Source organism: Streptomyces sp. NPDC046215 (genome assembly GCF_040646215.1).
Taxonomy (GTDB): domain Bacteria; phylum Actinomycetota; class Actinomycetes; order Streptomycetales; family Streptomycetaceae; genus Streptomyces; species Streptomyces stramineus.
In genome coordinates this window covers 1-56724 of sequence record NZ_JBEYZW010000033.1, presented here as the reverse complement: position 1 = coordinate 56724, position 56724 = coordinate 1, and the positions used below count along the sequence as shown (strand labels likewise).

53 protein-coding genes, 1 tRNA gene and 1 pseudogene (1 of these 55 only partly in view) are annotated in these 56724 nt (G+C 72.7%); 26 read left to right on the top strand and 29 right to left on the bottom strand.

What is annotated here, in order from left to right:
• From ABZ951_RS16800 to ABZ951_RS16780, 5 genes and pseudogenes are all read left to right on the top strand, one after another.
• Nucleotides 1–1185, top strand: partial view of a prenyltransferase/squalene oxidase repeat-containing protein gene (locus tag ABZ951_RS16800; RefSeq protein ID WP_361280109.1) — the 3' portion only. The gene continues 153 nt to the left of window position 1, outside the view; only the last 1185 of its 1338 coding nucleotides appear in the window; its start codon lies beyond the left edge, outside the window; the stop codon is at nt 1183–1185.
• On the top strand, nt 1182–1856 hold the full coding sequence (locus ABZ951_RS16795; protein WP_344098132.1) for an SCO2322 family protein: 675 nt from the start codon (nt 1182–1184) through the stop codon (nt 1854–1856). Before ABZ951_RS16800 ends, ABZ951_RS16795 begins: the two co-directional genes overlap by 4 nt.
• Nucleotides 1853–2971: pseudogene (locus ABZ951_RS16790) on the top strand (CbiQ family ECF transporter T component); the annotation flags it as partial. The gene ABZ951_RS16795 and the pseudogene ABZ951_RS16790, both read left to right, overlap by 4 nt.
• Before the next feature lie 653 nt (nt 2972–3624).
• Nucleotides 3625–5340, top strand: a complete 1716-nt coding sequence (locus ABZ951_RS16785; RefSeq protein WP_361280107.1) for an ATP-binding cassette domain-containing protein — start codon at nt 3625–3627, stop codon at nt 5338–5340.
• The gene (locus tag ABZ951_RS16780; protein ID WP_344089402.1) at nt 5337–6308 is read left to right on the top strand and encodes an ECF transporter S component; all 972 of its coding nucleotides are present in this window, start codon (nt 5337–5339) and stop codon (nt 6306–6308) included. The genes ABZ951_RS16785 and ABZ951_RS16780 overlap by 4 nt, the downstream gene beginning before the upstream one ends.
• On the opposite strand, the gene ABZ951_RS16775 is transcribed toward ABZ951_RS16780, so the two are convergent.
• A complete protein-coding gene (locus ABZ951_RS16775; RefSeq protein ID WP_344089401.1) occupies nt 6292–7461 on the bottom strand; it encodes a steroid 3-ketoacyl-CoA thiolase in 1170 nt (389 codons plus the stop codon). The two genes, ABZ951_RS16780 and ABZ951_RS16775, sit on opposite strands and share 17 nt — an antisense overlap.
• Before the next feature lie 320 nt (nt 7462–7781).
• On the opposite strand from ABZ951_RS16775, the gene ABZ951_RS16770 reads away from it, so the two are divergent.
• From ABZ951_RS16770 to ABZ951_RS16755, 4 genes are all read left to right on the top strand, one after another.
• Nucleotides 7782–9014, top strand: a complete 1233-nt coding sequence (locus ABZ951_RS16770) for a cytochrome P450 (RefSeq protein WP_344089400.1) — start codon at nt 7782–7784, stop codon at nt 9012–9014.
• 236 nt (nt 9015–9250) lie between these two features.
• Nucleotides 9251–9871 (top strand): DUF6230 family protein, encoded by a 621-nt coding sequence (locus ABZ951_RS16765; protein WP_344089399.1) that lies wholly within the window; start codon nt 9251–9253, stop codon nt 9869–9871.
• A gap of 1 nt (nt 9872) precedes the next feature.
• Nucleotides 9873–10445 (top strand): DUF6114 domain-containing protein, encoded by a 573-nt coding sequence (locus ABZ951_RS16760; protein WP_344089398.1) that lies wholly within the window; start codon nt 9873–9875, stop codon nt 10443–10445.
• A 732-nt stretch (nt 10446–11177) separates the two neighbouring features.
• On the top strand, nt 11178–11873 hold the full coding sequence (locus ABZ951_RS16755; RefSeq protein WP_344089397.1) for a hypothetical protein: 696 nt from the start codon (nt 11178–11180) through the stop codon (nt 11871–11873).
• 34 nt (nt 11874–11907) lie between these two features.
• Here the strand turns inward: ABZ951_RS16755 and ABZ951_RS16750 are convergent, their stop codons facing one another.
• The gene (locus ABZ951_RS16750; RefSeq protein WP_344089396.1) at nt 11908–13962 is read right to left on the bottom strand and encodes a bifunctional glycosyltransferase 87/phosphatase PAP2 family protein; all 2055 of its coding nucleotides are present in this window, start codon (nt 13960–13962) and stop codon (nt 11908–11910) included.
• A gap of 156 nt (nt 13963–14118) precedes the next feature.
• The gene (locus ABZ951_RS16745) at nt 14119–14805 is read right to left on the bottom strand and encodes an HAD-IA family hydrolase (protein ID WP_344089395.1); all 687 of its coding nucleotides are present in this window, start codon (nt 14803–14805) and stop codon (nt 14119–14121) included.
• Nucleotides 14806–15165: 360 nt separating this feature from the next.
• Between ABZ951_RS16745 and ABZ951_RS16740 the strand changes: the two genes are divergently transcribed.
• The gene (locus ABZ951_RS16740; RefSeq protein ID WP_344089394.1) at nt 15166–17235 is read left to right on the top strand and encodes an MFS transporter; all 2070 of its coding nucleotides are present in this window, start codon (nt 15166–15168) and stop codon (nt 17233–17235) included.
• Here the strand turns inward: ABZ951_RS16740 and ABZ951_RS16735 are convergent, their stop codons facing one another.
• The 6 genes from ABZ951_RS16735 to ABZ951_RS16710 form a co-directional block, all read right to left on the bottom strand.
• Nucleotides 17236–17760 carry a GNAT family N-acetyltransferase gene (locus tag ABZ951_RS16735; RefSeq protein ID WP_344089393.1) on the bottom strand — a complete coding sequence of 175 codons (525 nt, stop codon included), beginning with the start codon at nt 17758–17760 and terminating at the stop codon, nt 17236–17238.
• Nucleotides 17761–17844: 84 nt separating this feature from the next.
• On the bottom strand, nt 17845–18354 hold the full coding sequence (locus ABZ951_RS16730; RefSeq protein WP_344089392.1) for a DUF3995 domain-containing protein: 510 nt from the start codon (nt 18352–18354) through the stop codon (nt 17845–17847).
• Nucleotides 18351–18680, bottom strand: a complete 330-nt coding sequence (locus ABZ951_RS16725) for a DUF6191 domain-containing protein (protein WP_344089391.1) — start codon at nt 18678–18680, stop codon at nt 18351–18353. The genes ABZ951_RS16730 and ABZ951_RS16725 overlap by 4 nt, the downstream gene beginning before the upstream one ends.
• A gap of 189 nt (nt 18681–18869) precedes the next feature.
• The gene (locus ABZ951_RS16720; RefSeq protein ID WP_344089390.1) at nt 18870–19055 is read right to left on the bottom strand and encodes a hypothetical protein; all 186 of its coding nucleotides are present in this window, start codon (nt 19053–19055) and stop codon (nt 18870–18872) included.
• Entirely contained in the window at nt 19055–19198 is a 144-nt protein-coding gene (locus ABZ951_RS16715) for a hypothetical protein (RefSeq protein WP_344089389.1), read from the bottom strand. The genes ABZ951_RS16720 and ABZ951_RS16715 overlap by 1 nt, the downstream gene beginning before the upstream one ends.
• Before the next feature lie 373 nt (nt 19199–19571).
• The gene (locus ABZ951_RS16710) at nt 19572–19784 is read right to left on the bottom strand and encodes a hypothetical protein (RefSeq protein ID WP_344089387.1); all 213 of its coding nucleotides are present in this window, start codon (nt 19782–19784) and stop codon (nt 19572–19574) included.
• A 259-nt stretch (nt 19785–20043) separates the two neighbouring features.
• On the opposite strand from ABZ951_RS16710, the gene ABZ951_RS16705 reads away from it, so the two are divergent.
• Complete coding sequence (locus tag ABZ951_RS16705) at nt 20044–21057, top strand: helix-turn-helix transcriptional regulator (RefSeq protein WP_344089386.1); 1014 nt, start codon at nt 20044–20046, stop codon at nt 21055–21057.
• Between the two features lie 310 nt (nt 21058–21367).
• Here the strand turns inward: ABZ951_RS16705 and ABZ951_RS16700 are convergent, their stop codons facing one another.
• Both ABZ951_RS16700 and ABZ951_RS16695 read right to left on the bottom strand, forming a co-directional pair.
• Complete coding sequence (locus tag ABZ951_RS16700; RefSeq protein ID WP_344089385.1) at nt 21368–21949, bottom strand: TMEM165/GDT1 family protein; 582 nt, start codon at nt 21947–21949, stop codon at nt 21368–21370.
• A 183-nt stretch (nt 21950–22132) separates the two neighbouring features.
• Nucleotides 22133–22978 carry an ABC transporter permease gene (locus tag ABZ951_RS16695; RefSeq protein ID WP_344089384.1) on the bottom strand — a complete coding sequence of 282 codons (846 nt, stop codon included), beginning with the start codon at nt 22976–22978 and terminating at the stop codon, nt 22133–22135.
• 229 nt (nt 22979–23207) lie between these two features.
• Between ABZ951_RS16695 and ABZ951_RS16690 the strand changes: the two genes are divergently transcribed.
• The 4 genes from ABZ951_RS16690 (at nt 23208) to ABZ951_RS16675 (ending at nt 27406) form a co-directional block, all read left to right on the top strand.
• Entirely contained in the window at nt 23208–23849 is a 642-nt protein-coding gene (locus tag ABZ951_RS16690; protein ID WP_344089406.1) for an HNH endonuclease family protein, read from the top strand.
• A 165-nt stretch (nt 23850–24014) separates the two neighbouring features.
• Nucleotides 24015–25673, top strand: coding sequence for an alkaline phosphatase D family protein (locus ABZ951_RS16685; RefSeq protein ID WP_344089383.1), 1659 nt, complete (start codon nt 24015–24017; stop codon nt 25671–25673).
• Between the two features lie 428 nt (nt 25674–26101).
• Nucleotides 26102–26590: a DoxX family protein gene (locus tag ABZ951_RS16680; protein WP_344089382.1), complete on the top strand. Its 489-nt coding sequence runs from the start codon at nt 26102–26104 to the stop codon at nt 26588–26590.
• Between the two features lie 177 nt (nt 26591–26767).
• Nucleotides 26768–27406: a VTT domain-containing protein gene (locus tag ABZ951_RS16675; RefSeq protein WP_344089381.1), complete on the top strand. Its 639-nt coding sequence runs from the start codon at nt 26768–26770 to the stop codon at nt 27404–27406.
• A 242-nt stretch (nt 27407–27648) separates the two neighbouring features.
• On the opposite strand, the gene ABZ951_RS16670 is transcribed toward ABZ951_RS16675, so the two are convergent.
• Nucleotides 27649–27873 (bottom strand): hypothetical protein, encoded by a 225-nt coding sequence (locus tag ABZ951_RS16670; RefSeq protein WP_344089380.1) that lies wholly within the window; start codon nt 27871–27873, stop codon nt 27649–27651.
• 113 nt (nt 27874–27986) lie between these two features.
• A complete protein-coding gene (gene snpA / locus ABZ951_RS16665; protein ID WP_344089379.1) occupies nt 27987–28652 on the bottom strand; it encodes a snapalysin in 666 nt (221 codons plus the stop codon).
• A gap of 204 nt (nt 28653–28856) precedes the next feature.
• Between snpA and ABZ951_RS16660 the strand changes: the two genes are divergently transcribed.
• The gene (locus ABZ951_RS16660) at nt 28857–29813 is read left to right on the top strand and encodes a LysR family transcriptional regulator (protein WP_344089378.1); all 957 of its coding nucleotides are present in this window, start codon (nt 28857–28859) and stop codon (nt 29811–29813) included.
• On the opposite strand, the gene ABZ951_RS16655 is transcribed toward ABZ951_RS16660, so the two are convergent.
• Both ABZ951_RS16655 and ABZ951_RS16650 read right to left on the bottom strand, forming a co-directional pair.
• Complete coding sequence (locus ABZ951_RS16655) at nt 29768–29980, bottom strand: hypothetical protein (RefSeq protein WP_344089377.1); 213 nt, start codon at nt 29978–29980, stop codon at nt 29768–29770. The two genes, ABZ951_RS16660 and ABZ951_RS16655, sit on opposite strands and share 46 nt — an antisense overlap.
• A 157-nt stretch (nt 29981–30137) precedes the next feature.
• A tRNA-Val gene (locus ABZ951_RS16650) sits at nt 30138–30212 on the bottom strand.
• A 178-nt stretch (nt 30213–30390) separates the two neighbouring features.
• On the opposite strand from ABZ951_RS16650, the gene ABZ951_RS16645 reads away from it, so the two are divergent.
• The 3 genes from ABZ951_RS16645 (at nt 30391) to ABZ951_RS16635 (ending at nt 32887) form a co-directional block, all read left to right on the top strand.
• Nucleotides 30391–31164 carry a DUF4097 family beta strand repeat-containing protein gene (locus ABZ951_RS16645; RefSeq protein ID WP_344089376.1) on the top strand — a complete coding sequence of 258 codons (774 nt, stop codon included), beginning with the start codon at nt 30391–30393 and terminating at the stop codon, nt 31162–31164.
• Nucleotides 31165–31291: 127 nt separating this feature from the next.
• On the top strand, nt 31292–32632 hold the full coding sequence (locus ABZ951_RS16640; protein WP_344089405.1) for a hypothetical protein: 1341 nt from the start codon (nt 31292–31294) through the stop codon (nt 32630–32632).
• Between the two features lie 36 nt (nt 32633–32668).
• Nucleotides 32669–32887 carry a zinc ribbon domain-containing protein gene (locus tag ABZ951_RS16635; RefSeq protein WP_344089375.1) on the top strand — a complete coding sequence of 73 codons (219 nt, stop codon included), beginning with the start codon at nt 32669–32671 and terminating at the stop codon, nt 32885–32887.
• A gap of 70 nt (nt 32888–32957) precedes the next feature.
• Here the strand turns inward: ABZ951_RS16635 and ABZ951_RS16630 are convergent, their stop codons facing one another.
• Genes ABZ951_RS16630 through ABZ951_RS16615 form a run of 4 tightly spaced genes read right to left on the bottom strand, consistent with a single transcriptional unit; the run spans nt 32958 to nt 38288 of the window.
• Nucleotides 32958–33617, bottom strand: a complete 660-nt coding sequence (locus tag ABZ951_RS16630) for an O-methyltransferase (protein WP_344089374.1) — start codon at nt 33615–33617, stop codon at nt 32958–32960.
• Between the two features lie 47 nt (nt 33618–33664).
• The gene (locus ABZ951_RS16625) at nt 33665–34465 is read right to left on the bottom strand and encodes an HAD family hydrolase (protein WP_344089373.1); all 801 of its coding nucleotides are present in this window, start codon (nt 34463–34465) and stop codon (nt 33665–33667) included.
• Nucleotides 34462–37119 (bottom strand): phosphoribosyltransferase, encoded by a 2658-nt coding sequence (locus ABZ951_RS16620; RefSeq protein ID WP_344089372.1) that lies wholly within the window; start codon nt 37117–37119, stop codon nt 34462–34464. Before ABZ951_RS16620 ends, ABZ951_RS16625 begins: the two co-directional genes overlap by 4 nt.
• The gene (locus tag ABZ951_RS16615) at nt 37116–38288 is read right to left on the bottom strand and encodes an HpcH/HpaI aldolase/citrate lyase family protein (RefSeq protein ID WP_344089371.1); all 1173 of its coding nucleotides are present in this window, start codon (nt 38286–38288) and stop codon (nt 37116–37118) included. The genes ABZ951_RS16620 and ABZ951_RS16615 overlap by 4 nt, the downstream gene beginning before the upstream one ends.
• A 194-nt stretch (nt 38289–38482) precedes the next feature.
• On the opposite strand from ABZ951_RS16615, the gene ABZ951_RS16610 reads away from it, so the two are divergent.
• Nucleotides 38483–39415, top strand: coding sequence for a TerD family protein (locus ABZ951_RS16610; protein ID WP_344089370.1), 933 nt, complete (start codon nt 38483–38485; stop codon nt 39413–39415).
• 43 nt (nt 39416–39458) lie between these two features.
• On the opposite strand, the gene ABZ951_RS16605 is transcribed toward ABZ951_RS16610, so the two are convergent.
• The 6 genes from ABZ951_RS16605 to ABZ951_RS16580 all read right to left on the bottom strand — a co-directional run bounded on the left by ABZ951_RS16605 (nt 39459) and on the right by ABZ951_RS16580 (nt 44046).
• Complete coding sequence (locus ABZ951_RS16605) at nt 39459–40205, bottom strand: Tellurium resistance (RefSeq protein WP_344089369.1); 747 nt, start codon at nt 40203–40205, stop codon at nt 39459–39461.
• A 101-nt stretch (nt 40206–40306) separates the two neighbouring features.
• Nucleotides 40307–41437: a DUF475 domain-containing protein gene (locus ABZ951_RS16600; protein ID WP_344089368.1), complete on the bottom strand. Its 1131-nt coding sequence runs from the start codon at nt 41435–41437 to the stop codon at nt 40307–40309.
• 48 nt (nt 41438–41485) lie between these two features.
• A complete protein-coding gene (locus tag ABZ951_RS16595; RefSeq protein ID WP_344089367.1) occupies nt 41486–42061 on the bottom strand; it encodes a TerD family protein in 576 nt (191 codons plus the stop codon).
• A gap of 125 nt (nt 42062–42186) precedes the next feature.
• Nucleotides 42187–42762: a TerD family protein gene (locus tag ABZ951_RS16590; RefSeq protein WP_087928280.1), complete on the bottom strand. Its 576-nt coding sequence runs from the start codon at nt 42760–42762 to the stop codon at nt 42187–42189.
• Nucleotides 42763–42963: 201 nt separating this feature from the next.
• On the bottom strand, nt 42964–43422 hold the full coding sequence (locus ABZ951_RS16585) for a peroxiredoxin (RefSeq protein WP_344089366.1): 459 nt from the start codon (nt 43420–43422) through the stop codon (nt 42964–42966).
• A 195-nt stretch (nt 43423–43617) separates the two neighbouring features.
• Nucleotides 43618–44046: a DUF3052 domain-containing protein gene (locus ABZ951_RS16580; RefSeq protein WP_344089365.1), complete on the bottom strand. Its 429-nt coding sequence runs from the start codon at nt 44044–44046 to the stop codon at nt 43618–43620.
• Between the two features lie 471 nt (nt 44047–44517).
• Between ABZ951_RS16580 and aceE the strand changes: the two genes are divergently transcribed.
• Nucleotides 44518–47250, top strand: coding sequence for a pyruvate dehydrogenase (acetyl-transferring), homodimeric type (aceE, locus tag ABZ951_RS16575; protein WP_344089364.1), 2733 nt, complete (start codon nt 44518–44520; stop codon nt 47248–47250).
• A gap of 188 nt (nt 47251–47438) precedes the next feature.
• Here the strand turns inward: aceE and ABZ951_RS16570 are convergent, their stop codons facing one another.
• Entirely contained in the window at nt 47439–47822 is a 384-nt protein-coding gene (locus tag ABZ951_RS16570) for a peptidase inhibitor family I36 protein (RefSeq protein ID WP_344089363.1), read from the bottom strand.
• A gap of 137 nt (nt 47823–47959) precedes the next feature.
• Nucleotides 47960–49552: an MFS transporter gene (locus ABZ951_RS16565; RefSeq protein WP_344089362.1), complete on the bottom strand. Its 1593-nt coding sequence runs from the start codon at nt 49550–49552 to the stop codon at nt 47960–47962.
• Between the two features lie 115 nt (nt 49553–49667).
• Between ABZ951_RS16565 and ABZ951_RS16560 the strand changes: the two genes are divergently transcribed.
• The 5 genes from ABZ951_RS16560 to ABZ951_RS16540 all read left to right on the top strand — a co-directional run bounded on the left by ABZ951_RS16560 (nt 49668) and on the right by ABZ951_RS16540 (nt 54787).
• Complete coding sequence (locus ABZ951_RS16560) at nt 49668–50327, top strand: TetR family transcriptional regulator (RefSeq protein ID WP_344089361.1); 660 nt, start codon at nt 49668–49670, stop codon at nt 50325–50327.
• Between the two features lie 98 nt (nt 50328–50425).
• A complete protein-coding gene (locus tag ABZ951_RS16555; RefSeq protein WP_344089360.1) occupies nt 50426–51652 on the top strand; it encodes an alpha/beta hydrolase in 1227 nt (408 codons plus the stop codon).
• Between the two features lie 98 nt (nt 51653–51750).
• Nucleotides 51751–52620 (top strand): DUF4429 domain-containing protein, encoded by an 870-nt coding sequence (locus ABZ951_RS16550; protein WP_344089359.1) that lies wholly within the window; start codon nt 51751–51753, stop codon nt 52618–52620.
• 106 nt (nt 52621–52726) lie between these two features.
• The gene (locus tag ABZ951_RS16545) at nt 52727–54004 is read left to right on the top strand and encodes a sensor histidine kinase (protein ID WP_344089358.1); all 1278 of its coding nucleotides are present in this window, start codon (nt 52727–52729) and stop codon (nt 54002–54004) included.
• A gap of 105 nt (nt 54005–54109) precedes the next feature.
• Complete coding sequence (locus ABZ951_RS16540; RefSeq protein ID WP_344089357.1) at nt 54110–54787, top strand: response regulator transcription factor; 678 nt, start codon at nt 54110–54112, stop codon at nt 54785–54787.
• 223 nt (nt 54788–55010) lie between these two features.
• Here the strand turns inward: ABZ951_RS16540 and ABZ951_RS16535 are convergent, their stop codons facing one another.
• Together ABZ951_RS16535 and ABZ951_RS16530 are read right to left on the bottom strand one after the other, a co-directional pair.
• Complete coding sequence (locus ABZ951_RS16535) at nt 55011–56021, bottom strand: aldo/keto reductase (protein WP_344089356.1); 1011 nt, start codon at nt 56019–56021, stop codon at nt 55011–55013.
• A 6-nt stretch (nt 56022–56027) separates the two neighbouring features.
• Nucleotides 56028–56492: a MerR family transcriptional regulator gene (locus ABZ951_RS16530; protein WP_344089355.1), complete on the bottom strand. Its 465-nt coding sequence runs from the start codon at nt 56490–56492 to the stop codon at nt 56028–56030.
• Nucleotides 56493–56724: the final 232 nt, after the last annotated feature.

Genomic DNA, 56724 nt, shown 5'->3' with positions numbered 1-56724 from the left:
CCCGCCGCGTTCGCCGACGCCTCCCCGTCGCCGGCCGCCCCCGGCCTGTACGGCACCGAGGACCCCAAGTTCGACGGCGTCTTCCGGCAGTCCCTGACCTTCGTGGCGCAGAGCGCCGTCGGCGTCTCCCCCGCCAAGGAGGCCGTCGACTGGCTCACCGGCCAGCAGTGCGCGGACGGCGGTTTCCCCGGCTTCCGGGCCGACCCCGCCAAGGCGTGCGACACCCAGAAGGAGTTCACCGACCAGACCGCCGCGGCCGTCCAGGGCCTCGCGGCGGCCGGCGGCCGGTCCGAGCAGGTGACGAAGGGCCTCGACTGGCTCAAGGCGCACCAGAACGACGACGGCGGCTGGGGCTACCAGCCCGGCAGCCCCAGCGACGCGAACTCCACCTCCATCGCCCTCGGCGCGTTCGCCGCCACCGGGCAGGACCCGGCCAAGGTCGCCGCGAAGGGCGGCAAGGACCCGGTGGCCACGCTGCTGACGTTCCAGCTCGGCTGCGACGCGAAGGAAGGGGAGCGCGGCGGTTTCTCCTTCCTGAAGGACGACAAGAGCGGGCTGCGCGCCGACAACCTCGCCAGCGCCGCCGCGGGCCTGGCCACGCGCGGCAAGGGCTTCCTCGTCGAGCCGCCGAAGAAGGGCGCGGACCAGCCCCTGAAGCCGCTGGACTGCGCTGCCGACGACAAGGCGAAGCCGAAGGACGCCGCCGCGGCGGCCGAGGCCGTCGACGGGTACCTCTCCGAGGCGCTCGCCAAGAACGGCGGCTACCTCGTGCCGTCCATGCCCGGCGCCCCGGCCAAGCCCGACCAGGGCAACACCGCCGACGCCGTCGTCGCCCTCGCCGCGGGCGGCCACCGCGAGGCCGCCGAGAAGCCGCTGACGTGGCTGCGGTCCAAGGAGAGCGGCACCGCCGACTGGGCGAAGAACCACCCCGGCCGCGTCGCCAAGCTCATCCTCGCCGCCCACGCCACCGGCGCCGACCCGCGCGACTTCGCCGGCACCGACCTGGTCGCCCAGCTGAACGCGATGGGCCCGAAGCCGGAGTCCGCCTCCTCGGCGGAGCAGAAGGACGAGGAGAAGAAGGACGACGACAAGGGCGTCAGCGTCTGGTGGATCGTCGGCGTCTTCTTCGTCGCCAGCATCGGCGCCGGCTTCCTGATCAGCGGCCGGAAGAAGAAGCAGCTGTGACGGTCCGCCGCGGCGCGCGCGCCCTCGGGGCGCTGCTCCTCGCCGGGGTCCTCGCCGGGCTGGGCGCGGCCCCCGCGCAGGCGGCCGGGTACCGGTACTGGTCGTTCTGGGACGCCACCGGCAGCGGCTGGGCGTACGCCACGCAGGGCCCGTCCACGGCGCGGCCCGGCGACGGGGACACCGTCGGCTTCCGGTTCGCCGTCAGCGAGGACTCCCGGGACGCCGCGAAGCCGCGCGCCGCGGCGGACTTCGGCGCGGTGTGCGCCGGCACCCCCGCCGAGGACGGCCGCAAGCGGATCGCGGTCGTCCTGGACTTCGGCACGGCCGCCGACGCCCCCGAGGGTGAGACCCCGCCCGCGCCCCGCACGGCATGCGCGCGGGTCGGCGGCGACGCGAGCGCAGCGGAGGCGCTCGCGGCCGTCGCGAAGCCCCTGCGGTACGACTCCGCCGCGCTGCTGTGCGCCATCGCCGGCTACCCGAAGTCGGGCTGCGGCGAGCAGGTCGCCGGGAAGAAGAGCGGGCAGACCGCCTCCGCCGGGGACGGCGGCAAGGACGAACGGAAGGACGACGGCGGTGACGGCGTGCCCTCGGCCGGTCTGATCGGCGGTGTCGCCGCCGTGGTCGCCCTCGGTGCCGCCGCCGCGTGGCAGGCGCGCCGCCGCCGCGGATGAGCGACAGGAACCCGCCGCCGCGCCCCGGCGGCCCGAGCACCGCGCCCGTCACCGCGCGGGCGTCCGCGCTGCACGCGGGCGCCTGGTGGGTGTGGGCGCTGGGGCTGGCCACCGCCGCGTCGCGCACCACCAACCCGCTGCTGCTGGGGCTGCTGGTCGGCGTGGCCGGATACGTCGTGGCGGCCCGGCGCACGGACGCGCCGTGGGCGCGCTCCTACGGGGCGTTCCTCAAGCTCGGACTGGCCGTGATCACCATCAGGCTCGTCTTCGCGGTCGTGCTCGGGTCGCCGATCCCGGGCACCCACACCCTGGTCACCCTGCCGGAGGTGCCGCTGCCCGACTGGGCGAAGGGGGTGCGCCTGGGCGGCCGGGTGACGGCCGAGGGGCTGCTCTTCGCCCTGTACGACGGGCTGAAGCTGGCCGCGCTGCTGATCTGCGTCGGCGCGGCGAACGCCCTCGCCAACCCGGCCCGGCTGCTGAAGTCCCTGCCGGGCGCCCTGTACGAGGCGGGCGTGGCGATCGTCGTCGCGATGACGTTCGCGCCGAACCTCGTCGCGGACGTCCAGCGGCTGCGCGCCGCGCGGCGGCTGCGCGGCCGCTCCGACCGGGGCCTGAAGGCCCTGCTCCAGGTGGGGCTGCCGGTCCTGGAGGGGGCGCTGGAGCGGTCCGTGGCGCTGGCGGCGGCCATGGACGCGCGCGGGTACGGCCGGACCGCGCAGGTGCCGCCCGCCGTGCGGCACACCACGACGGCGCTGACGCTCGGCGGGCTGCTGGGCGTCTGCGCGGGAACGTACGGCCTGCTGGCCGACGAGGGCGCGGGCTACGGCCTGACGGTCCTGGCCGGCGGGCTCGCCGCCGCGCTCGCGGGCCTGTGGCTGGGCGGCCGCCGCTCGGTCCGCACCCGCTACCGCCCGGACCGCTGGGACGCCCGGGCCTGGCTCGTCTCGGCCTCGGGCGTGGCGGTGGCGGCCCTGATGATCTGGGCGAACTCCTACGCGCCGGCGGCCCTGCACCCCCCGGCGGTCCCGCTGACGGCACCGGACCTGCCGCTGTGGCCGGCGGCGTCCCTCCTGCTGGGCCTGGTCCCGGCCTTCGCGTCCCCGGCCCCACCGCGGCCCGGCGGGCGGCCGGCCCCGACGACGCCCCGCCGAACGGGCCCCGCCCTCACCCCGGACGACCGAGGGAGCGCTCCCACGGCCTCCACCAGCCCGACCCCGACAGCCGTGTCGCACCACGGCACGGGGACAGGACCCACCCGCACCCCGGGTGACCAAGGGGCGCCCACGGCCTTCACGAGCCCCGCCCCGCCGGCACCCGACGAGCAGCCGACCCCCACAGCGGAACCCCGCCACAGCACAGGAACGGGCCCCGCCCTCGCCCCCGGTGACCGACGGAGCACACCCACCGCCCCCACCAGCCCCGCCCCGCCGGCGCCCGGTGGGGCGCCGGCCCCGGCAACGGAACCCCGCCGCAGTACGGGAACGGGCCGCACCCCGTCCACGGCCCCCGGCCCCGGCCCGGGACCGGAAGGCGGCGCGCATGCCTCCACGGGTCGCTCGTCCGGCGCCGCCCCGGAGGCAGCCCCCGCCCGGCCGGGCGACACCCCTGCCCCGGACGGCCGCGACCGCACGCCCTGCACCGGCCCCGGCACCGGCCCGGAGGCAGCCCCTGCCCCCACGGACGCGCCGGCCCGCAGGGCCCCCGGCGGAACCGCCCCGCACCCCACCTCTCCCCCGGGCCGCGAGCCCGGCCGTAAGGAGGCCCCGCAGTGATCCGGTTCGAGCAGGTGTCGGTCACCTACCAGGACACCGACGGCGGCGGCGCCGTGCGCGCACTCGGCGGGGTCGACCTCACCGTGCCCGAGGGCGAGCTCTGCCTGCTGGTGGGCCCGTCCGGTGTCGGCAAGTCGACTCTCCTGGGCACCGTCAGCGGCCTCGTGCCGCACTTCACCGGCGGCACCCTGCACGGCCGGGTCACCGTCGCCGGGCGCGACACCCGCACCCACAAGCCGCGTGAACTCTCCGACGTCGTCGGGACCGTCGGGCAGGACCCGCTCGCCCATTTCGTCACCGACACCGTCGAGGACGAGCTGGCCTACGGCATGGAGTCCCTGGGCCTGGCCCCGGACGTGATGCGGCGCCGGGTCGAGGAGACCCTCGACCTGCTGGGCCTCGCCGAACTGCGGGAGCGGCCCATCGCCACCCTCTCCGGCGGGCAGCAGCAGCGCGTCGCCATCGGTTCGGTGCTGACGACCCACCCCCGGGTACTGGTCCTGGACGAGCCGACGTCCGCGCTCGACCCGGGCGCGGCCGAGGAGGTGCTGGCCGTGCTCCAGCGGCTGGTCCACGACCTGGGGACCACGGTGCTGATGGCCGAACACCGGCTGGAGCGGGTCGTGCAGTACGCGGACCAGGTGATCCTGCTGCCCGCCCCGGGGGCCGCCCCGGTCGTCGGCGACCCCGCCGAGATCATGGCCGTGTCGCCCGTCCACCCGCCGGTGGTCGCGCTCGGCCGCCTCGCCGGGTGGTCGCCGCTGCCGCTGTCCGTGCGGGACGCGCGCCGCAAGGCGGCCCCGCTGCGGGAGCGGCTGGCGGCCCTGCCCGCCCCCGCCCGGACCGGGACGGCGGCCCCGGCGCCCGAACCCCGGCCCCGCGCGGGCGGGCTGCTGCGCAGGGCGGTGCGCGCGGGCGGGGCCGGGTCCCCGGCGGGCGCCCCGCCGGCCGCCGAGGTGCGGGGGCTCACCGTCCGGCACGGCCGCGTCGTCGCGCTGCGCGAGGCGGAGCTGACGGTGCGGGCCGGGGAGACGGTCGCGCTGATGGGCCGCAACGGCGCGGGCAAGTCCACGCTGCTGCGGACGCTCGTCGGCATGCACGCGCCGGCCGCCGGCTCGGCGCGCGTCGGCGGGGTGCCGCCGCGGTCCACCGCCCCGGCGGAGCTCCTGCGCCACGTGGGCCTGGTGCCGCAGGACCCGCGCGACCTGCTGTACGCGGACACGGTCGCGCAGGAGTGCGCGCAGGCCGACAAGGACGCCTCCGCCGCGCCGGGCACCTGCCGGGCGCTGGTCTCCGGCCTGCTCCCGGACGTCCGCGACACGACGCACCCCCGCGACCTGTCCGAGGGCCAGCGCCTGGCGCTCGCCCTGGCCCTCGTGCTGACGGCCCGTCCGCCGCTGATCCTCCTGGACGAGCCGACGCGCGGCCTGGACTACGCGGCCAAGGCCCGCCTGGTCGAGATCCTTCGGGGACTGGCCGCCGGGGGCCACGCGATCGTCCTGGCCACGCACGACGTGGAGCTGGCGGCGGAGCTGGCACACCGGGTCGTCGTCATCGCCGACGGGGAGATCGTCGCGGACGGCCCGACCGCCGAGGTGGTGGTCGCCTCCCCGGCCTTCGCCCCTCAGGTCGCCAAGGTCCTCGCCCCGCTGCCGTGGCTGACGGTCCCGCAGGTCAGGGCGACGCTGGAAGCACCGGAGGCGACGGCATGACGCGACACCCCCCGCCGGACCCCGGCACACCCCGCGCAGAGGGCACCGGCCCGGACCCGGCACAGCGACCCTCCGTCCACGACCCCGCACAACCGGGCCCCCGCACGCCCCGCGAACCCGTCCCCGACCGCCAGGCGCGGGCCGTCCGCCTCGGGCCGCGGTCGGTGGCCGCGCTCACCCTGGTCTCCGCCATAGGCGTAGCCGCCTTCGGCTGGCCCCTGCTCGCCGACTCCGCGTCCGGGCTCGCGCACTCCAAGGACGCGCCCTGGCTGTTCGCGGCGCTGCTGCCGCTGCTCCTCGCGGTCGTCGTCGCGACGATCGCCGACACCGGCCTGGACGCCAAGGCCGTCGCGATGCTCGGCGTGCTGGCGGCGGCGGGCGCGGCCCTGCGGCCGCTGGGGGCGGGGACGGCCGGCATCGAGCCGATGTTCTTCCTGATGGTCCTCTCGGGCCGGGTCCTCGGGCCGGGCTTCGGGTTCGTCCTCGGCTCGGTGTCGATGTTCGCGTCGGCGCTGCTGACGGGCGGGGTCGGGCCGTGGATGCCGTTCCAGATGCTGTCGATGGGCTGGGTCGCGATGGGTGCGGGCCTGCTGCCGGGCCCGGACCGCCTCCGGGGCCGCCGCGAGCTGCTGCTCCTGGCCGGCTACGGGGCGGTGGCCTCCCTCCTGTACGGCACGGTGATGAACCTCCAGGGCTGGCCCTACATCGGCGCGCTGGCCACCGGGGTGTCCTTCGTCCCCGGTGACCCGCTGCCGGAGAACCTCGCCCGCTTCGTCGCCTATTGTCTGGCGACGTCGCTCGGCTGGGACCTGCCCCGGGCGGTCCTCACCGTCGTGGCCACGCTGGCGCTGGGGCCCACGGTCCTGGGGGCCCTGCGCCGGGCCACCCGCCGGGCGGCCTTCGACGCGCCGGTGGAGTTCGAGGAGGCACAGGACGCGCGGGAGGGACGCCCTACAGCCGCTGGATGATCGTTCCCGTCGCCAGCCCGCCGCCCGCGCACATCGTGATCAGCGCGAACTCCTTGTCCGTCCGCTCCAGCTCGTGCAGGGCCGTGGTGATCAGCCGGGCGCCGGTGGCGCCCACGGGGTGGCCGAGCGCTATCGCGCCGCCGTTGACGTTGACCTTCTCCAGATCCTGCTCGAAGACCCGGGCCCAGGAGAGCACCACGGAGGCGAACGCCTCGTTGATCTCCACCACGTCGATGTCCTTGAGCGACATCCCGGCCTTGCCGAGCACGGCCCGCGTCGCGTCGATCGGCCCGTCGAGGTGGAAGTGCGGGTCGGCGCCGACGAGCGCCTGGGCGGCGATCCGGGCCCGGGGGCGCAGCTTGAGGGCGCGGGCCATCCGCTTGGAGGCCCACATCAGGGCGCTGGCGCCGTCGGATATCTGGGAGGAGTTGCCGGCGGTGTGGACGGCGGTGGGCATCACGGGCTTGAGCCCGGCGAGCGCCTCCATGCTGGTGTCCCGCAGCCCTTCGTCGCGGTCGACGAGCCGCCACATGCCCTGCCCGGCGAACTGCTCCTCCTCGGTGGTGGGCACCTGGACGGCGAAGATCTCCCGCTTGAAGCGTTCCTCGGCCCAGGCCCGGGCCGCCCGCTCCTGGGAGAGCAGGCCGAAGGCGTCGACGTCCTCGCGGGTCAGGCCGCGTTTGCGGGCGATGCGCTCGGCGGCCTCGAACTGGTTGGGCAGGTCCACGTTCCACTCGTCGGGGAAGGGCTTGCCGGGCCCGTGCTTGGAGCCGCTGCCCAGCGGCACCCGGGACATGGCCTCGACGCCGCAGCCGATGCCGATGTCGATGACGCCGCCCGCGACCATGTTGGCGACGAGGTGGTTGGCCTGCTGGGAGGAGCCGCACTGGCAGTCCACGGTGGTGGCGGCGGTCTCGTAGGGCAGGCCCATGGCGAGCCAGGCCGTGCGCGCCGGGTTCATCGACTGCTCGCCGGCGTGGGTGACCGTGCCGCCGACGATCTGCTCGACGCAGTCGGGCTGGATGCCGGTGCGGGCGAGGATCTCCCGGTAGGTCTCGCCCAGCAGGTAGGCGGGGTGGAGATTGGCGAGCGCGCCTCCGCGCTTGCCGATGGGGGTGCGTACGGCTTCGACGATGACGGGTTCCGCGGCCATGGCTCGTCCTCTCGTGGCAGCCGCGGACGTCCCGGCGCCCGCGGCGCGCTGTGTCTTCCCCTGGGGTCCGGGGGACGGCTCCTGACAACGGGCGGTCCCCCGCCGTACCGACACCTGACGCGCGATGCCGACGCACCGCGCCGGCAGCCGTTACTGATACGCGTTCTACTTCCGCCCGCAGTCTTATGACTGCGGCCCCCGGTACGCAAGGGTCGCGCACGGGCCGCGTGCGCAACAGATGGCGTCGCCTCCCTTGCCGCCCCGGTGCGCCGTCACTACCTTCGGGCGTATCTGACGGTCCATCAGACATGGAGGGGCCGATGCCCTGTCCAGCGCTGCCCGACGGCTTCGACCTCACCGACCCCGACCTCTACCGGCAGCGGGTGCCCCTCCCGGAGTTCGCGGCGCTGCGGCGGACCGCGCCGGTGTGGTGGAACGCCCAGCCGCACGGCATCGCGGGCTTCGACGACGACGGCTACTGGGCCGTCACCCGCCACGCGGACGTGAAGGAGGTGTCCACCCGGCCCGAGGTCTTCTCGGCCGCGGCCAACACCTCGATCATCCGCTTCAACGAGCACATCGGGCGCGAGGAGATCGACGCCCAGCGGCTGATCATGCTCAACATGGACCCGCCCGAGCACACCCGGGTCCGCCAGATCGTGCAGCGCGGCTTCACCCCGCGCTCGATCCGGGCCCTGGAGAGCGCCCTGCGCACCCGCGCGGAGGCGATCGTGGCGGCCGCCCGGGACCGCGGCAGCGGCGACTTCGTCACCGACATCGCCTGCGAGCTGCCCCTCCAGGCCATAGCCGAGCTCATCGGCGTCCCCCAGGAGGACCGGGCGCGGATCTTCGACTGGTCCAACAAGATGATCGCGTACGACGACCCCGAGCTCGCCGTCACCCGGGAAGCCGGCACCCTGGCCGCGGCCGAGCTCATCTCCTACGCGATGAATCTGGCCGCCGAGCGCAAGGAATGTCCCGCGCGGGACATCGTCAGCCGCCTGGTGGCCGCCGAGGACGAGGGCAACCTCGGCTCCGACGAGTTCGGCTTCTTCGTCCTGCTGCTCGCCGTGGCCGGCAACGAGACCACCCGCAACGCCATCAGCCACGGCATGCACGCCTTCCTCACCCACCCCGAGCAGTGGGAGCTCTACCGGTCCGAGCGCCCGGCCACGGCGGCCGAGGAGATCGTCCGGTGGGCGACGCCGGTGGTCTCCTTCCAGCGCACGGCCACCGAGGACACCGAGCTGGGCGGCGTCCCCGTGCGGGCGGGCCAGCGCGTGGGGCTCTTCTACGCCTCGGCCAACCACGACCCGGAGGTCTTCGCGCGCCCCGACGCCTTCGACATCACGCGCGACCCCAATCCCCACCTCGGCTTCGGCGGCGGCGGCCCGCACTTCTGCCTCGGCAAGTCCCTCGCCACCCTGGAGATCGACCTCGTCTTCCACGCGATAGCGGACACCGTGCCGGGCATCCGGGCGGCGGGCGAGCCCCGGCGGCTGCGGTCGGCCTGGCTGAACGGGATCAAGGAACTGCGGGTGCGCTATACGTAAATGACGTTTCGTCAATTCCCTTGCGCAGTACGGGAATAGGTCCGTACCGGCACCTTGCCCACGGCCTTCGGCGGACTTACTCTCGGGTACACCTTCCGGGTCGGCACGTTCGTATACACGTCGCACGCCCGTTGCACGCCCGCGCCCGGCGCGGGTGGCGCCCGTGCCGGCCGCGCACGAACTCAAAGGCCCGCCACCATCGCAGGCTCTCCACGCTCTCCGAGGGGGCAACCAGCATGAAGGACGCTCAGGGCAGACAAGTGACGGGACGCGTCAGGTGGCGGAAGTTCGCCGTGCTGGCCGTGCCGGGATTCGCGGTCACGGCCGGTCTGGCCATCGCGCTCGCCGAAGGGGCGCTGGCCGCCTCGTTCGCCGTGTCCGGGCAGCAGTTCAAGGTCTCCGCCGCCAGTCTGGAGGGCAAGGGGTTCGCGCAGTACGGCAGCGTGGACACCAACGCCCGCGGCGACCTGCTGCCCGTCGCCGTCACCGCGATCAAGGAAGCCGAGCTGAAGAAGCTCTGCCAGTCCGTGGTGACGCACCTGCCCGTCATCGGTGACATCTCGCTGAACCTCAAGGCCGGCGGCGGCAGCAAGCCCGTCAAGGCCACCGACCTCTTCGTGGACGCCACCCAGCTCGCGGGTGACGCCGAGTTCTCCAACATCGAGATCGGCCGGGACGCCTCCACCCTGGACAAGGGGCCGGAGTCCGCCCAGGGCCTGCAAGACCTCTTCGCCCAGCAGGCCGACCGCGTGTACATCACCGACCTCCAGCAGGTCGCCTGGGCGACCAACGCGGGAACGTTCAAGCTGGCCGGTCTCAGCATGAAGATCAACAAGGGTAAGCAGGAGTGCTTCTGACGTGGCGGCCGGCACCGAGTCCGGCAGCCCGCGCCGCCGCCCCTGGGCGGCGTGGCGGCAGTGGCGCAAGGGGCGCCCCTTCTGGGGCGGCCTGGCCACCGTCCTCGCCGGCGCGGAGATCTGCGCCATCCCGCTCGCACCGCTGAAGGTCATGCTCCACCAGGGGATCGCGGGCATCCCGTCGGTCCTCATGGGCCTGGTCATGATCCTGATGGGTCTGACGGCCTGGTTCGCACCGCAGTACCGGGGCCTCGCCGGAGTCCTCACCGTCATGATCGCCGCGGCGGCGCTGGTCATGTCGAACCTCGGCGGGTTCCTGATCGGCACCCTGCTCGGCGTCGTCGGCGGCGCCATGATCTTCGCCTGGCAGCCGCGGGCGCCCTTGGGGGCGCCGGACGGCGGTGACGGTCCGGGCGCCGCTGCCGGCGGCGCACCCGCGGCCGTCCCGGCCGACTTCGGAGCCCCTCCCGGCTCCGGGGCGGACACCCCCGAATCCGACACCCTCGAATCCGACACCGTCGCCCGTCCCGGCTCCGCGCCGGACCCGGGCCCCCGGCCCGCGCCCGGCCCCTGACGGGACCGGAGCCGGGGCGGATCCCCCGCACGACCCGGCCGGACGCCGGGCCGTGACCGACCCGGGCCGGTCACGGAGGAACGAAGCCACGACGGCCGGTCCGGCCGGCGGTCTTCCGGCCGCACGGACCGGCCACCGATCCGGCGGCCGACAGGCCGTCAGCCGGCCGGCACCACCGGTCGGCCCGGCCTACGGGCTGCCGGACGGCCGAACGGGCCGGCGGGCAGCCGATGGACGGACCACCGGGACGCACGGACCACCGGACGCACGGACCGGTGGACGCACGGACCGGCCACCGGCCCGACCGACGGTTCGTCAGCCGGTCGGCACGAACCAGCCGCTCGGCGCGAACAACCGCTCGGCGCGAACCAACCGGTCGGCGCGAACCGGCCGGCCGACGGCCGGACGCACCGGCGGACGCACCGGCGGACGGCGACCGGGCACACCGGTCGCCCCCGGCCGCACCGAACGCACCAACCGACAAGGCCGACGGCCGGACGCACCGCCGGCAGGACGAACAGGCGGGCGTCCGGCCCGAGGAACCACCACGGCGCGGGCCCGCGGGCCCCGCACGGGCCCGGCCCTACGGACAGGCGCACGCGGACACGAACCGCCCCCGCCTTCCCCGGGCCGCCGCCCGGGCCCGGTGCTGACCGCGCCTCCACATCCCCCCATGGACGATCCGCGACCCCCACGGATCGGCACCGCTCACCTCCCACACAAGGAGATCCCATGCGCTCTCGCAGCCTCCGTACGCGTGCCCTGCTCGCCTCCGGCGCGGGGCTGGCCTGCACCGCCGCCCTCACCCTGACCGGCCCCGGGGCATCGGCCCAGCCCGGCGCCCCGCTCGCCGCGGGCTCCACCACCGTCTCCCCGGCGGGGCACTTCTTCGCCGCCAAGCTCGTCGGGAAGGCCACCTTCAAGGCGGGCTCGGTGACCCTCACCTGCACGGTCTCCACCTCGCAGCCCACCGCGGGCAGCGACAACAACCGGGTCCCGGCCGCACCGGGCAACCACAACCCGGCGGGCCCCGTCGTCAGCCCCATCAACGCGCCCACCTACTCCTCCTGCACCGCCAGCCTGCCGGGCGTGACCGCGACCGTCGTCACCTCCGGCGCCTGGAGCGTGGCCATGCAGCACGGCTCGCCCTCCACCGCCACCCTGACCGTCCCCGTCGGCGGCTTCGTCCTGAAGACCAGCGGCCTGGCCACCTGCACGGTGACCGGCGCGCCCACGGCCGCCGCGGACATCGCCACGGAGTTCACCAACGGCGCGCCCTCGAAGCTCACCGTCACCAACGCCTCGGTCCCGGTGAAGGTGGAGGGCGGGTTCGGCTGTCCGACCAGCGCGGCGACGTCGGTCTTCAACGCCACCTACGAGGTCACCAACACCACCGACCCGGCGACACCGATCACCGTGACCGGCTGACGCGGCCGCCCGGCACCGGCGGCCGCCCGGGGCGTCAGCCCTTGGACGGCGCCGGTGCCGCAGCGGGGCCGGCCGCGTCCTCCACGGCCGGTTCCGCGGGGCTCCGCGGCCCGGGCGGCCCGCCCGGGGCACGGAGCCCCGGCCCGGTGAGCACGTACTGGATGGCGAAGGCCGACGCCACCACGACGGCGCCGCCGACCGCGTCCAGCACGTAGTGGTTGGCGGTCCCGATGATCACGGAGAGGGTCAGCAGCGGGTAGATCATGCCGAGCCACCTCATCCACAGCTTCGGCGCGACGGCGGCGATCACGACGCCGCACCACAGCGACCAGCCGATGTGCAGCGACGGCATGGCCGCGTACTGGTTGGACAGCTCGGTCAGCGCCCCGAAGTCGGGGTTGTCGAGGTCCTGCGGGCCGTTGGCGGTGTCGATGAACCCCCGGCCGGGCATCAGCCGCGGTGGGGCCAGCGGGTAGAGCCAGAAGCCGACGAGCGCCATCAGCGTCGCGAGGGACAGCGCCGTGCGGGCCCAGCGGTAGGTGCCGGGGCGGCGCACGTAGAGGTAGGCCAGCAGTGACACCGGCACCAGGAAGTGGAAGGTGCCGTAGTAGTAATTCATGCTGTCGGTGAGCCAGCCCACCGTCGACACGAAGTGGTTGAAGCCGTGCTCGATGTCGATGTGCAGGAATTCCTCCACGCCGATGATCTGCCGGCCGTGGGCCTCCGCGAGGGCCCGCTCGTCGGGGGCGTAGGCGCGGATGAAGGAGTAGACCCAGTAGCCGATCCTTATCAGCATCAGCTCCAGCAGGACGTTCGGCCGGCTCAGCGGGCGCTTCCAGAAGGAGACCAGCGGCACCCAGGAGAAGCGGCCGGGCCGCGGCTCGGCGACGGGGGTGGGCTCGGGCCGGTCCCACAGCGGTGAGTCGCGGGTGAGGAACGGCACCGCGCAGGCCGCGAACAGGGCCGCGAGCAGCGGGGCGTTCCGGCCGATCGGCTGCAGGACGGGGTTGTCCGGCATCAGCACCGCGCTGGTCAGCGTCATGACGAGGACGACGAGCACGGGCCACACCAGCCGGTCGGCGCGGCGCCTGCCGACCCGGCCGACGACGGCGAGCAGGATCCACAGCAGCTGGTGCTGCCAGGCGGTGGGCGAGACCGCGACGGCGACACAGCCGGTGACGGCCGTCGCGAGCAGCGGCTGGCCGTCCAGGGCGTAGCGCGCGGCCCGGCGCAGGCCCAGCACGGCGACGGTGACGGCGAGCACCCCGTAGAGGGCCAGTTCAGCCGGGCCGTGGAGCCCGAGGCGGAGCAGCAGGCCGTGCAGGGACTGGTTGGCGAGACCGTCGGGCGCGGCGCCGAGACCGGCGCCGGCGACGTGGTGCACCCAGTAGGTCCACGAGTCGTCCGGTAGGGCCGCGAGGGCCACCGCCGAGCAGGCCGCGAAGGTGACGCCCGTCCAGACGGCGGCACGGCGCCGCCCGGTCAGCCGGAGCAGCAGGGCGAAGAGGAGCACGGCGGGCTGGAGCGCCGCCGCGAGCCCGATGAGGAGGCCGCTGCCGCGGCCGGAGCCGTGGGCGAGGCGGGGCAGGCAGCAGCCGAGGAGGACGAGCAGCACCGGGAGGATGCTGGTCTGGCCGAGGGTGAAGGTGTTGCGGACGGGCAGCGACAGCACCGCCAGGATGATGGCGGCGGGGGCGGCGAGCAGGGCGGTGCGGCGGGAGACCGGCCCGGGCAGGGAGCGGGCGGCGACGAGGGCGAGGGCGACGACGAGCAGCAGGGTGCCCAGCGCCCAGACGACGCCGAGACTCTGCTCGGCGGCCCGGGTCAGGGGTTTGAGCACCAGCCCCGCGAAGGGGGTGCCGGTGAATTCGTCGGTGTCGTAGAGCGAGCCGCGAACGTGCAGGACCCCGTCCGGGCCGATCCAGCGCTCCAGGTCGGTCAGCCGCCGCTCGGGCGGGAGCCGCAGCACCGCGGCGGTCTGACGTATGGCCAGCAAGCCGGCGAGGAGCCACAGAGCTCCCAGTGCCAGGCCGGTCCGCGGGCCCGCTCCCGGCGGGCTTCCCAGGCCGCTCCTCTGTGCGTTCGCCACGCCTCGCCGCTCCTCCAGTCGCCCGGCAGGTCACCCGCGAAGGGCTCTTTGAGACCTTACTGAGTCCTGGAGAACAGGCGCAGGCCACCCCCGCGTCATCTGCCGGTGCCAACCGGGTGATTGAGCCACGTGGCCAGCGGGTTCACGCCAAGCGGATCAGGAGGAGATGTGCAGGGTCAGGCCGCCGCCGGGCAGCGCCTCGACGCGCACCCGCGTCAGGTCGGCGACGTGCGCGTCGGGCGCGTGCGCCGCCGCGCGGGGGCCCACACCCACGACGCGCATGCCCGCGGCCCTGCCGGCCGCGATGCCCGCCTCGGAGTCCTCGAAGACGACGCACTCCTCGGGGGCGAAGCCGAGGCGGGCGGCGCCCTTGAGGAAGCCCTCGGGGTCCGGCTTGCTGGCGCCGACGGACTCGGCCGTCACCCGCACCGCGGGCATCGGCAGCGCGGCGGCGCCCATGCGGGCCTCGGCCAGGCGGAGGTCGGCGGAGGTCACCAGGGCGTGCGGGAGGCCGGCGAGGGCGGCCATGAAGGCCGGGGCACCGGCGACGGGCACGACGCCGTCGACGTCGGCGGTCTCGGCCGCGAGCATCCGCCGGTTGTCGGCGTGGTTCTGCTCCATGGGGCGGTCGGGCAGCAGGACGGCCATGGTGGCGTAGCCCTGTCGGCCGTGGACGACCTTCATGACCTCGTCGGGGTCCAGACCGTGCTCGCCGGCCCACTGGCGCCAGCAGCGCTCGACCACGGCGTCGGAGTTGACGATCGTCCCGTCCATGTCCAGCAGGAGGGCGCGGGCGGTCAGCGTCGTCGCGGCGCTGGTGACGGGTGTGCGGTGGGCCGGCATCGGCGGACTCCTGGGCGCGGGAGAAAGGCAAGCGGCTCCGCCCGCCGGTCAGGGAATACGGGCGGAGCCACTTTGTTTCCTCACGATACAAAAAGAGGCGCCATGAACGCCAACGCCCAGGTCACAAGCCCTGCCGCCCGGCCCGCGGCACCCCCGGAAGAGGGGCCCTGGAGCGTCACACGGGCTGCCAATGGCCTAGCCCGGCGGGCCCCGGGCGCGAATCGGGCCCACGATGGAACACCAGGCGCCGGCAGGTCCCGGCACGGGGCGGCCCGTACGGCAGGTCCGTAGGGGCGAATCCGGCGCCGCAGCCCGGTCCGACCGGGCCGGGCCGCACCCGAGTCGCACCCAGGAGCGCCGATGGCGGACGACACCCCGGGCCCCTCCGTGGCCGCCGCGCCCGCACCCGTACCGGGTGAGGGGCAGCCCCGGCGCACCGTCATCGTCGCGATCGGCGCGCTGCTGCTCGGCATGCTGCTGGCCGCCCTCGACCAGACGATCGTCTCCACCGCCCTGCCCACGATCGTCAGCGACCTCGGCGGCCTGGACCACCTGTCCTGGGTCGTCACCGCCTACATGCTCGCCTCCACGGCCGCGACCCCGCTGTGGGGCAAGCTCGGTGACCAGTACGGGCGCAAGAAGCTCTTCCAGGCGGCCATCGTCATCTTCCTGCTCGGTTCGGTCCTGTGCGGCATCGCGCAGGACATGGGCGAGCTCATCGCCTTCCGCGCGGTGCAGGGCCTGGGCGGCGGCGGGCTGATGGTGCTGTCGATGGCGATCGTCGGCGACATCGTGCCGCCCCGCGAGCGCGGCCGCTACCAGGGCCTGTTCGGCGCGGTGTTCGGCGGCACGAGCGTGCTCGGACCGCTGCTCGGCGGCCTCTTCGTGGACCACCTCAGCTGGCGCTGGGTGTTCTACATCAACGTGCCCATCGGCATCGTCGCCCTGCTCGTCATCGCCGCCGTCCTGCACGTCCCCGTCCGCCGCACCCCGCACCGCATCGACTACCTGGGCACGTTCCTCATCGCGTCGATCGCCACCTGCCTGGTGCTGATGACCTCGCTGGGCGGTGTCACGTTCCCCTGGTCGTCCTGGCAGGTCATCGGCCTGGGCGTGCTGGGCGTGGTGCTGCTGGTCCCGTTCGTCATGGTGGAGCGACGCGCGGCGGAGCCGGTCCTTCCGCTGAAGCTGTTCCGGGTCCGTACGTTCACACTCTGCTCCGTGATCGGTTTCGTCATCGGCTTTGCGATGTTCGGCTCGATGACGTACCTGCCGACGTTCCTCCAGGTCGTCCACGGCGTCTCGCCGACGATGTCCGGCGTGCACATGCTGCCGATGGTCGCCGGCATGCTGATCTCCTCGACCGCCTCCGGGCAGATCGTCAGCCGCACCGGCCGCTACAAGTTCTTCCCCGTCGCGGGCACCGCCCTGACCGCCATCGGCCTGCTCCTGCTGCACCAGCTCGCCCCGGACAGCGGCACCGGCGAGATGAGCGTGTACTTCTTCGTGTTCGGCTTCGGGCTCGGCCTGGTCATGCAGGTGCTCGTGCTCATCGTGCAGAACTCCGTCGGCTACGAGGACCTCGGCGTCGCCACCTCCGGCGCCACCTTCTTCCGGTCCATCGGCGCCTCGTTCGGCGTCTCCGTCTTCGGCACGATCTTCACCAACCAGCTCGGGACCCGCATCACCGACGCCCTCGCCGGCCGGCCGCTGCCCGCGGGCATCACCGCCGACCAGCTCAAAGCCGACCCGCGGGCCGTGGCCGCGCTGCCGCCCGGGGAGCGGGCGGGCGTCCTCGCGGCCTACTCCCAGTCGATCACCGATGTGTTCCTGTACGCGGTCCCCGCGATGCTCGTCGCCTTCGCCCTCGCCTGGCTGCTGCGGGAGGACCCGCTCCGGGCCAGCGTCACCGCCCCCGACACCAGCGAGGTCCTCTCCAGCAACCCCGTCGAACGCTCCTCGCGGGAGGAGGTCGCCCGCGCGCTGTCCCTGCTCGGCAGCCGCGAGGGACAGCGCAAGGTGTACGAGGAGATCACCGCCCGGGCCGGGTTCGACCTGAAACCCGCCGCGAGCTGGATGCTGCTGCGCATCAAGCGCTACGGGCACGCCGAACCGGCGGTCCTGGCCGAGCGGGTGGACATCCCCCTGCGGATCGTCACCGACGCGGCGCAGCAGCTGGAGACGCGCGGGCTGGCGGTGCGCGAGGGAATGCCGCTGGTCCTCACCGAGGAGGGGCGGCGGGTCGCGGACCTGCTCTTCCAGGCGCGCGAGGAGTCGCTGGCGAGGCTGCTGGGCGACTGGTGGACCCCGGACCGGCCCACCGATCTGCACGTCCTCGTCCGGGAGATCAACACCGAACTGTGCGGCTCGGACGCCGAACAGCCCCACAACGGCATGCGGGGCGATCACGACGCGCGGCACCGCCGGTGATCACCGCAGCGCCTTGCCCAGCCACACCTCGCTGTACGGGGCGTCCTCGGCGGTGTTATAGCGGGGCACGGCCGCGTACCCGTGCCGGGCGTACAGCGCCAGCGCCTCGACCAGGTCCTTGCGGGTGTCGAGGACGATCCGCTCCGCACCCCACTCGCGCCCCAGCTGCTCGGCGGCGGCCAGCAGCGCGGCGGCCCCACCGGCCCCGCGGTGCGCGGGCCGCACGTACATACGCTTCAGCTCGACGACTTTTTCGTCCCGCCACCGGAGCCCCACGCACCCCACGGCCGCCTCGTGATGCCGGGCGACGAGGAGCACGCCCGTGGGCGGGGCGAGATCGTCGCTGGGGTCCTCGGCGAGGTGGCCCTCTATCTCCGCGGCGGTCACGGCACGGCCGCGGTAGAGCCGGTACCAGCGGTCGGCGACGTCGGTGAGGTACTCCCGCAACAGCCCTGCGACTTCGCCGGAACCGACGGGCTCGGGCGCGATGACCCAGGCGGGGCGGGCGGTGGCGGGGGCGTCCATGGGGGGATGGTCGCATGGGGGGTGGGGGTTGCTCACGCGATTAAACGGGGCCGGGAAAGGCGGGGCGTCCGGCAGGAGGAACGATCAGCGTCCGGACCCCGGGAGCGGTTCCGCGTCGGTGCGCCTGCCGGACCGGCGGGCCGCGAGGCCGAAGGCCAGGCCCCCGGCGATGAACCAGGGGTTCCACAGGGCCAGCGTCCAGGCCCGCTGCCCCGCGCTCACGGAGGTGTCCAGCTGCGTGGCGTTGGTCAGCAACAGCACCTCGACACCGATGCCACGGGCCAGCAGGAGGGCACCGGCGCCCCACCCCAGCCACCTTGCCAGCCGCGCGGGAGCGCCCCGGAGCCTGGAGCGGGCGAGCAGCCATGCCAGCAGGGCGCCGAGGAGGCAGAGCGCGCCCACACCCCACAGACCGGCCAGGACGAACCACAGCGGACGCTCGGTGGCCAGCGGACCGGCGGAGATGCTCAGCCCGGCGTCACCGCCGACGGCCCAGTAGAAGTGCAACGCGGCGAAGGCGACAGCCCACCAGCACGCGATCCGCCCCCACAGCGTGGCCGGTGCTGCGCCGGGCCCCTCCGGTGCGCGCTTCACCGCCGGCCCGCACGGGCGTCGCGCGGGCCGCCCGCTTCCGGTGGCACCACAATGAACGCGGTGCCCTTGGCCAGGTCGACGCTGGAGCGGGGCGGCGCGCCGTCGCTCTCGTCGTCCCGCCGCAGCAGCTCCACCCGCCGCTGCTCCAGCTCTGCCGTCTTGTTCCCGTTCACGACCGCCGTGAATTCATCGAAGGCCGTATTCGACAACGACCGCCCCGTACGCTTGCGCAGCCACGGCATCAGGCCCAGCCCGGTGAACCACCGCCAGGCGCTCTCCACCAGCGCGAACACGGCCAGCAGACACACGAACGCCGGAAACGACATGGCCCATATCGCCACAGCTGACTCCCCCGTCACCCTCAGCACAGTTGACGGTCAGGGAACGGCGGAAGGGGCGGCGCCGTTCCCGTCGGACGCGCGGGATGGGAGAACGCGGGACTTTGGCCACCGGCCTGAACCCCGCCCGCGCGCCTCCGGGGAGGAGCGCACGGACGGGGCTGTCGGGGAGGTGGCTCAGACGAGGCTGATGCCGGCTTGAGCCTTGATGGTGTCCACGGCGTCATCGGTGAGCCACCGCAGAGGAACCACGGTCCACCGGTCACGCTTGCGCATGACCACGGCCTTGCCGTCCGGGGTGGTCTCGCACCGCATGAAGCCCTGTTCCCTCAAGTCCTGAATCAGGTCTTCGCCCAGCTTCACTAGTCCTCCCGGTCCTTGTCGTCGGCGTGCGAGCTGTGCACGTCACCGTTCCCGAAAACCCGAGTGTCGGGATCGGTGACCTGATCCTGATTGGCCTGAGGGTCCCAAGGCTCGCCCGCTTCCTCGAAGTCCTTCCTACCCATTTTTACGTGCTCCTTCCTACCCAACGCCGTGCCCGGCACAGGGGCCGTCCCCGGGCCGTCGTGCGGTGGCGCCACCCGCCCGGCCTCTTCAGATACGAGGGTGACCAAACGGGCGTGGTACCCGCTCCCTGCGGCGGCTTCCCGGGGAGCGGAATAGGTGTTGCCGGCCCGTCACAGGTCGTTCACCGGGCTTCCGGGTGCGCGGTGCGCCAGTGCTGACGTTGTCGCCGTCGCAAGATGTGGGCGCCCATCACGTCACCCCGCGCAGCAGCAGCCTGCACCGCCAACTCGTCCTTGACGCACCGTTCGCAGACGCGCGGTTTGCCGGAGGACGGCCCGCTGGAGTGCGGCAGCGAGTACGGCAGTCCGCCGCTCATGGGCGCATCCGGGGCCCCAGCCCCAGCGCGCGGCGCTCCTCATCGGTCGCGAGCCTCAGCCGGTCGTGCCGGGCCGGGACCCATGTCTCTGCACCGGTCTTCACCGTGACCGAGTAGTCGCCGCCGACATGCAGCACGCCGACCCGTCCGGTGTCCATGTCGGCCACCAGCGTTCCGGAGCGGTAGCCGCTGTCTCGCGGTGCGATCACCAGCGGTAGGACGGAGTCCACTCCGACCGCAGTATCGGCCGGCGCACGACGCTGTGCCCTGTCAGCCTCGGTCCGTCTTGTCCCGCGTCGCAATGCGAGGCCGGCTCCACCGCCCGTTTCGGGCGTCTCCTGCCTATGCTCTGTCATGGCTGCCTGGCTCCTTCAGGTGGTCCACGCCCCCGGACGTTCGCCGCGTCGCGGGGGTACTTGCGTGTAGCCATACTTCGACGTGTAGTGCTTGCACGGGAGTTGACCGGGATTGACTACTCTGGAGACATCACCGGTCAACCCTCAGAGGTTCACGATGAGTGACTTTGCTGATCTCACCCGCAGAGCACTGCGGGACAGTGGATATTCCATGAAGGCTGCGGCACGCGCAATAAATTACGACGTCGCCTACCTGTCACGAGTCCTCAATGGCAAACAGAATCCTTCGGGAAAACTTGCGGCCTCGCTGGATGACCTTGTCGGGGCGGGGGGCGCGTTGGCTGCAACCGTGCTCGACGGCGACGAAAAGTCGAGGATCGCCCGCAGCGCCTCCAACCCCTCTCGACTGGACGCAGGGACCGTGGACGCACTCGCGGGAGTCTTGGCCGCATACCGGCGATTGGACGACTCCGTAAATCCGCAGTCGGTCATCCCGGCGACCATGGCACAGATGAAGGAGGTCACCCGAATTCTCCGGGGCGCCCGAGGGCCCCACAGGGATCACCTGGCAGAGGTCGCGTCCGAGTGGATCCAGTTCTCGGGGTGGATGCTCGCCCAGGCCCGCAAAGACAGCGAGGCAGTGAGGCTTCTCAACGACGCTTTAGAACTGGCAGATGAGATCGGCAATGGCACTCTTGCGGCCCAAGCCCTGAACTTCAAGGGCTATATCGCCCGACAGCAGGACAGGCCCCAAGGCATTGCCCGGTGGTTCTCCGCCGCAGCCGACACTCCTGGCGCGCACCCCTCCCAGCGAATCGGGGACTACCTGCAAGCAGCAGCCGGAATGGCGACCCTTGGTGAAATGAGAGCAGCGCTACGCATGGTGGAAAAGGCGGAAAGACTGACGGATGCAGCAGCTTCCCTCCCTCCGCCGGATACCGCCTACTGGCTGACGCCTGCGTTCAACCGCCTCAATATGGGTCTCTGCACTCTCGCACTCGGGCGCTACAGCGAAGCTGTCGACCATTTGAAAGCCGGGCTCGCCGACCTTCCGGAGGAGCTACGGGACGCCCCTTGGTCATGGGAGCACAAGGATGCCCTTCGTAGGGCCGTGGAGGCGGCTTAGCCTTGATCGTTCACGGGTCCCCGTTGGTTTGCTGACGGGGACTCTGTATTTGCGTGGCACACCCTTTCGGGGCCGGCAGGCTACGGCCAGGCGGACGCGCGAGCGGGCATGAAGTTCCCCTACCCGCGCCTCGGCCTGACCGTCGACCACGACGGTCAGCGGGCTCGGCCGGACCGCACGGACAACGACATCACCCACTGATCCCAAGCCCGCGCCCCCACCCACGCCCCGCCCACCGGCCGGCCGTGGGCGGACACGCGAAGCCCCCGGCCCCCGCACCGAACCCGAACCCAGCCCCGGAATTGGTCCGTCAGCCCGACACCGCCTCGTACAAGCTGAAGCCCGCCATCGCCAGCATCACCACCGCCGCGATCTTCGTGATCAGCGCCAGCGGGACGTACTTCATCAGCGTCCGGCCGCCCACGATGCCCAGGCCCGCCACCGCCCACAGCGCCAGGACCGCGCCCACGCCGACGGAGACGGGGTCGTCGTAGCGGGCGGCGAGGTTCGCGGTCATGATCTGGGTGAGGTCGCCGAACTCCGCGACCAGGATCAGCATGAAGCCCGCCCCGGAGACCTTCCAGAAGGACTGGTCGGCCGGCTTCTTGATCTCCTCCTCGTCCTCGTCCCGCTTGAAGATCAGCATGGCGGCGCCCGCGAGGAAGAGCAGGCCCACCACGGCCTGGACGAGGCGGTGCGGCAGGAGGGTCAGGACGCTGCCCGCCGCGATGGCGAGGGCGACGTGCACGGCGAAGGCCGCGGCCACCCCGGCGAAGACGTAGCTCGCGCGGTAGCGGGCGCCGAGCATCAGGCCGGCGAGGGCGGTCTTGTCGGGGAGCTCGGCCAGGAAGACGACGCCGAAGACGAGAGCGGCGATGGTGAAGCTGAACACGGGATTCCTCTGTCGGTGGGGCTGCCGCACCGAGAGACCTGCGTGGCTTGCGGGGTCGCTTCGGCACGGCAGCGTCGTGGACACTGCGGCCGAAGGTCTCGCTGGCGCACACCGCGGGAACGGTGATCGCCTCCGGGCGCCGGCTGAGCGGACTCAGCAGTATGTCGACGGTCCGGCGAAGAGCTACTCCCCTTCTGCTCCGTTCAGGGTACGCGAGGAGCGCCACGGGCGCCGCCGCGCGCCGGGCTCACCCGCCGGGCCGGCGTCCCGGTGCAGCAGCCCCCGCGAGATCAACTCCAGGACGACGGCCACCGCCACCGCCTGCACCGCCATGAGCCCGACCAGCACGAACAGCTGCACCGCCCCCGCCAGCACCGGTGACGCCCCGCCCAGCAGCATGCCGACGAACGCCCCCGGCAGGGTGACGAGCCCCACGGTGCGGGTCTGGTCCAGGCCCGGGAGCAGGGCGTCGGAGGCGGCCGGGCGGGCGATCTCCAGGCGGGCCTCGCGGTCGGGCAGCCCGAGCGCCATGCCCGCCTCCACCTCGCCGTGGCGGGTGCGCAGCTCGTCCAGGGCCCGCCGGCCGCTCAGGACGGTCGCGGTGAGCGCGCCCCCGATGAGGATCCCGGTGACGGGGATCAGGGTGATGCCCTTCAGCGGCACGAGCCCGGTCAGGAGCAGCAGCAGGACGACCGGCAGCACGCCGGCGCCGATGGGCAGCGCCGCCCACCACCAGGTGCGGTTGTCCGTGACGCGCCGGCCGGCCGTCCGTACGGCCACGGCGAACATCAGGACGAGGAAGCACAGCAGCAGGGGGACCGCGCGGACCACCCAGCCGATGAGGGCGGAGACGGCCGCCAGCTGGGCGGCGGCGCGCAGCCCGGCCAGGGCGACCGGCCGGGCGTACCCGCGTCCCCGGGCGTCGGCGAGCCGGGCCAGGGCGGCGGCCCCCGCGGCGGCGACGAGCAGGACGGCGAGGACGGCCCCGAGGGTCGCGTTGACGGGCAGCAGCGTTTCGGCGGCGAGCACGCGGCCACCCTACGTTCGGGCGAACTCCCCGGTCCGCCCGGCGGGGTGGTGGCGTGTCAGGGGCGAAGTTCACTTCCGCAAGCCCTTGCCTTGACATGATCGCGTCGTCACCCTGTTACCTGGCGACCACCCCCCGGCAACACCGTGCCGCCATTCTGGCCGCGACCAGCGGCCGACGACCCCCCACCACAAGGGAGTTCCCATGTTCGCCCAGCGCACTCCGTCATCCCTGCGCAGCGTCTACGCGCGTCGTACCGCCATAGCCGGTGGCCTCACCGCGCTCGTCGGCACCCTCGTGCTCAGCGGCCCCACCGCTCACGCCGCGCCGCCCACCCCGCCCGACGCCGCGACGGCCCGTGCGTACCTGGGGCAGCTCACGGTCAAGAACGAGGGTTCCATGGACGGTTACAGCCGGAGCAAGTTCCCGCACTGGAGCACCCAGAGCGGGCAGTGCAACACCCGTGAGGTCGTCCTCAAGCGCGATGGCAAGGACGTGCAGCAGGACGGCAAGTGTGCGGCCGTGAAGGGTTCCTGGTTCTCCCCCTACGACGGCGCGACCTGGACCGACGCCCAGGACGTGGACATCGACCACATCGTGCCGCTCGCGCAGGCGTGGCGGTCGGGCGCGAACACCTGGACCAACGCGCAGCGCCAGGCGTTCGCCAACGACCTGACGCGGCCGCAGCTGATCGCCGTCACCGACAACGTCAACCAGGAGAAGGGCGACAAGGACCCCGCCCAGTGGATGCCGCCGCTGAACTCCTACGCCTGTACGTACGCGCAGATGTGGGTGGCCACCAAGCACTACTACAAGCTGACGGTCGACTCCGCCGAGAAGACGGCGCTGGCGGGCGTCCTCAAGGGCTGCTGAAACGATCATCCTGACGCCCTGACGGACGCCCTGACGCCCTGACGGACGCCCCGGCGGACGCCCGCCGGCATCCGGTCCCGGCTGGCCCCGGGCGAGAAGCGTAGGCGGAAACTCCACGCTCCCCTCCGTCGTTCCGTACCGTACGAGCGACGGAGGAGGCCCGCCATGGCGGCTGCACTGGTGCTGGGTCCACTGCTGCGGCACGTCGATCAGGAGCCGGAGGAGGGGGCTGCGAGCGCCACCGTCTGGGTCGAGTCCGACCGGCCCTGCGAGGTGGAGGTCCGCTGCGCGGACGGCGCCGGCGGGACGGCCCGCACCTGGCGGATCGCCGGGCACTACTACGCCCTGGTGCCGGTCACGGGGCTGCGGCCGGCGAGCGAGACGGCCTACCGGGTGCTCCTGGACGGGGCGCAGGTGTGGCCGCTCACCGGCTCGCGCTTCCCGGACAGCACGATCCGCACGCCCGGCGCCGGTGACACCCTGCGCGTCACGTTCGGCTCCTGCCGGTGGGCGGCGCCGCCCCCGGAGGACGACGGCGGCCCGGGCGACCCCGCGGGCCCCGACGCGCTCGACACCCTCGCGAGCGCCCTGGCCGGCGCCGGCGGGGGCGCGCGGCCCGATGTGCTCGTCCTGCTGGGCGATCAGGTCTACGCCGACAAGACCTCCGCCGCGACCCGCCGCTGGATCGCCGCCCGCCGCCCCCTCACCGAGCCGCCCGGCCACCAGGTGGCCAATTACGAGGAGTACACCCGCCTCTACCACGAGTCCTGGCTCGACCCGGAGATCCGCTGGCTGCTCTCCACCGTCCCCAGCCTGATGATCTTCGACGATCACGACGTCATCGACGACTGGAACACCAGCGCGGCCTGGCTGGCGGAGATGCGGGCGACGCCGTGGTGGGAGGAGCGGGTGCTGAGCGGCCTCATGTCGTACTGGGTCCACCAGCACCTGGGCAACCTCTCCCCCGCCGAGCTGGCCACCGACAAGCTGTACCAGGCGGTGTCGCGGAGCCCGGACGGCACGGCGGCGCTGCGCGAGTTCGCCGCCCGCGCCGACGCGGACCCGGCCGCCGCCCGCTGGAGCTACCGCCGCGACTTCGGGCGCGTCCGGCTGCTGATGGTCGACACCCGCGCCACGCGCGTCCTGGCGGAGGACGGCCGGGCCCTGCTGGACGCCGCCGAGACGGAGTGGGTGCGCGCCCAGGCGCTGGAGGCCCCGGGCTCGTACGACCATCTGCTGATCGGCGCCTCGCTGCCGTGGCTGCTGCCGCCCGCCGTGCACGACGCCGAGACGTGGAACGCGGCTCTGTGCGCCGGGGCCCGCGGCCCCCGCTGGGCCCGGCTCGGCGAGCGGCTGCGCAGGCGGACGGACCTGGAGCACTGGGCGGCCTTCCCGCGCTCGTTCGACGCGCTCACCGCCCTGATCGCGGCGGTGGGCAGCGGCCCGGACGCCCCGGCGACGATCGCGGTGCTCTCGGGGGACGTCCACCACGCGTACGTCGCCGAGCCCGTGTGGCCGGATCCGCCGCGCAGCCGGGTCCTCCAGCTCACCTGTTCGCCGGTGCACAACAGCGTCCACGTCTCGCTGCGCCTCGGTTTCCGCTTCGGCTGGAGCGCGGCCGGCCGCCTGCTGGGGCGCGCGCTGGCCCGGCACGGGCGGGTGGGCCGGCCGGCGATCGGCTGGCGGCGGACCGGCGGGCCGTGGTTCGGCAATCAGCTGATGACGCTGACGCTGCGCGGGCGCACCGCCCGGCTCCGGCTCGACCAGGCCCGCGCGGACAACGGCCTCGTCACCGCCTTCGAGCAGGACTACCCGGAGACCTGAGGGCACGGCCCCGGCCTCCGACGCAACGGGCATCACAGCGAGCCTCACAACGGGCATCGAGGGCGATTCGGGCGGGGCGCGCACCCGCCACGGCGTGATCCGGCCCACACGCGCGGACGGGGATCCGGCCGGTGCGCCGGTGCGCGTGACCCCGCCGCCCCAAGGGGCACGGCCCCGCCACCCCGGGCCTCCGAGCCCTCCGAGAGGGGCCCCTGTGACGTGCGCGCCGGATGGGAACGGTGGGGCGGTCCGGCACCATGAATAAAGAACTTGAACTTGCAAGTATCGATTAGGGGTACCTAACCTGGGGGCCCTCGCGGTTCCGTTCCGCGCTCACGTCCCCGCCCCACCGGGAGCCGGCCGGCCCCCACCGCTCCACCCGTCCCACCCCGTCCCCGTTTCCCGTCCCCGATACGAGGAGTCCGCTCATGCCCTCCACCGCCGCACCCACGTCCCCGTCGACCTCCGCCGGCGCCGCACCGGCCTCCGGGTCCCCGGCCTCGGCGCTCACCGAGCGGCTCGACGCCGCCCGCCCGTACGCCCTCTCCGCCTTCCGCATCGTCGTCGGCCTGCTGTTCGCCTGCCACGGCGCCGCATCCCTCTTCGGCGTCCTCGGCGGCGCGGCCGGCTCCAACGGCGGCACGATCGCGGCCGGCACCTGGCCCGGCTGGTACGCGGCCGCCATCCAGCTCGTCGGCGGCGTCCTCGTGATGCTGGGCCTGGGCAGCCGCACCGCGGCCCTCATCAGCTCCGGCTCGATGGCGTACGCCTACTTCGACGTGCACCAGAGCATGGCGCTGTGGCCGATCCAGAACGGCGGCGAGGCGTCCGCGATGTTCTGCTGGGCCTTCCTGCTCATCGTCTTCACCGGCCCCGGCGCGCTGTCCCTGGACCGCCTGCTGCGCCGCTCCCGCTGAACCGCGTGGGGCCCGGCACAGCCGGGTCCCACCCGCCGCGGCACGTGATTCGAACAACATCCCCGCCCCCCGCGCTCATTTCCCAGGCGCCTCAGGCGTACGCTGTGCGGTTGTGAAGGCCGCCCCTGCCGCTCCCCTGCGACGTCGCGGCGGGGGACCGTACCAGGAGATCAGGACGTGCTGGAGCAGTTGGGGGCGTTGGCCGACACCCCGTGGATCTATGTGATCGTCGGGCTCTCCGTGCTCCTCGACGTCTTTCTCCCGGTGCTGCCCAGCGGCGTACTGGTGATCACCGCCGCCACCGCGGCCGCGGGCACGGCCGCCGACGCGGTCGGCGACGCCGCCGTGGGCCGGGCGGGCTTTCCCGAGATGTTCGCACTCGTGATGTGCGCCGCGACCGCGTCCGTGCTCGGCGACATGGTCGCCTACCGGCTCGCCTGGCGCGGCGGCGACCGCTTCGACCGGGCCGTCGCCCGCTCCCGGCGGCTGACCCGGGCCCAGGAGAAGCTCGGCACGGCCCTGCTGCGCGGCGGCGGCCCCCTGGTGGTCGTGGCGCGTTTCGCACCGGCCGGGCGCTCGGTCGTCAGCCTCGGCGCGGGAGTGATGCACCGCCGGGTCCAGGAGTTCCTCCCCTGGTCGGCCCTGGCGGGGCTGACGTGGGCGGCCTACAGCGTGAGCCTGGGCTACTTCGGCGGCCAGTGGCTGGGCGCCGGCTGGCTCGGCACGGCCGTCTCCTTCTGCGCGCTCTTCGCGGCGGGCGCGGGCGCCGCGTTCGTCATGCGCCGCCCCGGGCCCGCCGAAGCGCAAGCTCAGTAATTCCCCGTAGCCCCCGCTACCGACGTCTTCGCACGCCCCGAAGGCCACAGGCGTACGAAGGGGTGCCGCATCCGTACGAGCACCTGTACGAGCGGCCGCACGGAGGAACCGCCCGCGACACGCCGGGGCGAGCGGCCCCGCCCGGCCCCCGCATACAGGCGTAGCCACCGGGCAGGACCATCGTCATGCCCGGTGGCTACGGCCTCCGGAGTGAGGAATGCGAGGTGGCGCGGGCGCCACGCTCAGAGCTTGGTGAGTTTGGTGTAGGGGCCCGGAATCCGCTCCTGTCGGGAAGCGAAGTCGACGAGCACGGCGATGTCGTCCTCGACACCGATGACCCGGCCGAGGCCGTACCGGTCGTGAGTCACCCGGTCCCCTACGGCGAACCGCTTCACGGGAGACGGGACGGTCGGTTTGTTGAAGGGACTGGTGGGCAGATGCCGTCGGTGCGCTGCAGGCTTCGTCATTCCCCTCAGTATGCGCCCTCGGCGGGCGCCCGGCGTCCGGGACGGCGCAGCGGCCCGGTTCCACCGGGAACCGGGCCGCCGGGCGCACGGGCGCGAGCCCGCCCGCGCGAGGATCAGTGGATCTTGGTGGAGGTGTCCTTGTCGAAGGCCGTCAGACCGTTGGCCCACAGAGCGTTGACCCGGGACCGCTCGGCGGCGTTCGGGTTGGCGTTCTGACAGGACGGGCCGGGGCCGCCGCCCGACATCAGCTCGCTGCACGGGCCCGAGTAGTGGTCCGGCAGGCCGAGGACGTGACCGGTCTCGTGCGCGGTCACCCGGGTCGAGTTGTACTGCTGGTTCTGCCGGTAGTCGAGGAAGATGTAGCCCCGCCCGTGGCCGTCGGTGCTGGCGTAGGAGCCGCGGGAGTCGTTGCCCTCGTAGTACCGGAAGTCGGCGTTGCTGCCCGCACGCAGCTGGACGTTGCGCACGGAGCTGTTCCAGATCTGCGCGCTGCTGGCTATCTGCGACGCGAATCTGGGGGCGCTGCTGGGGTCGTAGGTGACGGTGACGACCTTCAGGCCGGGCGACTTCGCCGCCTTGGCCTTCGCGGACTTCATCACGGCCTCGAAGAACGCCTGGTTGCCCGCCTTCTCGGCGGCCGATCCGGCGTACGACGAGGGCGTGTAGCCCTGCGCGCCCGCGCCGGCCGGCGTGGCGGCGGAGGCGGGGAGGGCCGTCAGGCCCGACACCGCGAGGCCGAGGCCGAGCGCTGCCGAGAGCACCATCGTGGAGCGATTCATGTGGGGGACTCCATTCGTGCCGAGAACCCTGGGCCGCATGGGTGGGTCGGCCGGGGGTTCACCGGGTGAACTGTTGGTCCCGCAGAGTCTCTGACGAGTTATCAGTGGTGCGGATGATGCCAAGTGGCCATAGCTCGGTCCAATCACCTACCCTGCCCCCGGCCGCGCCTGGTGTGACGTGCGAGGTGCAGTTATGCTCCCCCCGTGGAGCTTGAGGTCAGGCACCTCCGTGCGCTTTGCGCCATTGCCGACGCGGGAAGTGTGCGCAAGGCCGCGCTGCAACTGGGCATGACCCAGCCCTCCCTCACCACTCAACTCCGCCGTATCGAGGGGGCCATCGGCGGTCTCCTCTTCACCCGGGGCCAGACCGGCAGCCGCCCCACCCCGCTCGGCCACTCGGTGCTCTCCCGGGCCCGCCCCATCGTGGCCGACATGAGCGCGCTGATAACCGCCGCGCGGGACGCGGCCGTCGGCGCGGACGGCGCCCGGCTGCGGGTGGGCAGCATCGGCAGCCGCGTCGTGACGGGCTGGCTGCGCCGGATCCACGCCCGGCTGCCCGACACGGACATCACCATCCATATAGAGGTCTCCTCGCACACCCTGCTCCAACTCCTGGCCACCAACCAGCTGGACGTCGCCTTCGTCCACGAGACGGCCGGCTTCCCCCTGGAATTCCCGGCGGGGGTGGACCGGCGCGTCCTCACCGCCCGGGAGCCGAAGTTCGTCGCCCTGGCCGCCACCCACCCGGCGGCCGGCCGCCGGGTGATCGCGCTCGCCGAACTGGCCGGTGACTCCTGGATCGTCGACCCCACCGCCGACCACGAGTGGGCGGCCCTGCGCCACGTCTTCACCTCGGCGGGACTCGACCCGCGCCTGGTGCACGTCCGCGACAACACCACGGCGGCGGACCTGGTCGCCTCCGGCGAGGCGGTGCGCCCCTGCCAGCCGACGGCGGAGCCCACCCCCGGCACGGTGCTCCGCCCCTTACTCGGCGACCCCCTCACGGCCGAACTCTCCCTGGCCTGGCGGCCCGGAGCGCTGTCCGTCGTGGAGCTGTCCGCCCTCTTCGACGACCTCGCGGCCGCCTACACGGCGGCGGCCACCCGCAACGACACCTACCGCGCGTGGCTGGCCCGCGACGCCGCCCCGCCGGGGCAGTAGGACGGCGCCACCGCCCGCCGCGGCGCCGCGAACCACTCGGTCCGCAACCGCTCGTACACCCGGCGCTCCGCACCGGTCAGACCCCGGCCGCGCCGGTCGGCCAGGAAGGACCGGATGGCGTCGTTGATCTCCTCACGGGACCGCGCGGGGCTCTGGATCGATGGCATGCGCCCAGGCTACGAGCGCGGGCGGCGCCGGGCGGCCACTCCGGCCCGATTTTGCGGAACGCTCATCAAATGGTCATGAGCCCGTGGGGTTGCCCGGCCGGACACGGCCCCGGAACGCGGAGGACCCCCAGTCATGATCGACTGAGGGTCTTCGCGCTGGTGGGCACAGACGGATTTGAACCGCCGACATCTGCTTTGTAAGAGCAGCGCTCTACCGCTGAGCTATGCGCCCTGGACGAAGAGACAGCCTACATGGCCCGGGGCGGGGTGCCGCAAACCCCGCATCCGGGGTGGGGCGGGGCGGGGGTTATCCCCACCCCCCATGCGGTAACAGGGTGCATTCCACGGGCGGCCCGGCCTTCCTAGACTCCTCGGCAGACCTTCCGCCCCCTGCCTTTCGGAGCGCCCACGTGAACCCCCGTACCCCCCGCCGCAGCACCGCCCGCCTGTCGTTCGCCGCCTGCGGCGCGCTGGTCGCCGCGGTGGCGCTGACCGGGTGCGGAGGCGGTGGCGTCGACGACGCCGAGCCCGAGCGGAAGTCGTTCGCGCTGCCGGGCAAGGAGCTGACCGTCGACTCCGACGACTCGCGGCTGGAGCTCGTGCCCGGTGACGGCAAGGACGTGAACGTGACCCGGTGGTTCGACGGGTGGACGCTCGGCGGGACCGCGAAGGTCACGTGGGAGATGGACGGGAGCACCCTCAAGCTCCGCGAGCACTGCTCGGGCATCAGCACCGACTGCGAGGCGAAGCACCGGATCGAGGTGCCGCACGGGGTCAAGGTCACCGTCAAGGAGCACAACGGCGGAGTCCGGGCGAAGGGCTTCGCGAGCGACCTGAAGATCAGCTCCGACAACGGGGAGGTGCGGGTGAGCGACTCCTCCGGGGCCCTGGACCTCTCCTCCTCCAACGGCACCGTGACCGTCACCGCCGGCGCCGCCCCCCGCGTCCGCGCCACGTCCGGCAACGGCGAGGTCCGGATCGCCCTGACGCGGGTCCCGGACCGGGTGGAGACCTCCACCGACAACGGCGGCATCACCATCGACGTGCCGCGCGCCGCCTACAAGGTCGACGCCCGCAGCGGCAACGGCAAGGCGACCGTGGACGTTCCCCGGGACGACGCCAGCCGGCACTCGCTCTCCGGGCACAGCGACAACGGCAACGTGAAGGTCCGCATCGCGAACTAACGGACCCGTGTGTTCGTCCTTAACGGTGGGAGAATGGCATCCGGGCCAGGGGCGATCCATCGGGAGAGGGCAAGTGACGGCGACCTTCACGCAGTCCGTACGACCGGCAGGTCGCCGTCCGGGGGCCGTGGCGGCCCTGGGGGCCGCCGTCCGGGACACCGTGACGCTCGCCCTGCTGCCGCTGCCCCTGCTCGTCGCCGCCGTGCCCGCGGCCTTCGCCGGCGGCGGCACGCGCCGCTGGGGCCGGGGCGGCCGCGGGGAGGGCCAGCGGGCCGACGCCCAGGCCGCCAAGGACGCGGCCGCCGCCGCGTTCTACGAGCTGGACACCGCCCAGCGCGACCTGCGGATCTCCATCGAGACGATCACCGCCGTCGACCCCTCGCCCGCGGCCCGCAAGGCCGCCGCCGACTTCGAGGCGTTCGGGCGGCGCGTCGACGAGGTGTCCCACACCTACATCAGCGCCGTCGACGCCCACGACCTGGACCGGGACGACCTCGACGCGGGGACGGCCGCCCGGGCCCGCGCCGACCTGGCGAAGGCCAAGGACGAGCTGGTGCGCGTCAAGGCCGACCTGGAGCGGTTCGGGCAGAGCCTCGGGCCGCTGCTGGAGACCGCCGAGACCCAGCTGGCCCGGGTGGCGCCCGCCGTGGAGCGGGCCCGGCAGGGCCTGCTCGCGGCCAGCGACGCCCTGGACGCGGTGCGGGCGTCCGGGCTGAAGGCCGACGACCTGGCCGCGCGGCTCGCGGCCCTCGCCCCCGAGCTGACCAAGCTCAACCAGGGCGCGGGGCAGCACGGCGTGCAGGAGACCATCCAGCGGGCCGAGCGGGTGCTGCGGGAGGCCGGGGCGATCGGCGGCGAGGCCGCCGCGCTGCCGCAGAAGGCCGCGGACATCGACAAGCGGCTGGTCTCGCTGCGCACCCGCGCCCAGGCGATCACCACCCGGGCGGCGGGCGTCGAGCCGGTCCTCAGCGAGCTGCGCCGCCGCTACAGCGCCGCGTGCTGGCAGGACCTCCAGCAGGTGCCGGACGAGGCGACCCGCGCCGTCGCCCAGGCCGAGCAGAAGCTGCGGGAGGCCCGGCAGGCCCGGGACGAGCAGCGCTGGCCCGACGCGCTGGCGGGCCTGACCACCGTGCGGGCCCTGCTGAACAGCACCGACGAGGCGGTCTCGGCCGCGGGCGAGCGGCTGCGGCGGCTGGACGAGGTGTCGTTCGACCACGCCAAGGAGGTCGAGCGCACCCGCTTCGCCATCCGCGACGCCCAGCGGCTCGCGATGGCCGGGCGCAGCACCCCCGACCCCCGGCACGCCCGCCCCCTGGACGACGCGGTGGCCCGCCTGGACCGGGCGGTCGCGAACCTGGAGGGCCGCCACCCGGACTGGTGGCACTTCCTCACCGAGACCGAGGCGGTGCGGCGGACCGCGGCAGACGTGGTGCAGAAGATCCGCGGGGAACTGGGCGCCGGCCAGTAGGAGCGCCCCCGCGGGGGAGCTGGCTATGCTGCCCGCATGCCTCGCTACGAATACCGCTGCAAAGCCTGTGGTGACACCTTCGAGCTCAGCCGCCCCATGGCCGAGTCCTCGGCGCCCGCCGCGTGCCCCGAGGGGCACACCGACACCGTGAAGCTGCTGTCGACCGTCGCCATGACGGGCGGCGGCACCGCCCCCGCCCCCGCGCCCCGGGGTGGCGGCGGCGGAGGATGCTGCGGGGGCGGCTGCTGCGGCTGAGGCGTGATCCGGTCGGTTGGCGACGCCGCCCCGCGCCCCGGCCGGGGGCTCGGCGTCGCCGGCGCACCGCTTACCGGCGACGGGCCAGCGTCAGCCCGTCCGCGACCGTGAGCAGCACCGACTCCATGCGCTTGTCCGCGGCCACGTGCGTGTTGAACACCTTGACCGCGGCGGCGAGGCTGCCGGGCGCCGGGTCGACGACGTCTCCGCTGAAGAGGGTGTTGTCGGCCACGATCAGGCCGCCGGGCCGCAGCCGGGGCACGAGCTCCTCCCAGTAGGCGATGTAGCCGTCCTTGTCGGCGTCGATGAAGGCCAGGTCGATGTGCGGCTCGGCGGGCATGGCGCGCAGGGAGTCCAGGGCGGGCGCGATCCGGAGCTCGATCCGGTCGGCGACGCCCGCCGCGGCCCAGCCCTCGCGGGCGTGCGCGGTCCACTCCTCGGAGATGTCCAGGGTGATCAGCCGCCCGCCCTCGGGCAGCGCCTGGGCCATGGACAGGGCGGAGAGCCCGGTGAAGGTGCCCACTTCCACGATGTGCCGGGCGCCGGTGAGCCGGACGAGGAAGGCCAGCAGCGGGCCCTGCTCCTCGGCGATCTGCTTGACGGCGACGTCGGGGAGCAGGCGGTGGGTGAGTTCGACGAGGGCGCGCTGCGCGGGATCGAGCGGCGGGTTGTGGGCGAGCACGTAGGCGTACAGCTCCGGGGTGATCTGGGCGCCCTTGACTTCGGTCACGCGAATCTCCTCAGCGGGTAAGGGAGTTACCGCTTACCCGCCCGACCCTACGCCGTTCCGCCGAAGGCCCGCAGGATCTCCTCCCCCGCCGCCACGCCCCTGGTCGTCAGCGCGGTGACGTGGGGCGCGGTCCAGCCGGCGTCGGCGAGTTCGCCGTGGCCCGGGCGCCAGCCGCGGTCCGCGGCGAGCAGCAGGTCCGCGTCGAGCAGGGAGTCGCCGGCGGCGAGCACCTCGCAGGGGCCGGTACGGCGGGCGATCTCGGCGACCGCCGCGCTCTTGGTGAGCGGTGCGGGCACGGCGTAGAGCTTGCGGCCCTGGAGGGAGACGGTCCAGCCACGGGGTTCGGCCCAGGCGCTCAGCTCCTTGACCCACTCCTCGGGCAGGAGCGCGCGGTCCACGACGAGGTAGGCGAAGAGGTCCTCGGCGGTGCGCTCCTTGAGGAGCCAGGCGGGGTCGGCGGTGCGCGCCAGGTGGGTGCGGACCTCCTCCAGCGTGGCGCACTCGGCGGCCAGGCCGGCCTCCACCCGGCGCCGCCACCCGGTGTCGGACTCGCCGTCGACGAGCAGTTCGCCACCGTTGGCGCAGATGGCGAACCGGGGCGGGGGGCCGGGCAGCCGGATGCGGCGGTACTGCTCGCGGGTGCGGGTGGTGGTGGGGACGAAGGTGGCGGTGCGGGCCAGGCCGGTGAGCAGGGCGGCCGCGGTCTCCGTCATGTAGGAGAGCGGCTTGTGCTCGTAGACCTCGACGCAGAGCAGGCGCGGGGCGTCCGCGTCGGGCATCCGCAGGCCGAGGGCGGCGGTGGAGTAGATGAGGGTGCGGTCGAGGTCGCTGGCGATGAGGGGGTTCACTTGGCGGCCACCGCCTTGCCGTCGGCGCCGGTGGCGCCCCGGGTGTAGCGGGGGTGGATCAGGCCGACGCAGGTGTACGGCAGGTCGTCGACCTCTTCGACGGGGACGCCGCGCTGCGCGGCGAGGAGCCGGACGTGACCGAGGTCGGCGGCGGCGCCGCGCCGGGCGAGGATCTTCCACGGGACGCGGCGGAGGAGGACGCGGGTGGTCTCGCCGACGCCGGGCTTGACGAGGTTGACGTCGTGGATGCCGTATTCCTCGCTGATGCGCTCGACGGCCGCCCAGCCTTCCCAGGTGGGGGTGCGGTCGGTGGCGGCGAGTTCCTTGGCTTCGGCGGTGACGTCGGCCGCGACCTCGGCGAAGCGCGCCTCGACGGCGTCGATGAAGGCGCGGGAGAGGTCGGCGGCGGCCAGCTCGCGGTAGAACTTCGCGCCGTGGAAGTCGTCGGGTCCGACGAGGTCGGCGCGCAGGACCGTGCGGGATATCAGCCCGGAGACGGTGGAGTTGAGGCACGCGGAGGGGATGAGGAAGTCATCGCGGGTGCCGTAGGTGTCGACGCAGTGGCCGGGATCGGCGAGGACGGCGATCCGGGGGTCGAAGCCCTCGAACTCCTGAAGGGCATCGGCCAGTTCGCGGGTGATGGCGCCCTTGCCGGTCCAGCCGTCGACGAAGACGACGTCGGCGGGGTCGTGGTGGTCGGCCAGCCAGCGCAGCGCCGTGGTGTCGATGCCGCGCCCCCGCACGATGGAGACGGCGTAGTGGGGCAGGTCCAGCCCGTGCGCGTGCCGGGCCCAGCGGCGCATGAGCACGCCGACGGGGGTGCCGGCACGGGCGAGGGAGACCAGCACCGGGCGGGGGGACCGCTCGGCGAGCACGGTCTCGGTGACGACGCCGACGGCCCGGGCCAAGCGGGCGGCGGAGGCGTCGAGGGCGGCGTGGAAGAGCGCCTGGTACTCCTCGGTCGGCTGGTACTCGACCGGCAGGGACTCCGCGTAGTGGGCGCCGCCGCTCTGGATGGCTTCCTCGCGCTCCTCGGTGGGGGCTTCGAGGGTGACGTCGGAGAGGTCCTGGAGCAGCCAGCCCACGTCGTCGGGCGAGTAGGAGGAGAACGCGGGGCCGCGGAGCGGCTCGGACATGGGTGGCACCTGTCGGTCGGCGACGGCGGACGGGGCATAGGAGGGAACGACGACGAGAAGGACGTGCGGAACGTGCTCGGCGAGCCGGTCCAGCAGCCCACCGGGGGCATGCAGGGCAGGGGTATCGGCAACCGAGTCGACAACGGCGACGACGTGGTCGAAACCCCGCCCGGCGACGTTGTAGGCGTACCGCTCGCCGGGCCCGTCGGCCGGGTCGTCGTGCGCGGGGAAGACGAGGCGGGTGCGGATGGCGTAGCCGGGGTCGTCGACGGCCAGGACCGGTGAGCGGGTGGTCGTCGAATAGCGCACGGCGGTGGTGTCGCAGAGCTGGAGCCGCAGCTCCTCGGCGAGGCGCAGCGGCGCGTACATCAGCTCCTCGTTGCCGAGGACGAGGACGCGCTCCGCGTGGCGTCGGCCGAGCACGTCGCCGACGGCGGCCGCCATGCGCGGCAGCGAGCCCTCCAGGCGCTCCCGGTGCGCAGGCGTGAAGCCATGCCGCCCACCGTCGGGCACCCCTTCGGGCCAGCCGATCTCAACCCGCTCGACAACGCCCCGATGCATCTCATGCGTGTCAGAACACAAGGAAGCAGACGAAGAACAACGGGAGGCGGCGGGGCCGGAGGGGTGGGGGTCCGGGGCGCTGACGTGTATTTGCGGGCCCAAGGTGGGGGCACCAGTGCGCTGGGGGGCACCGGGCCCGTAAATATACGGCCCCGGACCCCCACCCCGCAGGCCCCGTCGCCGCACCCCGGCCTCGTCAGCCACCGAAGAAGCGGCAGCCGCCTCATACTCGGCAACCAACTCCTGCCCCCGCGACAGAACTCCCTCAGGAAGCAGCACAGTCCCAGAAGCGTGAGCGACAAGATCAACACACACGCCCAGCCCGTCCGCGAAGTCCACCAGACGAGCCCGGTCGTCGTCAGACCGCAGATCGACCAGAGCAACAACCACGTACCGCTCACGGGGAAAGCGCGCGTGCAAAGCGGCGATGGTGTTCAAGATCGTGCGGCCGGTGGAGAACTCGTCGTCCACCAGGACCAGCGGCCCGTCGCCGGAGAGCAGCGACGGGTCCTCGGGCAGCAGCAGGTGCGAGGTCGCGTGGCTGTGTTCCTCCTCGAAGCCGCCGACGGACGCCACACCGGGCACGGGGCGGCGGGTGGAGTGCAGGTAGGGGGCGAGGGCGAGGCCGTCCGCGACCGAGTGGCCCAGGCCCGTGGCGGTCTCGGCGTAGCCGAGGACCACGGCCCGGGCGGCGTCCGCGTCGCCCAGCAGGTCCCGTACCCGCCGCCCCAGGGCCACCCCGGGCGCGTACACGGCGAGGGGCTCGGTGGGGACGTGCTTGCCCAGGACGTTGGAGACGAGGAGGTGGGCCCGCTTGGGGTTGCGCCGCAGGGCGAGGCCCAGCAGCTCGGGCAGCCGTTCGTCACCCGCCAGCTCCACGCCGAGCCGGTCCGCGACCCACTGCCCCGACCACACCACGCTATCGTCCACCCTCTCGGCCTTCTGTTCGTCACTCATGCGGTCCGCACCCCGGCCGCGAGCAGCTCCACGAAGCTCACGTCCTCCCGCGCCACGCCGAACACCTCGGCGCGCAGCATGATCCGCTCGGCCCAGGCCCGGTGCGGTTTCACTTCGTTCATTTTGTTCGTATAGGCGGAGCGCAGGACCCCGCCGCCGTCGAGCTCGGGCCGCAGGATGTCCTGCGCGTCGCTGTACTCCTCGTGGCTGACGACGGACAGGGCGTGCACGGGGGCGACGTGGGAGGGGTGGATGCAGGTCTTGCCCTGGAGGCCGTTGGCCCGGTCCAGGTGGATCTCGCGGAGCAGCCCGTCCATGTCGTGCTCGATGAGGGCGGTGCGCAGGGCCTCTGCGGGCCCGGCGAAGGGGCTGCGGCGCAGCTGCGGCTTGAACATCCGCTGCTGCTGGCGGAAGTACTCCCAGACGGGCCCGGTGACGGTGAAGCCGCTGCCGTCCGCGCGGCCGAGGACGTTGACGACGTCGGCGATGACGGAGGCGACGAGCTGGACGTCGTAGGCGGTCATGTCGGGGGCCCGGCGCAGCCCGTACGCGGAGCAGAAGTCCGTGACGCCGAGCCGCAGGGCCAGCACCCGGTCCCGGTACTTGTCGACGGTGCGGGCGATGCCGGCGAGGGTCTCGGTGCGGGTCTCCAGGTGGAGGAGCTCGGGCGATTCGAGGACGGGCATGGCGAAGAGCCGCTGCTGCCAGGTGTCCTCGGCGACGGCCAGCGACTCCAGGAAGGGGACGCCGCGCTCCTCGGTGAATTTCGGGAGGACGAAGCCGGAGAGCAGGCGCCGGGCGGGACCCAGGCGCCGGGTGAGGTCGGTGATCTGGAGGGGGTCGCGGACGCGGATGAACAGCAGGGGGAGGCTGCGGCCCCAGGCGTCGAGGCGGGCGAGCTCGGCGAACTGGCGGACGAGGTTCTCCTCGGCGCCGGTCACCTCGTCGTCGCCTATGGAGTCCTCCAGGCACAGGACCATGGAGACCACGCCGTGCTCGGCCTGTTTGACGATGTCGTGGGCGAGGGTGGGGCGGGTGCCGGGGCTGTAGAGGGTGGCACCGAGCGCGACGGCGAGCACACGGGCCGGGGAGTCGGCGCCGAAGGCACCGGGCTCCTTATGGAACAGCCCATTCCGCACCGAGGGCGCAAGGTGTTCGAAATGCCTCATGACTCTCCCCGTGGACCACGGCCTCCAACGGACCGTCCAGGCGGAAGCGTGGCCGATTATCGTACGTCCGGCAACGGGTCAAGAGTTCCCCAAGTGCATGAATATCTTGCTACCCGTATGAGTCGTTCCAGTGTCCACCGCAATCGCGGCCCCTGCGTTGTCCGCGGCCACCGGGGGAAGGCAGGATTGCGGACATGACGCACGCCATGCTGAAGGGGTCGAACATCCCGCTGGACACCCGGACCGTTCGGGCCGTGCTGCGCTGGACCCCCGGCCCGGGCGTCCCGGACGTGGACGCCTCCGCCCTCCTGGTGGGCGACGCGGGCCGAGTGCGCTCGGACGAGGACTTCGTCTTCTACAACCAGCCCCGGCACCCCTCCGGCGCCGTCCGGCACCTGGCCAAGAAGCGGCTGACCGAGGGCGCCACGGACGCCGTCGAAGCCGACCTGTCGGCGCTGGAGCCGTCGGTGGACCGCGTGGTGCTGGCCGCGTCGGCGGACGGCGGCCCCTTCGGCCTCGTCCGGGACCTGTGCGTGCTGCTGTACGACACGGCGGCCGGCGGGGCGGGACAGGCCGGCGAGCCCCTCGCGCGCTTCGACGTCCAGGCGGAGACGGGCTCGGAGACCGCGATGATCTGCGGGGAGCTCTACCGGCGCGGCGAGGGCTGGAAATTCCGGGCGCTGGGGCAGGGGTACGCCTCGGGGCTGGTCGGGCTGGCCACGGAGTTCGGCATCTCGGTGGACGAGAACGAGGGGCACGGGGAGCCCGGGAGCGACGCCGCCGAACCGGCTCCGGAGCCCGCCCCGGCGCCGGAGCCCGAGCCCGCGCGGCCCGCGCCGGCCGAGCCCGCCCCGGCACCGCCCGCGCCCGGCTACGGCTACCCGCCGCCGCCCCCGCTCCCCCCGCCGCCGGCGGCCCCGCCGCAGCCCGCGTACGGCTACCCCCAGCAGCCGGCCCCGGCCGGGTCCGCGTACGGCTATCCGCAGCCGCAGTCGCCAGGCGGCCCGGCGTACGGCTATCCGCAGCACCGGCCCGTGCCGGACCCGGCCTTCCGGCTGCCCCCGCAGGGGCCGCAGTTCCAGCCCGACCGCCACGGCTCGCCGCACCGGGGCGGTCAGGGGGTGTGAACCCGGGAAGCGGGGGCACCCGGAGGTCAGCGGGCGGGGGCGGTCAGACCTTGGTGGTCTTGTAGCCCCGGCCCCACTGCAGGCCCCACCCGTAGAGCCGGTCCAGCTCCGCCTGGAAGCCGTACACGTACCGCATCTCGCGCCGCACGGTGATCTCGCCCTTGTTGTTCTCCAGCATCACCACGGCGCACGACCGGGCCTCCGGCGCGCGCTCGTGGAGCGCGATCTCGATCCGGGGCCCGTTTCCGGGGTAGAGCGTCACCATGGCGTGCGTACGGTCGAACGCCGGGGTGCCGTCATAGATGTAGACGAAGATCAGCAGACGTTTGATCTCCGCACGGTGGTCCATGTTGACGTAGATCGTCTCACCGGCCCCGGAGCCGAACCGGTCGTCCCCGCTGAGCTGCACGTACGGCGGGGTATTGAGGCTGCCCAGTATGGAGCCGAGGGGCTGGACTACGCCTTTCGTGCCGTCCTGCAGCTCGTACATGCAGGCGAGGTCGAGGTCGACGTTGACCATGGCGGGCCCCTGCGCCTGCACCATCTCCGGCCGGAACTTGCGGAGCGGGTGGCGCAGCCCGGTGCCGAAGGCGGGCCGGTCGTCGAAGTCGGACGTCCGCATCCGCCAGGAGAGGTTCACCCGGAGGTTGCCGGTGACGGCGCCCTGCTTGCTGAGCGAGAACGTGGGGCGGCGCTTGGTGAGCTCGACGGCGCCGTTCGCGCCGCTGAAGTCGAGCTGCTGTGTGCTCGTCCGTCCCCAGTTGCCGAAGAATTTGTCCCTGATCGCCATGGCCACGAAACCCCCACCCGAGTGAGCCCTAATGCGGCGGGGCGGCCGTGAGGTGACCCTCACGACCGCCCCGCTCAGAGCGTTCCTCAAATGTGCCAGGGTCACACCCCGGAGGAGACTTCCGCCGGATCGGCCCCGCCCTTGGCGATGGCGCGGTTGCGGCGCACCGAGGACCAGAAGGACCAGCCGATCAGGGCCACGCCGATCAGGCCGGTGACGACCTCGGGGACCTCGTAGCGGATGCTGATCATGAGGATCACGGCCAGCGCGCCGATGGCGTAGTGCGCGCCGTGCTCCAGGTAGACGTAGTCGTCCAGGGTTCCCTGGCGGACCAGGTAGACCGTGAGCGAACGTACGTACATGGCACCGATGCCCAGGCCCAGCGCCATCAGGACGATGTCGTTGGTGACGGCGAAGGCGCCGATGACACCGTCGAAGGAGAACGACGCGTCGAGGACCTCGAGGTAGAGGAACATGAAGAACGCGGCCTGGCCGGCGAGCAGTATCGCCGGCTTCTTCTTGCCGCTCTTCTTCGCCTCTTCCTCGGCCTCGTGCTCGCGCTCCTCCTCTTCCTCCAGCTTGTTCTCGAAGTAGCTGGAGAGCCCGCCGACGATCAGATAGGTGATCAGGCCGGCGATGCCCGCGAGCATCACGGTGGCCGCCTTGTCGACGTGCGTGCCGCCGTGCTGGTGCGCCTGCGTGGCGAAGGTCATCGCCGAGACCAGCAGGACGATCAGCGCGATGCAGACCGACAGCATGTCGATCTTGCCGAGCTTGGCGAGCGGCCGCTCCAGCCACCCCAGCCACTTGATGTCACGTTCCTCGAAGACGAAGTCAAGGAAGATCATCAGCAGGAACATCCCACCGAAGGCCGCGATGGCCGGGTGTGCGTCGGTCACCAGCTCCTGATAGTGGTCCTTCTCGTTGAGCGCCAGATCGACCGCCTCGATGGGGCCGATCTTGGCGCTGATCGCCACGATCACCACCGGGAAGACGAGCCGCATGCCGAAGACAGCGATCAGGACGCCGATGGTGAGGAAGATTTTCTGCCAGAAGGCATTCATCTTCTGCAGGACTCCGGCATTGACCACGGCGTTGTCGAAGGACAGCGAGATCTCGAGGATGGAGAGGATCGCGACGATCCCGAACGCTTCCCACCCCCCGTAGAGCACCGCTGCAACCAGTCCCAGGGCGGTGACGCCAAAGGACCAGCCGAAGGTTTTCAGAACCACTGGCCACCCAATCGTGTAAGTACGGGGTCCCCCGCGCGGTGCGCGGCTTTACGAAACGTTGACCCCGAAGTCTAGAGCGATGCCGCGCAGACCCGACGCGTACCCCTGTCCGACCGCGCGGAACTTCCACTCTCCGCCGTAGCGGTAGACCTCACCGAAGATCATCGCCGTCTCGCTGGAGGCGTCCTCGCTGAGGTCGTAGCGGGCCAGCTCCGAGCCGTCGGCCTGGTTGAGCACCCGGATGTAGGCATTGGAGACCTGGCCGAAGCTCTGGCCGCGGGCATCGGCGTCATGGATGGACACCGGGAAGACGATCTTGTCGCAGTTCTCCGGGACCTTGGTGAGGTCGACCAGGATCGACTCGTCGTCACCGTCGCCCTCACCGGTGAGGTTGTCACCCGTGTGTTCGACGGAGCCCTCGGGGCTCTTGAGGTTGTTGTAGAACACGAAGTACTCGTCACCGAGCACCCGGCCCGAGGCGCACAGCAGGGCGCTGGCGTCCAGGTCGAAGGGGGCTCCGGTGGTGGAGCGCGCGTCCCAGCCGAGACCGATGGTCACATTCGTGAGGTTCGGTGCGGCCTTGGAGAGGGAGACATTGCCTCCCTTGGCGAGCGTGACGCCCATGATCTTTCTTCCTCCCCTGGTGGAGCGAGCTGAAAGGCATCCGATGTGCGTCCGGCGCCGCACACCCGGTCCCCGGCCGGGCCGGAGGGGGTGTGCGGCGCCGGACGCCGCCTCGGGTGTTTCGGTCAGACGTTGACGCCGAAGTCCTGGGCGATGCCGCGCAGGCCGGAGGCGTAGCCCTGGCCGATCGCGCGGAACTTCCACTCCGCGCCGTTGCGGTACAGCTCGCCGAAGACCATGGCGGTCTCGGTCGAGGCGTCCTCGCTGAGGTCGTAGCGGGCGAGCTCGGTGTTGTCGGCCTGGTTCACCACGCGGATGTAGGCGTTGCGGACCTGGCCGAAGCTCTGCTGGCGGCCCTCGGCCTCGTAGATCGAGACCGGGAACACGATCTTGTGGACGTCGGCGGGCACGCCGGCCAGGTTGACCTTGATCGCCTCGTCGTCACCCTCGCCCTCACCGGTGAGGTTGTCACCGGTGTGCTCGACGGAGCCGTCGGGGCTCTTGAGGTTGTTGAAGAAGACGAAGTTCTGGTCGTTGGCGACCTTGCCCTGGTCGTTCGTCAGCAGCGCGCTGGCGTCCAGGTCGAAATCCGTACCGGTGGTGGTACGGGCGTCCCAGCCGAGACCGACGATGACCGCGGTCAGGTTGGGGGCCGCCTTGGTCAGCGAGACGTTGCCGCCCTTGCTGAGACTGACTCCCACGAGTCCTCCATTGGTTCGAGGGGGCCGGAACCACTCGGCGAGACCTGTGCCCCCGTTGTGCGATGGCATCCGATCAACGTGTGAAGCCTAGTGACCGGTTCCCACCGATTACAGGCTTCTGTCAGGTGATCGTGCCCCGAGTGCGCCCAGAGCATAGATCCTGGCGCGTCCGGGGCGTACGGAAAAGGGTTCGGCGAGTTATCAGAGGGCGCGGAGCGCCGTGAGGTACTCGTTCAGGTCGCGGGCGTCGGGCAGTCCGTTGACGACCGTCCAGCGCACGACACCCTCCTTGTCGATGATGAAGGTGCCGCGGACCGAGCAGCCCTTCTCCTCGTCGAAGACCCCGTAGGCGCGGCCGGCCTCGCCGTGCGGCCAGAAGTCGGAGAGCAGCGGGTACGCGAGGCCCTCCTGCTCGGCGAAGACGCGCAGGGAGAACGGCGAGTCGCTGGAGACGGCCAGCAGCTGGACGTCGTCGTTGGCGAACTTCGGCAGCTCGTCGCGCAGCGCGCACAGCTCGCCGGTGCAGACGCCGGTGAAGGCGAAGGGGTAGAAGAGCAGGACGACGTTCTTCTCACCGCGGTAGTCGGAGAGCCGGACCGTCTCTCCGTGCTGGTTCTTCAGCTCGAAGTCCGGGGCCTTGGTGCCGACCTCGATCGCCATGGGCATGCATCCCTCTCTCGACAGGAGCCGGGCCCCGGGCGCTCGGCGGGTCTCCCCCGCGCGCCCCGGCACCGGCGGGTAGCCGGCCCAGTCTGTCACTGCGCCTTTCGCGGGCAGCACCGCGCCCCCCGGCAGCGGTGCCGCCGGGGGGCGCGGTGGTGGTTTCCGGCCTCGGCCGGGGCAAGCCGGTAAGGGCTAGCGCTTGGCCTTCGGGGTGGCCAGGCGCAGGCCGTTCCAGTCCTTGCCGGCGCTGGCGCTGCCGACCTGCTGGAGGCCGGCGGTGACCGCGGCCTCCTGGATGTCGCTCGGTTCGACGTACCCGTCACGGCCGGTCTTGGGTGTCATCAGCCAGATCAGGGCGCCGTCCTCGATCAGAGTGGTGGCATCCACCAGCGCGTCCGCCAGATCGCCGTCCTCGTCGCGGAACCACACCACTACGGCGTCGACCACATCGTCGTATTCCTCGTCGACGAGATCGGTACCGGTGAGCTCCTCGATGGCCTCACGCAGCTCGTGCTCGGTGTCGTCGTCGTAACCGAGCTCCTGGACCACCTGTCCGGGCTGGAAACCCAGCCTCGCGGCAGGGTTGGTCCGCTCCTCCGCGTGGTCCGCGGTCGCGCTCACGGATTGCCTCCTGTCATCTTTCGAGAAATTGTCTTGTGTTCCTCGCGTACGCGAGGCATTGGCCGTAGTCCACACGTGCCGGACCGATCGCGCAAGTACCCGGCCGTCGAGACCGCCGAAACGGTGACGGATGCGGCGGTCTCGGCGCAACTCCATCCGTCGGCGAACCCGGCCGGGGGTGACGTCGGGTGATTCATGCCACAGCATTGTGCCGGATTTGGGAAGTCCGGCCCAACCATTACGGCCCGGGGGCCCGAACGGCCGTACGCGAACGACTCTCATAGGGGGCGTATGGTTGCGATTTGGCCGCCCACATTCGGCCGACTCTTGACACATCGTCTCGCGGAGTGGTGGTTACCGCCCAGTAGAGATGACGTTTCCGTCGCCGCGGTCCACGATGGGACGACGCGACATCAGCAGAGACCGTACTTGACCGCGTGCTGAGCACGACCCGAACACCGAAGGAACAGCGTGGCTTCCGGATCCGATCGCAACCCGATCATCATTGGCGGCCTTCCCAGCCAGGTCCCGGACTTCGATCCCGAAGAGACCCAGGAATGGCTCGACTCGCTCGACGCAGCCGTCGATGAGCGAGGCCGGGAACGTGCCCGCTACCTCATGCTTCGCCTGATCGAGCGCGCGCGCGAGAAGCGCGTCGCCGTGCCCGAGATGCGCAGCACGGACTACGTCAACACCATCGCCACCAAGGACGAGCCGTTCTTCCCCGGCAACGAGGAGATCGAGCGCAAGGTCCTCAACGCGACCCGGTGGAACGCGGCCGTGATGGTCTCCCGTGCCCAGCGCCCGGGCATCGGCGTCGGCGGTCACATCGCCACCTTCGCCTCCTCCGCCTCGCTGTACGACGTGGGCTTCAACCACTTCTTCCGCGGCAAGGACGAGGGCGACGGCGGCGACCAGATCTTCTTCCAGGGCCACGCCTCCCCCGGCGTCTACGCCCGCGCCTTCCTGCTGGACCGGCTCTCCGAGCAGCAGCTCGACGCCTTCCGCCAGGAGAAGTCCAAGGCCCCCTACGGCCTGTCCAGCTACCCGCACCCGCGGCTCATGCCGGACTTCTGGGAGTTCCCGACCGTCTCGATGGGCCTCGGCCCCCTCGGCGCGATCTACCAGGCCCGGATGAACCGCTACATGGAGGCGCGCGGCATCGCCGACACCTCCAAGTCGCACGTGTGGGCGTACCTGGGCGACGGCGAGATGGACGAGCCGGAGTCGCTCGGCCAGCTGTCCATCGCCGCCCGCGAGGGTCTGGACAACCTGACCTTCGTCGTCAACTGCAACCTGCAGCGCCTCGACGGCCCGGTCCGCGGCAACGGCAAGATCATGCAGGAGCTGGAGTCGCAGTTCCGCGGCGCCGGCTGGAACGTGATCAAGCTGGTGTGGGACCGCTCCTGGGACCCGCTGCTGGCCCAGGACCGCGACGGCATCCTGGTCAACAAGCTCAACAGCACCCCCGACGGCCAGTTCCAGACGTACGCCACCGAGACCGGCGCGTACATCCGTGAGCACTTCTTCGGCGACGACCACCGTCTGCGGAAGATGGTCGAGGGCATGACCGACGACCAGATCCTGCACCTGGGCCGCGGCGGTCACGACCACAAGAAGATCTACGCGGCGTACGCGGCGGCCAAGGCCCACAAGGGCCAGCCGACCGTGATCCTCGCGCAGACGGTCAAGGGCTGGACCCTCGGTCCGAACTTCGAGGGCCGCAACGCGACCCACCAGATGAAGAAGCTCACGGTCGAGGACCTCAAGCGCTTCCGGGACCGCCTGCACATCCCGGTCACCGACAAGGAGCTGGAGTCCGGCCTGCCGCCGTACTACCACCCGGGTCGTGACTCGGAGGAGATCCAGTACATGCACGACCGGCGCAACGCGCTGGGCGGCTACGTACCCTCCCGTGTCGTGCGCGCGAAGCCGCTGGTCCTGCCCGGCGACAAGGCCTACGCGACCGCCAAGAAGGGCTCCGGGCAGCAGTCGATCGCCACCACCATGGCGTTCGTCCGCATCCTGAAGGACCTCATGCGGGACAAGGAGATCGGCAAGCGCTTCGTGCTGATCGCCCCCGACGAGTACCGCACCTTCGGCATGGACGCGTTCTTCCCGTCCGCGAAGATCTACAACCCGCTCGGCCAGCAGTACGAGGCCGTCGACCGGGAGCTGCTCCTCGCGTACAAGGAGTCGCCGACCGGGCAGATGCTGCACGACGGCATCTCCGAGGCGGGCTGCACGGCCTCCCTGATCGCGGCGGGCTCCGCCTACGCGACGCACGGCGAGCCGCTGATCCCCGTCTACGTCTTCTACTCGATGTTCGGGTTCCAGCGCACCGGTGACCAGTTCTGGCAGATGGCCGACCAGCTGTCGCGCGGCTTCGTGCTGGGCGCGACCGCCGGTCGTACGACGCTGACCGGTGAGGGTCTGCAGCACGCGGACGGCCACTCGCAGCTGCTGGCGTCCACCAACCCGGGCGTCGTCTCCTACGACCCCGCGTTCGGCTTCGAGATGGCGCACATCGTCAAGGACGGTCTGCGCCGGATGTACGGCGAGAACGCCGAGGACGTCTTCTACTACCTCACCGTCTACAACGAGCCGATCCAGCACCCGGCCGAGCCGGAGGACGTGGACGCCGACGGCATCCTCAAGGGTCTGTACCGCTTCAAGACGGGCGAGAAGGGCGCGATCCCCGCGCAGATCCTCGCTTCCGGCGTGGCGGTGCCGTGGGCGGTCGAGGCCCAGCAGATCCTGGCCGACGAGTGGAACGTCAAGGCGGACGTCTGGTCGGCGACCTCCTGGAACGAGCTGCGCCGCGACGCCATCGAGGTGGAGGAGTACAACCTCCTGCACCCGGAGGAGGAGCTCCGCGTCCCGTACGTGACGAGCAAGCTCGCCGGCGCCGACGGCCCGAAGGTGGCCGTGTCCGACTGGATGCGGGCGGTTCCGGACCAGATCTCGCGCTGGGTGCCGGGTGCGTACCAGTCGCTGGGCGCGGACGGCTTCGGCTTCGCGGACACGCGTGGCGCGGCCCGTCGCTTCTTCCACATCGACGCGCAGTCGATCGTCCTGGCCGTGCTCACCGAGCTCGCCAAGGAGGGCAAGGTCGACCGCTCCGCGCTGAAGCAGGCGGTGGACCGCTACCAGCTCCTCGACGTCACGGCGGCCGACCCGGGCGCCGCGGGCGGCGACGCGTAGTCGCTCGCGCGACGGCGAGAGCCGTGCCACGGCCCGCGCCCCCGACCAGCGATGCTGGCCGGGGGCGCGGGCCGTTCGCGGTACGGGGTCCGGCGATTGAGGACACCGCGCGCAGCGCGGAAGGGGGCCCGGGGGCTCGCCCCCGGTTTCGGGAAGGGGCGGGGTGGGGGAAAAGACCCGCCGCCCCCTCAGCTTTCCCAGATCTTGAACGCCCGCACCCGGTACGAAGTCTCCGGCACCCACGTCCCCGACGGATACGTGTCGAACTCCCCCGTCTCCCCGCAGGTCGCGCTCTGGTACGTGGTGACGGGCCGGCCCATCCGGTTGGCCAGGGACGCCACGGGCGCGTCCTTCGGTAACGTCACACAGCTCTCGATGTCGGTGCTGGAGAGCTCGGCGACGCCCCGCGCGCCGCGGAAGCCCGCCCCGGTCCACAGGCACAGCTGCCCGGCGCCGCACTGGCCGAGCCGGGTGGGCTGTGCCGCGGGCGCGGCCTGGGCGGCCGGTACGGCCAGGGCGCCCGCGAGGGCGGCGGCGCTCACGGCGAGGGCAGCGATACGGATCGTTCGCATGAGGATCACTCCCTGTGTCGGCAGGGCTACATCCTGTCGGCCGTTGATCAGCGCTGCCAAGAGGGCCCCGCGGCGCGGGGCCCTGATAGGGGAAGGTGACGGCAGGGTCAAACGCGATCAGACGTGATCAGACACGGTCAGACGTGGGGTGTGCCCGCGCCGGCCTCGGCGTTCTCCCCGCGCTTGGTGAAGAACGCGACCCCCGCGGCGAACACCGAGATCACGCCGGCGACGGCGAAGGCCGTGCTCATGCCCGACACGAAGGTGTCCCGGGCGATGTCGGTGATCTTCGCCGCGAGCTCGGGCGGGGTGCCCGGCGGGACCGGGGCCAGGCCCACGGAGACCGCGTCGGACGCCTGGGCCATCTGCTGCGGGGTGCCCGGCGGCAGCCCGGCGTCGGCCCACCGCCCGGGGAGGAGGTCGTCCACCCGGGCGGCCATGATCGCGCCCAGCGCGGCCGTGCCGAGGGAGCCGCCCACCTGCATGGCGGCCTGCTGGAGGCCGCCGGCCACCCCGGCGTGCTCCAGGGGGGCGTTGCCGACGATGACCTCGGTCGCGCCGACCATGACCGGGGCGAGGCCGAGGCCGAACAGCCCGAGCCACACCGACATCCAGAAGGAGCCGGAGTCGGGCTCCAGGGACGTCATGCCGAAGCAGGCGACCGTGCTCAGGACCATGCCGGCCACCAGCGGGAGCCGCGGCCCGATCCTGGTGATGACGGCCCCGGCGGTCGGCGCCCCGACGATCATCATTCCGGTGAGCGGCAGCAGGTGCATGCCGGACTCCACCGGGGTCATCCCGTGCACGTTCTGCAGGTAGAAGGTGACGAAGAACAGGCCGCCGATGAAGGCGAAGGCCATCAGCACCATCAGGACCGTGCCGGCGGTCAGCGGCAGGGAGCGGAACAGGCCCAGCGGCAGCAGGGGTTCGGCGACCCTCAGCTCCCAGAGGGCGAAGAGCGCGAAGGCGACGGCCGCCGCGCCCAGGAACAGCAGGGTGCGGGTGTCCCCCCAGCCCCAGGCCGGTGCCTTGATCAGCGCCCAGACCAGGCAGAACATCGCGGCCGAGAGCAGGAGGATGCCCAGCGGGTCGAAGGACTTGGAAGCGTGTTCGGGGCGGTGGTCCTTGAGGATGACGACGCCGAGGGCGAGCGCGAGGACGCCGACGGGGACGTTGATGTAGAAGACCGACTGCCAGTTGACGTGCTCGACGAGGACGCCGCCCAGGATCGGACCGGCGGCGGTCGAGGCGCCGATGACCATCCCCCAGATCCCGATGGCCATGTTGAGCTTCGCGGGCGGGAAGGTGGCCCGCAGCAGCCCCAGCGCGGCCGGCATCAGCAGCGCGCCGCACAGGCCCTGGAGCACCCGGAAGCCGACGACCGTCGAGACGCTGCCGGAGAGGGCGATGGCACCGGAGGAGAGGGCGAAGCCGGTGGTGCCGACGAGGTAGGTCAGCCGGTGGCCGAAGCGGTCACCGAGCTTGCCGGCGGTGATCAGGGCCACCGCGAGGGCGAGCAGATAGCTGTTGGTGATCCACTGGACGTCGGCGAGCGAGGCGCCGAGATCCTTCTGGATCGCGGGGTTCGCGATCGCGACGATGGTGCCGTCGAGCGTGACCATCATCACGCCTATCGCGACGGAGAGAAGTGTCAGCCAGGGGTGGCCCCGTAAGCCTTTCCGGGGCCCGAGTTCCGGCGTCGCGTCGGCGACGGTGGTCTGAGACATCATATTTCGAGATTATGGCAGCGGCTGACAGTTGACAATCAAACCCATGAGCCGGTATCTGACAAATGTCCCTCACGGCTATCCTGAGCAGCGGAAATGCGGCGGAGGAGAGGCGACGATGCGCGTGATCGAGGACGTCACGGGGCGTACGGCACCGGCCGGGCTGCGCGAGCGCAAGAAGCGGCGCACCCGGACCACCCTCATCCGCTGCGCCCTGGAACTGTTCGCGCTCAAGGGCTACGAACGCACGACCGTCGATGAGATCGCCGACGCCGCCGAGGTCTCCCAGCGCACCTTCTTCCGCTACTTCACCAGCAAGGAAGAGGTCGCCCTGGCCGTGCAGAGCGCGGTGGAGTCGCGGTTCGTCGCCGCCCTGCGCGCCCGCCCCGCCGAGGAGTCGCCGATCGCCGCGCTCCGGGGGGCGGTGCTCGCCTCCTGGGACGGCATCGGCGAGGCCATCGAGTCGATCGTCCCGTTCGAATTGCACCTGCGTACGTACCGAATGATCGAGTCGACGCCGGCGCTGCTGGCCGCGCACCTGCGCCACCTCTCCGGGCTGGAGGAGCGGCTGGCCCAGGAGATCGCCCGCCGGGAGGGCCTGGACCCGGCGACGGACCCCCGGCCGGAGGTCCTGGTCGCGGCGTTCGGCGGGGTGATGCGCGTGGCGAGCGGGATCTGGGGCAGGCATGGGGAGCAGGGCATCGAGGAGCTCCGGCGGCTCACCACCGCATATCTGGACCACCTGGGTCCGGCATTGGCGGAAAATTGGCGCAGTTGACCGGGAAGCGGCTGCGTCCGCCCAATTCCCCCTGGTCAAACGTGAGATAGCTCACTGATTTCGCGGTCGTAACCAGGTTTCTCCTAGGGTGTTCCGCGGTGACTTCTTTCCCGGAGCTCGGCTCCCCCTCCTCCGTTCCCTGGACGACCACGGCCGCCGTGTGGCGCGCGCTGCTCGCCCTGGCCGTGGTGTTCGTCATGCTCGCCACGACCGGCTGGACGGCCGTCAGAAGCCACAAGGCGCCCGGCGACGCCCGGTCCCTCTCGCTCAAGGCGTGGCTGCACGGCTCGGTGGCGGGCCGCCCGCTGCCCGCCCCCGGCGCGGGCCCCGACGTCCTCTCCCGCTTCTTCGCCGCCCTCTCCGGCCCGCAGCGCGAGGAGCTCGCCGCCCGCTACCCCCTCGTCGTCGGCAACCTCAACGGCGCCCCCGTCGCCCTGCGCTACCGCGCCAACCGGATCGCGCTCGGCCAGGCCCGCACGGTGGAGAAGCGGCGGATGCGCGAGAACAGCGGCCTCACCCCGCTGGGCCGCCGGGAGGCCGCGCGCCGGCTGCACCGCTTCGAGTCGCTCATGGACGGCGACCGCAGGATCCTCGCCTTCGACCCCGGCGGGTCGGGGCGGGTCGCGGAGGTCGTGGGCGACCTCGACCGGGCCGAGCGGGTCTCCGTCGTCGTCCCGGGCGTCGACACCAACGTCGTGACCTTCGAGAAGACCCAGCGCGCCTACACCGCTCCCGTCGGCATGGCGCGGGCCCTCTACGCCGCCGAGCGGAAGGCGGCCACCGGCACCAGGACGGCCGTCATCGCCTGGGCCGACTACACCTCCCCGGCCGGCGTCGGCATGGACGCGGCGACGGGCAAGCTCGCCGCCGAGGGCGCGCTGCGGCTGCGCGCCCTGGTCCGGGCGCTGCCCGGCGCCTCGCCCGTCTCCCTGTTCTGCCACAGCTACGGCTCGGTGGTGTGCGGCGTCGCCGGCCGCGAGCTGTCACCCCGGGTCACCGACATCGCGGTCGCCGGCAGCCCGGGCATGCGCGCCGAGCGCGTCTCCGAACTGCGCACCACCGCCCGGATCTGGGCGATGCGCGACCCCGACGACTGGATCCAGGACGTTCCCCACCTGGAGGTCGGCGGCCTCGGCCACGGTGCCGACCCGGTCTCGGCGGGGTTCGGGGCGCGGGTGCTCTCCGCCGCGGGGGCCCGGGGCCACGCCGGGTACTTCGAGCCCGGCACGACGAGCCTCGCCAACTTCGCGGAGATCGGCGTCGGCTCCCCCGCCGCCGTCAGCTGCGCCCGGGCCGGCGGGGGCTGCGCGGACGACCTCGTCTAGTTCCCGCCGCCGCATAGGAGTCGGGCATATGCGCCGGATTGACGCGCGTAGCGCCGGGAGGGGGGACGGGCGGGCGGGCGCCGCATACGATGAGCCGCATGGGTGATGTGCTGGCCGGTCTCCAGGCCGTCTGGGAGTTCGACACCGACTCCGTGCTCATCCGCTTCGAACGGGGGATCCGCACACCGAGGCTGCTCCAGGCGCTCGGCGAGCGACGCATCCCCTACGAGGCGCTCGCGGCCGTCGAGCAGGCCCCGGGGAAGCGCGGGACGGTGGTGCTGCGCGCCGTGCCCAGACCCGGCGCCGATCCGCTGATGGACGTCGCCGGCGGGCAGCTCAAGGAAGCCTGCGACCCCTACCGGCTGGTGCTGCCCGCCGAGCGGGACGCGCTCGCCGAGTACTACGCCGACGAGATGCGCGACGCCCTGGGCCCGTACGCCTCCGAGCCCGCCGACCGGCACCTGGTGGCGGCGCCGGCCCCGCCGATGTCGTTCAAGGCGTACGACGGCAAGGCGTCCTTCGACGGCGCGTCCGTCGCCTTCCGCTGGTTCTGGACGGGCGCGTCCTCCGCCAAGTGGAAGGCCGGCGACCAGCGTTTCGCGGTCGGTGACCTGGCGGGCGTGGAGTGGCGCTCCCCCGAGATCGCGGGCGGCTACCTGCGGCTGCTGCGCCGGGACGCGGCCCGCCCGGGGGAGGCCGACCAGGATCCGGCGGCGGTCGTCTTCGGCATGGGCTACGGCCTCGTCCACGAGTCGCTGCCCTTCGCGGCGGCGGTCCTGGCCGCCGCCCGGGCCAAGACGCCCTCGGGGAGCCCGCTCGCCCCGCTGCCCGGGCCTTCCCACACGGGCCGCCCCGACCCCGGCGGCATCGCGGACCGCATCCGCCACCTGGGGGCGCTGCACGACGCGGGGCTGCTGACGGACGACGAATTCAGCGCGAAGAAGGCGCAGTTGCTGGCGGAGCTGTAGGGATCGGGAGGCCGTGCCGGGCCCGGGGTCATACCCCGGTATGACCTTGCGGTCCCCACCCCGGTGTGACGCCCCCGGCGCACCCGGCGCCTAGGGTGAAACCGTCATGCTCCAGTCATCGCAGCACCCCGGTCCCCGCCCCTCCCCCCTCGCGCTGCTGCGCGATGTGTTCACCCCCGCCGGGCCCCCCGCCCCGCTGCTCGGGCAGTCCCGGCGGGGCGCGGTGCGGCGGCTACCGTACGTCGTCGCCGCGCTGTTCACCGCCGTGCTGCTGCCGGTCACCGGGACCGTGCTGTCCGAGGACTACGGGCTGCACTCCGACGCCGCCGCGCTGCTCGCCGTCCTCCAGGCCGGGCCGCTGCTCCTCGCCGTCCGGCGGCCGCTGCTCGCCTGGGCGGTCGTCTTCACCGCCGACCTCGCGGGCGCCCTGGCGCTGATGACGGTGCCGCTGCCGGAGGACCGGCCCTGGCCGTGGCCGCCGATGGGGATGTTCGGCCTGCTGCTGCTGATGCTGGCCGTCGGGCTGCGCGAGCGGCCCCGCACCCTGGTGGCCGTCTGGCTGGTGACGGGCGCGACCGGCCTGGCCCTCCAGGCGGCCTCCCCCGAGCGCGGCTCGCCCCTGTGGCTGACGATGCTGGTGACCGGCGGCCTGCTGCTGCTCATCGGCGGGGCGCTGCGCGGGCGCGGGGACGCCCGGCGGGCGCTGGCCGAGCAGGAGACGATCAGCGAGGCCGAACGGGCCCGCCGCACCCTGCTGGAGGAGCGCACCCGCATCGCCCGTGAGCTGCACGACGTCGTCGCCCACCACATGTCCGTGATCACCGTGCAGGCGGACAGCGCCCCGTACCGCATCGCGGATCTGCCGCCCGCGGCGGGCGAGGAGTTCGCGGCGATCGCCGCGACCGCCCGGGAGTCGCTGACCGAGATGCGGCGGCTGCTGGGCGTGCTGCGCAGCGAGGACGCCCGGGAGGACGGCGAGCTGGCCCCCCAGCCGGGGGTGGCCCGCATCCCGCAGCTCGTCGAGGCGACGGTGCGGGCGGGGCTGCCCGTGGAGCTGACGATCGACCCCGCGCCGGAGCCGGGCGGCCTGCCGCAGGCCGTGGACCTGTCGGCGTACCGCATCGTGCAGGAGGCCCTTGCCAACGTCGTCCGGCACGCACCGGGGGCGGCGACCCGGGTGTCGGTCTCGGCGGCGGGCGGCAGCGTCATGGTGCTGGTCGTCAACGCCGCCGCGGCCGGGCCGGACGCCCCGCTGGAGAGCGACGGCACCGGACACGGCCTGGTGGGCATGCGGGAGCGGGTCCGCCTCGTCGGCGGGTCCCTCGACACCGGCCCGCTGGCCGGGGGCGGCTACCGGGTGGCGGCCCGGCTACCGTACGCCTGACGCCACCTCGGCCCCACCGCCCCCGCAAGCCCCGGCGTCCCCGAAGCCTGAGGCCTGAACCTCGAAGCCCGCAGCCCGAAGCCCCGCAAAGGAACCCCCCACCGCATGACCATCAAGGTGATCATCGTCGACGACCAGGCCATGGTGCGGGCGGGCTTCGCCGCCCTGCTCGCCGCGCAGTCCGACATCGACGTCGTCGGCGACGCGCCGGACGGCCGGCAGGGCGTGGAGGTGAGCCGCCGCACCCACCCGGACGTGGTGCTGATGGACGTGCGGATGCCGGAGATGGACGGCCTGGAGGCCGCCCGCCGGCTCCTGGACCCGCCGCCCGGGGTCACGCACCGCCCGAAGGTGCTGATGCTGACGACCTTCGACGTCGACGACTACGTGTACGAGGCGCTGCGCGCGGGCGCCTCCGGGTTCCTGCTCAAGGACGCGCCGCCGGCCGATCTCATCTCGGCGGTGCGGGTCGTGGCGGCCGGTGAGGCGCTGCTCGCCCCCTCCGTCACCCGCCGCCTCATCGCGGACTTCGCGCGGCAGCGGCCCGCGCCGCGCCGGGACCCGTCCCTGCGGCTGCCCGGCCTGACGCCGCGTGAGACGGAGGTGCTCGAACTCATCGCGCGCGGGCTGTCCAACCAGGAGATAGCCGGGTCGCTGGTGCTGGCCGAGCAGACGGTGAAGACCCATATCGGCCGGGTCCTGGCCAAGCTCGACCTGCGCGACCGGGCCCAGGCGGTCGTCTTCGCCTACGAGTCGGGGCTCGTGGCCCCGGGGGGCCGGTAGGGACCGGCCGGCGAAGTCGCGCCGTTCACCCCGAGCGCACGGGTCCGCGGTGTCCGGTGCGCGCCACGGCACGCCGCGGGGCTGCCCTCAGGCCGACGGACGCGCCCTGCCCGGGCGGCGTCAGGCGCGGCCGGTCACCGGCGGCGCCGGCCCCGGCGGCGCGTAGGGAGACACGCGACGGCAGAACGGACGGCGGCCCCACGGGCCGCCGGGCCGGGCGGCGTCAGGCGCGGTCGATCGCCGTGAACGACATGTCCTCGTAGCGGTCACCCGCCACCTGGCCGGCGATCGGGGCGAGGTCGGCCAGTTCCGCGGGGGTGAGCTCGATGCGCGTGGCGGCCAGGTTCTCCTCGATGCGGGAGCGCTTGCGGGTGCCGGGGATCGGGACGACCGACAGCCCGTGGACCGAGGCCCGCTGGTGCACCCACGCCAGGGCGATCTGGGCCGAGGTCACCCCGCGGGCCCCGGCGATCCGCCGGACCGGCTCCAGGAGGGCCGCGTTGGCCTCGGCGTTGTCGCCGCTGAAGCGGGGCTGCGTGCGCCGCCAGTCGTCGCTCGCCAGCTCCTTGCCGACGAGAGCGCCCGTCAGGAAGCCGCGGCCGAGCGGGGAGTAGGGCACGAAGGCGACGCCCAGCTCGGCCGCCGCGTCCACCACGCCCTGCTCGATGTCCCGGCTGAAGAGCGACCACTCGGACTGCACGGCGGCTATGGGGTGCACGGCGTGGGCGGCGCGCAGCTCGCCGGGCGAGACCTCGCTCAGGCCGAGGTGGCCGACCTTGCCCTCCGCGACGAGCTCGGCCATCGCGCCGACGCTCTCCTCCATCGGCACGTCCACGTTGCGGCGGTGCATGTAGTAGAGGTCGATGTGGTCGACGCCCAGGCGGCGCAGGCTGCCCTCGACCGCCTGGCGGATGTAGGCGCGGTCGTTGCGGATCTCCTGGAACGAGGGGTCGTCCTCGCGGCGGACGATGCCGAACTTGGTCGCCAGGGTGAGCTCGTCCCGGTGGGCCTGCACGAAGGGCGCGATGAACTCCTCGTTGCGCCCGAATCCGTAGATGTCGGCGGTGTCGAAGAGCGTGACGCCCAGCTCCAGCGCGCGCTCCAGGGTCGCCCGCGCCTCCTTCTCGTCGGTGGGCCCGTATGCGTGGGCCATGCCCATGCAGCCGAGGCCCTGCACGCCCACCTGGGGGCCGCCGGTGCCGAGGGCGACGGTGGCGATCTTCTGGTTGCTCATGGTGCGTCAGGCTCCTTCGGACGCCCGGCGGGCGTCGGCATAGAGGTCGATCTTGTAGTCGAGGACGCTGAGGGTGCCCTGGAGGTCCGCGATGCGCTTGCGGACGTCGTCGCGGTGCGCGCTCAGCAGGCGCTCGCGCTCGGCGAAGGTGTGGTTGCCCTCGCGCACCAGCTCTGCGTAGCGGACCATGTCCGCGACCGGCATGCCGGTCAGCCGGAGCCGGCCCACGAGGTCCAGCCAGTCCAGGTCGCGGTCGGTGTAGCGGCGCTGGCCGGTGTGCGAGCGGTCCACGCAGGGCATGAGCCCGATCCGCTCGTACCAGCGCAGGGTGTGCGCCGTCAGGCCGGTGTACTGCGCCACTTCGCTGATCGTGTAGCGCTCGCGCCCCGACGGGCGGTTGTGCCGCGCCCGGTCGAGCACGGTGCAGGCGGGTACGGTCAACGCCACCGGTGCGCTGTCCACGACGGTCATTCGGCTCCCCCAGTGTCTTCACGGGCGGCTTGCGGGCTGTTTGCCCGCGGTGCCCTGGCGACGACTGCAACGCTAGAGACTTGGAGTGCACTCCAGGCAAGCGAAGACTTGGGGCAATCTTGATCGGGTGGGGGCGCCGGGCGCTGTTCGGGGCAACGTCACCCGAACGCGGGAATGCACGCAAAGTAATGGCAATATTACCCTGGGTGCATGCCTGTGTGGGGTCGTGCTC

Bases quoted from the DNA above. Each gene is read 5' to 3' on its own strand.
- ABZ951_RS16535 (WP_344089356.1), bottom strand. From the start codon at position 56,021: ATGAGCAACCAGAAGATCGCCACCGTCGCCCTCGGCACCGGCGGCCCC.
- ABZ951_RS16670 (WP_344089380.1), bottom strand. From the start codon at position 27,873: ATGACGAAGCCTGCAGCGCACCGACGGCATCTGCCCACCAGTCCCTTC.
- ABZ951_RS16560 (WP_344089361.1), top strand. From the start codon at position 49,668: ATGCGCGTGATCGAGGACGTCACGGGGCGTACGGCACCGGCCGGGCTG.
- ABZ951_RS16635 (WP_344089375.1), top strand. From the start codon at position 32,669: ATGCCTCGCTACGAATACCGCTGCAAAGCCTGTGGTGACACCTTCGAG.
- ABZ951_RS16745 (WP_344089395.1), bottom strand. From the start codon at position 14,805: ATGCCGGCCCACCGCACACCCGTCACCAGCGCCGCGACGACGCTGACC.
- ABZ951_RS16735 (WP_344089393.1), bottom strand. From the start codon at position 17,760: ATGGACGCCCCCGCCACCGCCCGCCCCGCCTGGGTCATCGCGCCCGAG.
- ABZ951_RS16615 (WP_344089371.1), bottom strand. From the start codon at position 38,288: ATGAGGCATTTCGAACACCTTGCGCCCTCGGTGCGGAATGGGCTGTTC.
- ABZ951_RS16655 (WP_344089377.1), bottom strand. From the start codon at position 29,980: ATGCCATCGATCCAGAGCCCCGCGCGGTCCCGTGAGGAGATCAACGAC.
- ABZ951_RS16725 (WP_344089391.1), bottom strand. From the start codon at position 18,680: ATGTCGTTTCCGGCGTTCGTGTGTCTGCTGGCCGTGTTCGCGCTGGTG.
- ABZ951_RS16540 (WP_344089357.1), top strand. From the start codon at position 54,110: ATGACCATCAAGGTGATCATCGTCGACGACCAGGCCATGGTGCGGGCG.
- ABZ951_RS16550 (WP_344089359.1), top strand. From the start codon at position 51,751: ATGGGTGATGTGCTGGCCGGTCTCCAGGCCGTCTGGGAGTTCGACACC.
- ABZ951_RS16755 (WP_344089397.1), top strand. From the start codon at position 11,178: ATGCGCTCTCGCAGCCTCCGTACGCGTGCCCTGCTCGCCTCCGGCGCG.
- ABZ951_RS16770 (WP_344089400.1), top strand. From the start codon at position 7,782: ATGCCCTGTCCAGCGCTGCCCGACGGCTTCGACCTCACCGACCCCGAC.
- ABZ951_RS16620 (WP_344089372.1), bottom strand. From the start codon at position 37,119: ATGAGTGACGAACAGAAGGCCGAGAGGGTGGACGATAGCGTGGTGTGG.
- ABZ951_RS16740 (WP_344089394.1), top strand. From the start codon at position 15,166: ATGGCGGACGACACCCCGGGCCCCTCCGTGGCCGCCGCGCCCGCACCC.
- ABZ951_RS16715 (WP_344089389.1), bottom strand. From the start codon at position 19,198: ATGGGTAGGAAGGACTTCGAGGAAGCGGGCGAGCCTTGGGACCCTCAG.
- ABZ951_RS16545 (WP_344089358.1), top strand. From the start codon at position 52,727: ATGCTCCAGTCATCGCAGCACCCCGGTCCCCGCCCCTCCCCCCTCGCG.
- ABZ951_RS16605 (WP_344089369.1), bottom strand. From the start codon at position 40,205: ATGGCGATCAGGGACAAATTCTTCGGCAACTGGGGACGGACGAGCACA.
- ABZ951_RS16765 (WP_344089399.1), top strand. From the start codon at position 9,251: ATGAAGGACGCTCAGGGCAGACAAGTGACGGGACGCGTCAGGTGGCGG.
- ABZ951_RS16595 (WP_344089367.1), bottom strand. From the start codon at position 42,061: ATGGGCGTCACGCTCGCCAAGGGAGGCAATGTCTCCCTCTCCAAGGCC.
- ABZ951_RS16780 (WP_344089402.1), top strand. From the start codon at position 5,337: ATGACGCGACACCCCCCGCCGGACCCCGGCACACCCCGCGCAGAGGGC.
- ABZ951_RS16685 (WP_344089383.1), top strand. From the start codon at position 24,015: ATGGCGGCTGCACTGGTGCTGGGTCCACTGCTGCGGCACGTCGATCAG.
- ABZ951_RS16680 (WP_344089382.1), top strand. From the start codon at position 26,102: ATGCCCTCCACCGCCGCACCCACGTCCCCGTCGACCTCCGCCGGCGCC.
- ABZ951_RS16570 (WP_344089363.1), bottom strand. From the start codon at position 47,822: ATGCGAACGATCCGTATCGCTGCCCTCGCCGTGAGCGCCGCCGCCCTC.
- ABZ951_RS16530 (WP_344089355.1), bottom strand. From the start codon at position 56,492: ATGACCGTCGTGGACAGCGCACCGGTGGCGTTGACCGTACCCGCCTGC.
- ABZ951_RS16565 (WP_344089362.1), bottom strand. From the start codon at position 49,552: ATGATGTCTCAGACCACCGTCGCCGACGCGACGCCGGAACTCGGGCCC.
- ABZ951_RS16610 (WP_344089370.1), top strand. From the start codon at position 38,483: ATGACGCACGCCATGCTGAAGGGGTCGAACATCCCGCTGGACACCCGG.
- snpA (WP_344089379.1), bottom strand. From the start codon at position 28,652: ATGAATCGCTCCACGATGGTGCTCTCGGCAGCGCTCGGCCTCGGCCTC.
- ABZ951_RS16585 (WP_344089366.1), bottom strand. From the start codon at position 43,422: ATGGCGATCGAGGTCGGCACCAAGGCCCCGGACTTCGAGCTGAAGAAC.
- ABZ951_RS16775 (WP_344089401.1), bottom strand. From the start codon at position 7,461: ATGGCCGCGGAACCCGTCATCGTCGAAGCCGTACGCACCCCCATCGGC.